56 protein-coding genes, 1 pseudogene and 1 other annotated feature (1 of these 58 running past the window's edge) are annotated in these 57,671 nt (G+C 39.9%); of the genes and pseudogenes, 20 read left to right on the top strand and 37 right to left on the bottom strand.

The features are described from left to right. A protein-coding gene (locus R2B72_RS03080) for an ABC transporter substrate-binding protein (protein ID WP_318614754.1) crosses the window boundary here: on the bottom strand, nt 1–560 show its beginning. It extends 1,015 nt beyond the left edge of the window; only the first 560 of its 1,575 coding nucleotides appear in the window; it begins with the start codon at nt 558–560; the stop codon falls past the left edge of the window. Between the two features lie 175 nt (nt 561–735). Here R2B72_RS03080 and R2B72_RS03075 point away from each other — a divergent pair, with 175 nt between their 5' ends. Beyond that, nucleotides 736–867, top strand: a complete 132-nt coding sequence (locus R2B72_RS03075; RefSeq protein ID WP_318614753.1) for a hypothetical protein — start codon at nt 736–738, stop codon at nt 865–867. Between the two features lie 45 nt (nt 868–912). Here the strand turns inward: R2B72_RS03075 and tatC are convergent, their stop codons facing one another. From tatC to R2B72_RS03020, 12 genes are all read right to left on the bottom strand, one after another. Continuing rightward, nucleotides 913–1,764, bottom strand: a complete 852-nt coding sequence (tatC, locus tag R2B72_RS03070; protein ID WP_318614752.1) for a twin-arginine translocase subunit TatC — start codon at nt 1,762–1,764, stop codon at nt 913–915. 8 nt (nt 1,765–1,772) lie between these two features. Beyond that, complete coding sequence (gene tatA / locus R2B72_RS03065; RefSeq protein ID WP_318614751.1) at nt 1,773–1,973, bottom strand: twin-arginine translocase TatA/TatE family subunit; 201 nt, start codon at nt 1,971–1,973, stop codon at nt 1,773–1,775. Between the two features lie 219 nt (nt 1,974–2,192). Next, complete coding sequence (locus R2B72_RS03060) at nt 2,193–2,600, bottom strand: hypothetical protein (protein WP_318614750.1); 408 nt, start codon at nt 2,598–2,600, stop codon at nt 2,193–2,195. A 254-nt stretch (nt 2,601–2,854) separates the two neighbouring features. Then, nucleotides 2,855–3,559, bottom strand: a complete 705-nt coding sequence (locus R2B72_RS03055) for a CBS domain-containing protein (protein WP_318614749.1) — start codon at nt 3,557–3,559, stop codon at nt 2,855–2,857. 54 nt (nt 3,560–3,613) lie between these two features. Then, nucleotides 3,614–4,396, bottom strand: a complete 783-nt coding sequence (locus R2B72_RS03050) for an ABC transporter permease (RefSeq protein WP_318614748.1) — start codon at nt 4,394–4,396, stop codon at nt 3,614–3,616. Continuing rightward, entirely contained in the window at nt 4,396–5,295 is a 900-nt protein-coding gene (locus R2B72_RS03045; RefSeq protein ID WP_318614747.1) for an ABC transporter ATP-binding protein, read from the bottom strand. Before R2B72_RS03045 ends, R2B72_RS03050 begins: the two co-directional genes overlap by 1 nt. Continuing rightward, complete coding sequence (locus R2B72_RS03040) at nt 5,292–5,492, bottom strand: PLDc N-terminal domain-containing protein (protein ID WP_318614745.1); 201 nt, start codon at nt 5,490–5,492, stop codon at nt 5,292–5,294. Before R2B72_RS03040 ends, R2B72_RS03045 begins: the two co-directional genes overlap by 4 nt. Nucleotides 5,493–5,727: 235 nt before the next feature. Beyond that, entirely contained in the window at nt 5,728–6,123 is a 396-nt protein-coding gene (locus tag R2B72_RS03035; protein ID WP_318614744.1) for a hypothetical protein, read from the bottom strand. Nucleotides 6,124–6,173: 50 nt separating this feature from the next. Continuing rightward, entirely contained in the window at nt 6,174–6,287 is a 114-nt protein-coding gene (locus R2B72_RS18610; RefSeq protein ID WP_412177789.1) for a polysaccharide deacetylase family protein, read from the bottom strand. A gap of 15 nt (nt 6,288–6,302) precedes the next feature. Next, nucleotides 6,303–6,491, bottom strand: a complete 189-nt coding sequence (locus tag R2B72_RS03030) for a hypothetical protein (protein WP_318614742.1) — start codon at nt 6,489–6,491, stop codon at nt 6,303–6,305. Continuing rightward, a complete protein-coding gene (locus tag R2B72_RS03025) occupies nt 6,463–7,008 on the bottom strand; it encodes a hypothetical protein (protein ID WP_318614741.1) in 546 nt (181 codons plus the stop codon). The genes R2B72_RS03030 and R2B72_RS03025 overlap by 29 nt, the downstream gene beginning before the upstream one ends. A 116-nt stretch (nt 7,009–7,124) precedes the next feature. Beyond that, nucleotides 7,125–8,063 carry a PfkB family carbohydrate kinase gene (locus R2B72_RS03020; RefSeq protein ID WP_318614740.1) on the bottom strand — a complete coding sequence of 313 codons (939 nt, stop codon included), beginning with the start codon at nt 8,061–8,063 and terminating at the stop codon, nt 7,125–7,127. Nucleotides 8,064–8,255: 192 nt separating this feature from the next. Between R2B72_RS03020 and R2B72_RS03015 the strand changes: the two genes are divergently transcribed. Then, nucleotides 8,256–9,143, top strand: a complete 888-nt coding sequence (locus tag R2B72_RS03015; protein WP_318614738.1) for a DMT family transporter — start codon at nt 8,256–8,258, stop codon at nt 9,141–9,143. A gap of 164 nt (nt 9,144–9,307) precedes the next feature. On the opposite strand, the gene R2B72_RS03010 is transcribed toward R2B72_RS03015, so the two are convergent. Then, complete coding sequence (locus R2B72_RS03010) at nt 9,308–9,850, bottom strand: NADPH-dependent FMN reductase (protein ID WP_318614737.1); 543 nt, start codon at nt 9,848–9,850, stop codon at nt 9,308–9,310. Between the two features lie 276 nt (nt 9,851–10,126). Here R2B72_RS03010 and R2B72_RS03005 point away from each other — a divergent pair, with 276 nt between their 5' ends. The 5 genes and pseudogenes from R2B72_RS03005 to R2B72_RS02985 all read left to right on the top strand — a co-directional run bounded on the left by R2B72_RS03005 (nt 10,127) and on the right by R2B72_RS02985 (nt 14,419). Beyond that, nucleotides 10,127–10,474, top strand: a complete 348-nt coding sequence (locus R2B72_RS03005; RefSeq protein ID WP_318614736.1) for a hypothetical protein — start codon at nt 10,127–10,129, stop codon at nt 10,472–10,474. A 114-nt stretch (nt 10,475–10,588) separates the two neighbouring features. Beyond that, on the top strand, nt 10,589–11,776 hold the full coding sequence (locus R2B72_RS03000; protein ID WP_318614735.1) for an alanyl-tRNA editing protein: 1,188 nt from the start codon (nt 10,589–10,591) through the stop codon (nt 11,774–11,776). Between the two features lie 246 nt (nt 11,777–12,022). Then, a pseudogene (locus tag R2B72_RS02995) lies at nt 12,023–13,182 on the top strand (RNA-guided endonuclease InsQ/TnpB family protein). 160 nt (nt 13,183–13,342) lie between these two features. Beyond that, nucleotides 13,343–14,161: a purine-nucleoside phosphorylase gene (locus R2B72_RS02990; RefSeq protein WP_318614959.1), complete on the top strand. Its 819-nt coding sequence runs from the start codon at nt 13,343–13,345 to the stop codon at nt 14,159–14,161. Nucleotides 14,162–14,182: 21 nt separating this feature from the next. Then, a complete protein-coding gene (locus tag R2B72_RS02985; protein WP_318614734.1) occupies nt 14,183–14,419 on the top strand; it encodes a hypothetical protein in 237 nt (78 codons plus the stop codon). Nucleotides 14,420–14,588: 169 nt separating this feature from the next. On the opposite strand, the gene R2B72_RS02980 is transcribed toward R2B72_RS02985, so the two are convergent. The 6 genes from R2B72_RS02980 to R2B72_RS02955 all read right to left on the bottom strand — a co-directional run bounded on the left by R2B72_RS02980 (nt 14,589) and on the right by R2B72_RS02955 (nt 20,192). Beyond that, entirely contained in the window at nt 14,589–15,815 is a 1,227-nt protein-coding gene (locus R2B72_RS02980) for a serine hydrolase (RefSeq protein ID WP_318614733.1), read from the bottom strand. 110 nt (nt 15,816–15,925) lie between these two features. Beyond that, nucleotides 15,926–16,228 carry a hypothetical protein gene (locus R2B72_RS02975; RefSeq protein WP_318614732.1) on the bottom strand — a complete coding sequence of 101 codons (303 nt, stop codon included), beginning with the start codon at nt 16,226–16,228 and terminating at the stop codon, nt 15,926–15,928. 3 nt (nt 16,229–16,231) lie between these two features. Beyond that, nucleotides 16,232–16,459 (bottom strand): helix-turn-helix transcriptional regulator, encoded by a 228-nt coding sequence (locus R2B72_RS02970; protein ID WP_412177786.1) that lies wholly within the window; start codon nt 16,457–16,459, stop codon nt 16,232–16,234. 185 nt (nt 16,460–16,644) lie between these two features. Continuing rightward, nucleotides 16,645–17,625 (bottom strand): c-type cytochrome, encoded by a 981-nt coding sequence (locus R2B72_RS02965; RefSeq protein ID WP_318614730.1) that lies wholly within the window; start codon nt 17,623–17,625, stop codon nt 16,645–16,647. 226 nt (nt 17,626–17,851) lie between these two features. Next, on the bottom strand, nt 17,852–18,016 hold the full coding sequence (locus tag R2B72_RS02960; protein ID WP_318614729.1) for a hypothetical protein: 165 nt from the start codon (nt 18,014–18,016) through the stop codon (nt 17,852–17,854). Nucleotides 18,017–18,020: 4 nt separating this feature from the next. After that, nucleotides 18,021–20,192 carry a choice-of-anchor I family protein gene (locus R2B72_RS02955; protein ID WP_318614728.1) on the bottom strand — a complete coding sequence of 724 codons (2,172 nt, stop codon included), beginning with the start codon at nt 20,190–20,192 and terminating at the stop codon, nt 18,021–18,023. A gap of 165 nt (nt 20,193–20,357) precedes the next feature. Beyond that, nucleotides 20,358–20,571 (top strand) — a binding site (T-box leader). Between the two features lie 70 nt (nt 20,572–20,641). On the opposite strand from R2B72_RS02955, the gene R2B72_RS02950 reads away from it, so the two are divergent. Beyond that, nucleotides 20,642–21,577, top strand: a complete 936-nt coding sequence (locus R2B72_RS02950) for an EamA family transporter (RefSeq protein WP_318614727.1) — start codon at nt 20,642–20,644, stop codon at nt 21,575–21,577. A 225-nt stretch (nt 21,578–21,802) separates the two neighbouring features. On the opposite strand, the gene proS is transcribed toward R2B72_RS02950, so the two are convergent. Continuing rightward, complete coding sequence (gene proS / locus R2B72_RS02945) at nt 21,803–23,242, bottom strand: proline--tRNA ligase (protein ID WP_318614725.1); 1,440 nt, start codon at nt 23,240–23,242, stop codon at nt 21,803–21,805. Nucleotides 23,243–23,762: 520 nt separating this feature from the next. On the opposite strand from proS, the gene R2B72_RS02940 reads away from it, so the two are divergent. Next, the gene (locus R2B72_RS02940; RefSeq protein WP_318614724.1) at nt 23,763–24,581 is read left to right on the top strand and encodes an aldo/keto reductase; all 819 of its coding nucleotides are present in this window, start codon (nt 23,763–23,765) and stop codon (nt 24,579–24,581) included. Between the two features lie 53 nt (nt 24,582–24,634). Here R2B72_RS02940 and R2B72_RS02935 read toward each other — a convergent pair whose 3' ends face one another. Beyond that, nucleotides 24,635–27,724, bottom strand: coding sequence for an efflux RND transporter permease subunit (locus tag R2B72_RS02935; protein WP_318614723.1), 3,090 nt, complete (start codon nt 27,722–27,724; stop codon nt 24,635–24,637). Between the two features lie 100 nt (nt 27,725–27,824). Between R2B72_RS02935 and R2B72_RS02930 the strand changes: the two genes are divergently transcribed. Next, complete coding sequence (locus R2B72_RS02930; protein ID WP_318614721.1) at nt 27,825–28,661, top strand: TetR/AcrR family transcriptional regulator; 837 nt, start codon at nt 27,825–27,827, stop codon at nt 28,659–28,661. A gap of 59 nt (nt 28,662–28,720) precedes the next feature. Here the strand turns inward: R2B72_RS02930 and R2B72_RS02925 are convergent, their stop codons facing one another. Further along, nucleotides 28,721–29,455, bottom strand: a complete 735-nt coding sequence (locus R2B72_RS02925) for a sulfite exporter TauE/SafE family protein (RefSeq protein ID WP_318614720.1) — start codon at nt 29,453–29,455, stop codon at nt 28,721–28,723. A 220-nt stretch (nt 29,456–29,675) separates the two neighbouring features. On the opposite strand from R2B72_RS02925, the gene R2B72_RS02920 reads away from it, so the two are divergent. Both R2B72_RS02920 and R2B72_RS02915 read left to right on the top strand, forming a co-directional pair. After that, a complete protein-coding gene (locus R2B72_RS02920; protein ID WP_318614719.1) occupies nt 29,676–30,977 on the top strand; it encodes an alpha/beta hydrolase family protein in 1,302 nt (433 codons plus the stop codon). 84 nt (nt 30,978–31,061) lie between these two features. Further along, complete coding sequence (locus tag R2B72_RS02915; protein WP_412177785.1) at nt 31,062–31,292, top strand: hypothetical protein; 231 nt, start codon at nt 31,062–31,064, stop codon at nt 31,290–31,292. Between the two features lie 180 nt (nt 31,293–31,472). Here R2B72_RS02915 and R2B72_RS02910 read toward each other — a convergent pair whose 3' ends face one another. Further along, nucleotides 31,473–31,898 (bottom strand): ferritin-like domain-containing protein, encoded by a 426-nt coding sequence (locus tag R2B72_RS02910; RefSeq protein WP_318614716.1) that lies wholly within the window; start codon nt 31,896–31,898, stop codon nt 31,473–31,475. A gap of 154 nt (nt 31,899–32,052) precedes the next feature. Between R2B72_RS02910 and R2B72_RS02905 the strand changes: the two genes are divergently transcribed. Further along, a complete protein-coding gene (locus R2B72_RS02905) occupies nt 32,053–32,952 on the top strand; it encodes a Gfo/Idh/MocA family oxidoreductase (RefSeq protein ID WP_318614714.1) in 900 nt (299 codons plus the stop codon). Nucleotides 32,953–33,220: 268 nt separating this feature from the next. On the opposite strand, the gene R2B72_RS02900 is transcribed toward R2B72_RS02905, so the two are convergent. Both R2B72_RS02900 and R2B72_RS02895 read right to left on the bottom strand, forming a co-directional pair. Next, nucleotides 33,221–33,355, bottom strand: coding sequence for a lipoprotein (locus R2B72_RS02900; RefSeq protein WP_318614712.1), 135 nt, complete (start codon nt 33,353–33,355; stop codon nt 33,221–33,223). After that, nucleotides 33,355–34,650, bottom strand: a complete 1,296-nt coding sequence (locus tag R2B72_RS02895) for a tetratricopeptide repeat protein (RefSeq protein WP_318614710.1) — start codon at nt 34,648–34,650, stop codon at nt 33,355–33,357. Before R2B72_RS02895 ends, R2B72_RS02900 begins: the two co-directional genes overlap by 1 nt. Nucleotides 34,651–35,012: 362 nt before the next feature. Here R2B72_RS02895 and R2B72_RS02890 point away from each other — a divergent pair, with 362 nt between their 5' ends. Next, complete coding sequence (locus R2B72_RS02890) at nt 35,013–35,165, top strand: hypothetical protein (RefSeq protein ID WP_318614708.1); 153 nt, start codon at nt 35,013–35,015, stop codon at nt 35,163–35,165. A 104-nt stretch (nt 35,166–35,269) separates the two neighbouring features. Here R2B72_RS02890 and R2B72_RS02885 read toward each other — a convergent pair whose 3' ends face one another. Genes R2B72_RS02885 through R2B72_RS02870 form a run of 4 tightly spaced genes read right to left on the bottom strand, consistent with a single transcriptional unit; the run spans nt 35,270 to nt 38,382 of the window. Further along, a complete protein-coding gene (locus tag R2B72_RS02885; RefSeq protein WP_318614707.1) occupies nt 35,270–35,836 on the bottom strand; it encodes an NADPH-dependent FMN reductase in 567 nt (188 codons plus the stop codon). A gap of 12 nt (nt 35,837–35,848) precedes the next feature. Next, on the bottom strand, nt 35,849–36,907 hold the full coding sequence (locus tag R2B72_RS02880; protein WP_318614706.1) for an LLM class flavin-dependent oxidoreductase: 1,059 nt from the start codon (nt 36,905–36,907) through the stop codon (nt 35,849–35,851). Between the two features lie 35 nt (nt 36,908–36,942). Next, nucleotides 36,943–37,884, bottom strand: coding sequence for a ring-cleaving dioxygenase (locus tag R2B72_RS02875; protein WP_318614704.1), 942 nt, complete (start codon nt 37,882–37,884; stop codon nt 36,943–36,945). 54 nt (nt 37,885–37,938) lie between these two features. Further along, nucleotides 37,939–38,382 carry a MarR family winged helix-turn-helix transcriptional regulator gene (locus R2B72_RS02870; RefSeq protein ID WP_318614702.1) on the bottom strand — a complete coding sequence of 148 codons (444 nt, stop codon included), beginning with the start codon at nt 38,380–38,382 and terminating at the stop codon, nt 37,939–37,941. A gap of 438 nt (nt 38,383–38,820) precedes the next feature. Here R2B72_RS02870 and R2B72_RS02865 point away from each other — a divergent pair, with 438 nt between their 5' ends. The 6 genes from R2B72_RS02865 to R2B72_RS02840 all read left to right on the top strand — a co-directional run bounded on the left by R2B72_RS02865 (nt 38,821) and on the right by R2B72_RS02840 (nt 46,922). Next, nucleotides 38,821–39,849 (top strand): LacI family DNA-binding transcriptional regulator, encoded by a 1,029-nt coding sequence (locus R2B72_RS02865; protein ID WP_318614700.1) that lies wholly within the window; start codon nt 38,821–38,823, stop codon nt 39,847–39,849. Nucleotides 39,850–39,881: 32 nt separating this feature from the next. Beyond that, the gene (locus R2B72_RS02860; protein ID WP_318614699.1) at nt 39,882–41,111 is read left to right on the top strand and encodes an ABC transporter substrate-binding protein; all 1,230 of its coding nucleotides are present in this window, start codon (nt 39,882–39,884) and stop codon (nt 41,109–41,111) included. Nucleotides 41,112–41,173: 62 nt separating this feature from the next. Continuing rightward, on the top strand, nt 41,174–42,097 hold the full coding sequence (locus R2B72_RS02855) for a carbohydrate ABC transporter permease (protein WP_412177784.1): 924 nt from the start codon (nt 41,174–41,176) through the stop codon (nt 42,095–42,097). After that, nucleotides 42,097–42,915, top strand: a complete 819-nt coding sequence (locus R2B72_RS02850; RefSeq protein WP_318614697.1) for a carbohydrate ABC transporter permease — start codon at nt 42,097–42,099, stop codon at nt 42,913–42,915. Before R2B72_RS02855 ends, R2B72_RS02850 begins: the two co-directional genes overlap by 1 nt. 33 nt (nt 42,916–42,948) lie before the next feature. Continuing rightward, the gene (locus R2B72_RS02845) at nt 42,949–45,138 is read left to right on the top strand and encodes an alpha-galactosidase (protein WP_318614696.1); all 2,190 of its coding nucleotides are present in this window, start codon (nt 42,949–42,951) and stop codon (nt 45,136–45,138) included. A gap of 284 nt (nt 45,139–45,422) precedes the next feature. Then, entirely contained in the window at nt 45,423–46,922 is a 1,500-nt protein-coding gene (locus R2B72_RS02840) for a glycoside hydrolase family 32 protein (RefSeq protein WP_318614694.1), read from the top strand. 113 nt (nt 46,923–47,035) lie between these two features. Here the strand turns inward: R2B72_RS02840 and R2B72_RS02835 are convergent, their stop codons facing one another. From R2B72_RS02835 to R2B72_RS02805, 7 genes are all read right to left on the bottom strand, one after another. After that, on the bottom strand, nt 47,036–50,056 hold the full coding sequence (locus R2B72_RS02835) for a glycoside hydrolase family 2 TIM barrel-domain containing protein (protein ID WP_412177783.1): 3,021 nt from the start codon (nt 50,054–50,056) through the stop codon (nt 47,036–47,038). A gap of 30 nt (nt 50,057–50,086) precedes the next feature. Next, on the bottom strand, nt 50,087–50,911 hold the full coding sequence (locus tag R2B72_RS02830) for a carbohydrate ABC transporter permease (RefSeq protein WP_318614693.1): 825 nt from the start codon (nt 50,909–50,911) through the stop codon (nt 50,087–50,089). Then, nucleotides 50,904–51,719 carry a sugar ABC transporter permease gene (locus tag R2B72_RS02825; protein ID WP_318614956.1) on the bottom strand — a complete coding sequence of 272 codons (816 nt, stop codon included), beginning with the start codon at nt 51,717–51,719 and terminating at the stop codon, nt 50,904–50,906. Before R2B72_RS02825 ends, R2B72_RS02830 begins: the two co-directional genes overlap by 8 nt. A gap of 176 nt (nt 51,720–51,895) precedes the next feature. After that, nucleotides 51,896–53,203, bottom strand: coding sequence for an ABC transporter substrate-binding protein (locus R2B72_RS02820; RefSeq protein ID WP_318614692.1), 1,308 nt, complete (start codon nt 53,201–53,203; stop codon nt 51,896–51,898). Nucleotides 53,204–53,355: 152 nt separating this feature from the next. Continuing rightward, complete coding sequence (locus tag R2B72_RS02815) at nt 53,356–55,131, bottom strand: sensor histidine kinase (RefSeq protein WP_318614691.1); 1,776 nt, start codon at nt 55,129–55,131, stop codon at nt 53,356–53,358. 11 nt (nt 55,132–55,142) lie between these two features. After that, on the bottom strand, nt 55,143–56,702 hold the full coding sequence (locus R2B72_RS02810; RefSeq protein WP_318614690.1) for a response regulator transcription factor: 1,560 nt from the start codon (nt 56,700–56,702) through the stop codon (nt 55,143–55,145). A 387-nt stretch (nt 56,703–57,089) separates the two neighbouring features. Further along, a complete protein-coding gene (locus tag R2B72_RS02805) occupies nt 57,090–57,578 on the bottom strand; it encodes a hypothetical protein (protein WP_318614689.1) in 489 nt (162 codons plus the stop codon). Nucleotides 57,579–57,671 lie beyond the last annotated feature (93 nt).

The raw sequence follows: 57,671 nt of genomic DNA, 5'->3' as shown, positions 1-57,671 counted from the left end.
CCAATAGGATGACTGTTGAATTCAGCTGTCCGCATATCAACTCCTTCAAATGCATGCTTTGGCAAAATTGGAGCTGTCAATTTATCGAGGAGTGGAGTGAATGGCTGACGGAGTTTCACTTCAAGTGTATAGTCATCCGTTTTCGCGACCGAATCTACTTCAGTGAAATCTGATTTCAAAAATGAAGCATTATTGTCATCTAAAATACTTTCGATTGTAAAGACAACATCGTCGGCAGTAAGTAGCTCACCATCGTGAAACTTGATATTTTCTTTTAGTTTGAATGTGTATGTCAGCTGATCATCCGAAATCACAACCGAATCTGCAATATCGTTGACGGGTTTATTGTTTTCATCAAACCGCATTAGCCCACGAAATAATAATGCATCCAGGTTTGTTTCCTCCAAAATCGGATTCAAGCCTTCAAATTCAGCCTCAGACGCATAAACGAGACGGTTTTCCTTCTTTTTTGCATCCTCTTTCCCTTTGCTACCACATCCCGAAATAACGAGTAAAATAGCTATAAAAATAACGAATAAATTTGCTTTTCTTTTAAACATAAGATCCTCCCATTTACTTGTAATTCCGTACTAATTAATTATAGATAGACATGTCTCGAATGTCTAACCAGACACTAGGTGGAACAATCTTCATGGATATTTTTCGAGTAACATCCAGTAAGTCGGGCATAGTAAGATGATTCAAAAATACAGCGACAAGGAGATGATCATTCTTATGAACAAAATGGCCATGGCAGCACTCGGACTAGGCGCAGCATATTTGATGAGGAATAAAGGTGCCAGGGACAAACTAATGAAACAATTCGAATCACTTGCTACAAAGAACGGCATGCAAAAAAATTCTTAATTCCACTAAAAAAATCGGCAGCCCGCAACTTGGGTGCCGATTTCTTTATACTGATTCATTCACAACGGAATTTCGCCTCTCTGCATACATCACAATATAAATACTCGCTTCATAGAGCAATGCCATTGGAATAAGCACAAGAAGCTGACTGACAAAATCAGGTGGTGTAATCAAAGCTGAAACAACAGCAATCGCAAGATACGACCATTTCCGTACTTTCCTCATGGATCCTGCCGTGAGCAAGCCAATGGTCGCCAAAAACAGCGCCACAATGGGTAGCTCAAATAATATTCCAATCGGCATCGTTGTCATAAGGAGAAAACCGATGTATTCCTGTGCCGATACCATCACATTGAAATTGACTGCTCCAAGTGCAACGAGAAATTGATAACTCAATGGATTGACAACAAAATAACCAAATGCCACGCCAACAAGAAATAGCACAAACATGACAGGTGAATACAAACTCAGAAAACGGCTTTCCCGTTCATTCAACCCTGGCTCCACGAATTGCCAAAGAAAATGACTAAGGAATGGCAGTGTTAAGCCAAAAGCCAATGCCGTCGAAATGGACATGTAAAATTTCACCACTTCCAACGGTCCAAGAATAATGAGCTCATGGCCTCGGGTAACATAAGGAAACCAAAAATTGATGGTCGAAAAAATCACGATAATAAAGAAAAGAAAAACAGCCGCACTTTTAACAAGCTGCTTCCTCAAGTCAGTCAAATGATCAACAAGAGTAGGGTCACTTTCCAAATCGAGTTCGGGTTCTTCATGAACGATTTCGACAACACTTTCCTCAACTTTAACGACCACTTCATCTTCCTGCTTCACTACACGAACTTTATCCAACGGACTTAAAACTTTTCGATTGTGATCTCCATAAGGATCCATGTCATCACCTACTTATCGATATGCTTTTTTTCTAGGTCCTTCAAGACTGGCTCTTCATCCTCCATAATATCTCGAGCCGATCTTTTAAATTCTGCCAGCGTTTTACCGACCGCCGCACCCACTTCAGGTAACTTTCTCGGTCCGAACAAAATAAGGACAATCACAAGGATAATGATTAAACCAGGTACACCAATACTCGCTAAGCTCATTGCATAAATCTCCCTTCATTTTCGTTAGAGTGGACCACCATTTTTGGTCCCTCCCTTTACGAATTCTGCCTATCTAACGATTCTTAACATAAAGCATGCCAATTCTATCCGACTTTCATACAATACTGGGCCATTTTATTGAAATAAATGTATTTCTGGTCGCACTAAAGGAGGCTACCTGATAAAGGTAGCCTCCCCATATTTACTTCCTAATCATTTTTATAAATTCAAACCCTCAAATCCAAGTATCGGAACCCGGTCTTCTTCAATAGTTATTTCCTCTAAAGGGACTTCAATTATGTATTCAGATTTTCCATAAGGACGCACATCCATCTTCTCTTTGACAAATGGATTGACTGTCACAAGCATAACCTTTCCCGTTTTCTCATCACACCCGACAAGTGCAAAACGATAACTTGAAATCATCGCATACGGAATGACCTCATAGGCATCATCCAGTTCCTCAACTGAAATCAGCTTGATGAAGGCACGCTCATTCCCCTTTATCTCTCTAAACCCAAACTGCATATCGGCTGGATTTTTAGACCTCAAATAATAGTCCTGCTGATAAGATATGAGTTCATACTCCTTATTCCCCCATAAAGCAAATCGACCTTTTCTTATCACTCCATCCCCTCCCCGAATATAGAAAACTTATCTACAATATTATACAAAATATTCGGGTTTTTCTATACACCATTTTTACCAGAAATACAATCATTCCCCCCCATAAACAAGGAGTAAGAGCCCATACAGGAAAAACCGTGTGAAACGAAAGACAAATTTAGCGCATTAAAGGACAAGTTTACCTACAAAAAGTGATTTTTAAGGTGCTGCCCCCAAAAAAGCAGTTCCCTATTCACAAAATAGGGAACTGCTTTTTAGTCGATTCTCATCAAATCCAGTGGTGTAATAATCCCGAGCAACTTCTCTTCAGGACTTCCATTCTCCGTAATAAGCAGTGCTTCCAGACGTTTTCCACCGACAACGGCCTTTTTGAAATATTCTTCAGCCTCATAGACAGACAAAGTTCTATCGATGAAGCGATACGTATTCTTCTGCTTTTCGTGATAATGAATGTCGAGGAGCGTCGGAATTTCCCGGGAAATGATTTCATCTGCCCCTTTATCCGCAAGCCAGTACGTAATACCTGTCGCTGTAATTAGTCCCACAAACTTACGGTTTTCATAAATAGGAATCTGGTTGAACCGTTTCTCTCGAATAAGTTTCAAGCCTGTTGCAAGCGTATCGGAAGCCCGTAGCGTATGCACTTTTCGCTGGAACAAATCGCCTACTGTTTTAGGTTTTGATAATTCTCGTTCGATATATTCGATGAGCTCAACGATATGATCATGCGGTTCAGCAATCGCATAATCGACATCTGTTCGACGATGGACAATCGCATTGCGTAAATCAGCACATTCTCGTAAATCCACTTCAAACTTTCGAATAACTGCGTTCATATTCTTCGTTTTATCAATCAATCGCGAGAAAGGCATATAGCTGCTTAACCCACTAATCTTCTCCAACGATTTCTCAATACGATTAAAGGCGATAATAAAACGATCAGAATTACGTTCAGCCATCAGAATTCCTCCCGTCGGTAGAGTCCTTTTACGGATTATACCACGGGAGCGTGATTACACAGTGGTTTTTGCTGCCTTGTGCTTTGACATAAAAATGCCGAATAGCATCAGTAAAATGATGACGACACCTGTTACACTAGCACTCATCCATAGATTCGACATACTAGTATCTACTTGAAACCAGTACGTTGCATAGGTCGCTAACTTCCATGGCGATACCATCCAATACGCACCAATAAGCGCATCGATAATTTGATAAACGAGCGTAATCATAATCGCTACACCTGCAGCCCCACCTGTTGGCAGCCATGCGCTAAGCGCCAAAACAACCGTGACAACGAAAATAAGCCACAAACTATACGTTGCGATAAAAGCAAAAACCGATCCCGCATCAACAGAATTGAAAAGAATTTCGATATAATACCAAGCCGCCATGAATCCCAAACACGCACTGCCAAGAACTAGTGCATTGACGACAAGCCATTTACTTAAAAAGTAAGCTGGAAAGGACATTGGACGAACGTAAAGTAGTGTTGCCGTGCCATTTTTCCGTTCACCCGAAATCGTCCCCATGAAAGCAAGCACGATAATCAGAACACCGATAAATTGATACTGCCCAAGTAAAGAAGCGAAAATATCTTCCCCCCGAAACTCTGGCCATGGAAAGTCCATTCCTTCAGGCATATTGCCAACACTCTTCATAATTTCCGGTAAAAAGTGATTAGTGATTGGTTCCAGGACACCCAAAATAATAAAGACGAGTGGAATCCATAGGATTTTGAAGTTTCGTATATGTTCACGCCATTCTTTCCGTAACAATACGCCGAATCCAGCCATCAGACCACCGCCACTTTCATAAATATTTCTTCAAGACTTGCCGTCTGCCGCTCCACTTTTCGCACAGTAAATGCACCTGCACTTAACATTGACAGAACCTCTAACATTTCGGTCCCCTCTGTCCGAACGTCAATAGAGACAGTTAACCCTTTTTCAATCATTTGCCACGCGGCGATTGCTGTAAAACGTTGCAAGTCCTCCAACCGTTCAAACTCAATCACAATCCTCGGTTCTGCATAACGTGAACGCACTTCATCAAGTGAACCATGTTCGACCAATTTTCCTTGGCGTAGAAACAATAGCTGATCGGTCATTTCTTCTGCGTCGTTCAAGATATGTGTGGAATACAAAATAGTCGTTTGCTGTTGCAGTTCTTTCAACAAGTCCATTACTTGTCGACGTCCCACCGGATCAAGTGCCGATACGGGTTCATCAAGCAATAACAATTTCGGCTTGTGAACAATCGCCTGTGCAAGCCCTAGCCGCTGTTTCATCCCCCCTGAAAAAGTGCCCGTTTTTTTATTCATCGCATCACCAAGGCCAACAAACTCCAATGTCTTTTTCGCTTCCACTGTCGCTCGCTTCGTTGCCACTCCACTCAAACGCGCAGCCATCTCTGTAAATTCTAACGCTGATAGCCACGGAAAAAACTTTGGATACTGCGGTAGAAATCCAATGATGGACCGGATATCTTGCTTGGCATCTCCTTGAAACTGAATCGTTCCACCAGTCGGTGATACAAGACCCGCAAGCATCGACAGTGTTGTTGTTTTCCCAGCTCCATTTGGTCCTATTAATGCGGTAGATGTATGTTCTTCAAGCTCAAAAGAAACGGTATCTGTCGCCGTATACTCTCCATATCTCTTCGTCAACTGATCTACCTGAAGCAAAGGCGTCATGCTTGTCGCCTCCCAAAGATAAAGTACAAAATCGGTCCAAGTAGATTAACAAAAACAATAATCAAAATCCACATCACTACTGGCCCATTCGCCCGTTTATGGCGAATAACGTCCACGAGCGCCACAACCATTAAGACAAATTGAAGAAAAATGATCGGTAAAATAAGATTCCACGGGATATTTGCTAGTTCAGACATACACTTCACAACCTTTCTTCTTTTTGATATACAACAAGTATAACAGAATTGATCTATATCGCATAGAACAAAATAAAAAATAACCGTTCAGGGGTCTGAATGGTAGTAAATGGAGGTTACACGGTAATAGTAGTTCGTCATCCGGTAGTTATCATCCTTAACATCCGTATTCAAAAAAAATCTCCCTGATCATCATAACCAGGAAGACTCTTCTTAGATTTCACTTTGATCTACACTACTGAACGGCATCGTTAGATATCCCTGTATTCAAAATCGATTCGAATGTTTCTTTCGTTATTTCAAGATCTATATTCCATCTTTTCAGCAATAATAGGTTATCGCCCACTTTGTTGTACCCTTTACTAATTGTAAAGGCTGTCGTGAAACCCGAATCCTTTAAAAGTGATTGAGATTGAAAATAATTCGAGCCAAAGGGATATGAAAAATGAGTCGTATAAAATCCGTTGTCGGCTAAAAACTGCTTGTTTGCTACCAAATCCTCGAGAGCTTCATTATAAGGCAGAAAGTTCATCGCACCTAGGCGCCCATCAAAGTAATGCATACTATGTGTATGCCCATGGTAGTTAAACACGTCTTTATACTGTTCCATTTCACGTTTACTTACTGTCACGATAGCATCTGCATTCCAAGGCTGGTCCTCTTCTGTCACGCGACTTGTAATTAAAAAACATTCGCTTTAAAACCATACTTACGCAAAATAGGGGCTGCGTATACAGCGTTTGACTTTAAACCATCATCCATCGTAATGACAACTGCTTTCCCCGGAAGATTGATACGGCCTAATAAGTACTACTCCATTGTATTCATATCAATTGTGACGTACCCTTCAGCCTTCAAATAGTTCATTTGCCATTCAAACTCCGATGGCTGAACCGCTGTACTTGCATCCAAAAAAAGATTGTTTTCCTCCTTTTTCAAGAAATGATGATACATAATCGCTACAACGCCCTTATCTGCTACTGCTTTTTTTCTTGTCAATATATGCGGATTTCCCCAAAAAGTCGATGACATACCACCTATTTGTTTCTTGCGCAATTGGATACCTCATATTTGCTTTAATCAAACCGATTTCTTCAGAGGTAGCTACTAAATCGTATACAACAACGTTATTTTTTGTAATAAAGCTTTCGTTTGTCAATTCATATTCATTTTCAGGGGTGAGACTTTCCGATTTTAATTTCACAGCATCTTCTTGTCTGATGAACCCAATACCTCTTCCGAATTTCACGTGAAAGTAACCATCACTTTCCCCTATAATATTAAAATGATGCCCAGCTCTGGCTGTCCCTACCTGTTCAAAAACACCCGTCATATTTTCTAGTATTTCGGCATTCCTAATAATCCTAATGGTATCTTTCTGAAAAGATGCATTCACAATTCCAATTGTATCTTTGGATACATACGAGCGAATATGACTTGCGATCTGCATAGGTGGCAATATAAGTAGTACAATGAAAATCGCGATGACAACCCCAAAAACACTCATTTTCTTCAAAAACCTACACAGTCCTTTCCGTTTTATGTAGTTTGAGCTATAAAAATGGATTTACTCGGCAAAATTATTCATTTAAAAAAACAAAAAATCCTTCCCAAAAAGGAAGGATTTCATCATTATTTTTCGATTTCTTCAAGCCGAGGCATTGCCGACAATGCGCCTTGCTTCGTTGCACAGATTGCCCCAAGTTTATTGCCAAATGCGATGTAGTCAATCCACTCATCACGGTTTTCAGGCTGGCCTTTTAAATGAATTTGTCGCAAAATACCCGCGATAAACGCATCACCTGCCCCAGTTGTATCGACAGGCACAACCGGCTCAACGCCAACATGTGTTAGGATACCATCAATGACAGCGTATGTCCCCATCTCCCCGGCAGTAACAAGGATAACAGGTATTTGATAGTGCGCTAATTTCTTAATGCCCATCTCGAGAGTTGTGGTTTCAGTTAAGAAAAACAGCTCATCGTCCGTTAGTTTCAATATATCGGTCTCACCAACAAATGACATGATTGTCTCTCGGCATAACGCTTCACTTTCCCATCGTAATGGGCGAATATTCGCATCAAATGACAGCCATATACCTGCTGCTTTCGCAAGTCGAACAGCTTCCTTTGTTGTCTGTAAGGCAGTCGGCTGAAACATCGTCCCCGAACAAATATGCAGGATAGATGCGTCTTGGAATGCTTCCATAGATAAGTCAGCTGGTTCGACCTGAATAGTAGGCGTTTCATCGACATACCTCTGGAAAACACGATCATTGTCTTCCGTCAAGTGCACGTAAACCCCACTCACTCGCTTATCATTCTCCAGCTTCGCAAACGACAAATCAACGCCTTCTTTGCACAATTCATCTCGCACAAATTCCGACGTCTCGTCATCCCCAGTCACCGTAATAAATGCAGAAACCGCACCCAGCCTCGAAACACCTGCGGCTACATTAACCGTCGCCCCACCTAGAAACGTTGTAAAGGTCGAGTTTGACTGGTCTTCCGCTATATAATCGACGAACGCATCGCCGTAAATCAACACATGCTTTTTCTTTGAATCAATCATTATTGTACTCCCTATAAAGTCATTTTTCCCATCGTATCATGGAATATGACTTACTGGAAGAGGTCAATTTAACCCGTAATCTCAAAGCTCACCTTGTAATTGCAACCACTCACCCCCAAAGAGGTCAGACCTCATACATGCTTACTTCTCCCTAACCGTGCTATACTAGTCGAATGGAACAGGAGGATTTTTATGAAACAATGGATGTATCCTTTATTAATCATTTTTGCCGCAAGCTGTTACGGCATTCTTTCAACAATTATTAAACTGGCAATCCTAGATGGCTTCACCGCTGCTGAAGCAGTAACAAGCCAATATTTCGTCGGTTTTTTCATAGCTCTTATTATTTTTATCATCGTGCGTCATAAAATCCCGAAATTCGGGGGTGGCTACACGCTAATACTTGCGGGTTTATTTACAGCGACGACCGGTACCGTGTACGGACAAGCGATTGAATATATGCCCGCTTCCCTTGCTGTTGTTATGCTATTTCAATTCACATGGATTGGCATGTTGTTCGATTGTATTGCGAGACGGCGCCTGCCGAAACGGATTGAAGTCATTTCACTGCTCTTCCTTTTCGCTGGAACGATTTTGGCGGCAGGTGTGATTGATGCGGATCTTAGCGGAATTCCTTGGCAGGGCTGGGCATGGGGAATGGCTTCAGCGGTCAGTTTTGCATCCTTCGTGATGATTAATCAACGACAAATTGAAGGCATGGACACGGAAACGCGACTGCTATTCACCTCATTCGTTGCCGCAATTGCCATCTTCTTTTTCCAAACACCGGAAATTGTTTGGAACGGAACATTGTTCAGTGGAGGCTTGTGGGTATACGGTTTGATTCTCGGGTTATTTGGGATTGTCATTCCAATTTACCTATTTTCGATCGCTGTACCGAAAGTTGGAACAGCAATGACGTCAATTTTAAGCGCCATGGAATTGCCGGTAGCTGTTACCGCATCGGTTATTTTGCTGAGTGAAACACTCACAGTTCTCCAAGTTGTCGGCATCTTCGTCATCTTAGTTGGTATGACATTGCCAACCTTGGCGCAACGACGATTGAATTATTACAAGTAGACTAAACAGCCCACTGCATCTTGCGGTGGGCTGTTTACTATTTTCAAAGCATCTTCCGTAAATAAAAACCTTTCATCATATGGCGAAATGGTTGAACTAAACTAAAAACCGCCTTATTGATTTCACCATGAAATCAATAAGGCGGTTATTTATCGTAGATCACGTTACTGCTCTTTGACGAATGCAACAAACTTATCCATAATCTTGTCTAAAAATGACAGTGTAGCTTCATCTGTCAGTTCACCGTCTGTAAACTTCTGCCCCGCTGATCCAATGAAAATTTCATTTCCCGCAGGTGGTAAAATTTTCGCATTGACGCCCATGCTCATCAGCACTTGGCGCAAATGCAATTGAGCTCTCACAGTGCCAAGTACCCCTTGTGATGCACCCATCGGTAAAACAGGCTTTCCAACAAGCGGACGCTCCACTCTGGAAGTCCAATCCAATGCATTTTGTAACACGCCCGGCACAGACCAGTTAAATTCAGGCGTACTAATAATAACGGCATCTGCCTCAGCAATCTGCTGTTTAAATTGCTTCACTGCCTCAGAAGGCGTCTTTTCATCATCTTCATTATAATGTGGCAGACTACCTATATCCGCAATTTCCAGCTCAAACAGATGACGATATCTCTTTTCAATCGTCTTCACCAACTGCCTATTTAACGAATCTTTTCGCAAACTGCCCACAAGCGCTACAATTTTCATATGTATCTCTCCCTTGTTATTTTTTTGTTCATTAGCCTGTATTCTACACAACTTCGCCTATCGACATACTATATAGTGCTTAGTCAATTTTAATTTCCCTCCTCGAAGCTACTACGCAAGATTTCATCATATGTTGAATAGTTAAAGAAACTAACTTAGTGATATAGCGTTCAAATATAAAGAAGTAATAGAATCTGGGTATAGTCACGCATAATAACGGGAATCCTCGGGTATAGATTGAGTAACTTATTTTTTCCAAGGAGGTTATGAAAAGAGATGGATAGATTCATAATCGTCATCGACTTACTCGTTATCCTATTTTATCTACTGCTGATTGCTTTACTTTCTCCTTATCTCATGCGATTTCTTATGAAAAGAAATCATGATGTATTTTTTCAACTGATTCCTGTCTTATCTCTTATTGTTATTAGCAGCATCACGATTTCCATGGGGTACGGCGGATTTTCAGAAACGCTGTTCTTCCGACTGACAAGCATCCTCTCTATTATTCTTTTACTATGCCTGCTATTTTTGACACTGATAATGAAAAAAGTCTGGCCGGAGAACTATGAGAAGTTAATCACAAAATTAGCCATCCCTAAACGAAAACAACTATCGTCATAAGCACACAATCCCTAGCAAACTCTATGCCAGGGATTGTGTATTTTCATGTTGATTTCGAATCAAATCTTTTCATCCGTGGTAAAATAAACAAAACAACTAGCGGGAGTCGATATCATGTTAAAAGATCGGTTGTATTATGTGGATGCCTATTGCAAATCGTTTGCAGCACAAATTACCAAAGCTTCGCAAGATGAGCAAGGACAACCTTATGTCGTGTTGGACAATACAGCTTTTTATCCTGAAGGTGGCGGACAGCCGGCTGATAGCGGGACGTTGAATGGGATTGCGGTCCTTCATGTGGAAGAGGTGGATGGTGAAGTCCGACATATGGTGGCAGAAAGTCTTGCTACTGCAAGCGAAGTGGAGGGCGTCATTGATTGGGAGCGGCGCTTTGATCATATGCAACAGCATGCAGGACAACATATTTTGTCAGCGGCTTTTGTGGAGTTGTTCGACTTTCCAACGGTTAGTTTTCATTTAGGCAAAGAGATTGTGTCGATTGATTTGGATGTGGAAGAGGTTTCGCCTGAGCAACTGGCCGCCGTGGAACGATTGGCAAACGATGTCATCCTTGAAAACAGACCGATTGAGACAAAATGGGTGACAGAGGACGAACTTGACCAGTATTCACTCCGTAAGCAACTAGCCGTAACGGACGAAATCCGGTTAGTTATCATTCCGAACTTTGATGATAACGGTTGCGGAGGGACACACCCAAGTTCAACAGGACAAGTAAGCGCCTTAAAGATTTTATCGACAGAAAAGCAAAAGCGTAAAGTACGCGTGCATTTTGTTTGTGGCGGACGTGTACTGCAGCAATTACAGCAAAAAAATCAGCAACTGACAGCAGCATCCCAGTTATTAAGTGCACCTGAAGATGGCGTTGCTGGAGCCATCGAAAAATTACTAGCTACTAATCATTCACTTGAAAAATCGCTAGAGGAAGCACAAGAACAGTTATTAACATGTGAAGCGAAGGAACTGTTGAATACGCAACAGCAAGGCGTTGTCAAAGCAGTCTTTACAGGACGTACTGTCCAACAATTACAGAAGCTCGCCAAACTGTTGGTAACGGACAATGAGGACATTATTGCACTTCTCGTCGCCGACAATGAAGGCCGCCTACAATTTGTCGCGGCACGTGGAGCTTCCATCGCAACGAGCATGAAGCAAGTTTCAGCCGCTGCACTTCCTCTCATTAACGGCAAAGGCGGCGGCAGTGATGCATTTGTGCAGGGTGGCGGAGAGCAACTAGTGACTGCCGAGAAATTAGTACATGCAATGTTTAACCAAGTAATTTAAAGGGTCTAACAACAAGGGAATCAATATTCGACGTGCTATAATAGTTGTGACTTGTATATAACTTGTAGGCAAAATAAAAGGAGCTAACTACTGTTATCAAAAACATTGAAAACTATATAAAAATATAGTAAATGATCTATTGACTTAGAAGTTTTTCGACGATTATCTGTGCGGTAGATAGGGTAAAGGTTGTTAAAGAGGCTGAAACTGCGATTGGAAGGGAAAAAAGTAAAGGGGATGCTTGTTTTGAAAAAAGCATATAAAACAGAAGTTCTCCTCACCGCTGCCCAACAACAAAAAGTCAACCAAACTATCGGCGTTTGTCGATACGTCTACAATTTGTATCTTCGCACCGCACAAGAACATTATCAAAAAACAAAGAAGCACCTATCTGGTTACGATTTTTCAAAATGGCTGAACAATGTCCATACAAAAGAAACCGATCAATGGATTAAAGATGTCTCGAGTAAAGCCGTGAAGCAGGCCATTATGAACGGCGATAAGGCTTTTCGGAACTTTTTAAAGGATTGGCTCAATTTCCACGTTTCAAAAAGAAGAGAAATCAAAATGTTAAAGCCTATTTTCCGAAAAATAATATGACTGATTTGACAGTTGAACGTCATCGCATTAAAGTGCCGACGATTGGTTGGGTTCGTTTGAAGGAATTGGGTTATATTCCGACGAATGCAGCCGTTATCAATTGTACGATGTCTCAAAAAGCTGGTCGATATTTTGTCTCTGTTTTATGTGAAGTCGAAGAAGTGCGCGAAGCCTGTATCCCAGAACATGATGGGATTGGAATTGACCTAGGAATCAGTACTTTTGCAGTTTGTAGTCATCATGGTCAATTCGAAAACATCAATAAGACTCAACCAGTTATTAAATTAGAAAAAAGCTTGAAGCGACAACAGCGGAAACTGAGTCGCAGTTATGAACAAAATAAAAACCGAAAGAGAGGTGAAGGCTGCGCTAAAAACAGGCAGAAACAACTTCTAGTTGTTCAAAAATTGCACGCTAGACTAGCGAACATCCGACAGGAATATATTCGGTATGTGGTAAGTGTGTTGGTGAAAACCAAACCAACGTATCTTACGATTGAAGATTTAAACGTCAAAGGCATGAAGAAAAATCGGTATTTATCTAAAGCTATTGCACAACAGTGTTTTTCGGCTTTTCGGGAAATGCTAACGGATAAATGTCTTGAAAAGGGTATTGAACTACGAATAGCGGATAGATGGTATCCATCCTCTAAGCTTTGTTCAACTTGTGGTGTCAAAAAGACAACACTCAGTCTTTCTGAACGGACATTTGTCTGTGACAATTGCGATACGCTTCTTGACCGGGATTTTAATGCCAGTTTAAATTTGAAATACGCAAAGGAATACACGGTTATCACACAACGATAACGTGTATATGTAGGGTGGGCTACATCCGAATTTACGCCTGTGGAGTGCTAAACCAACCGTAGTAGTGAGCGAGTGACGAGGCGGGGTACGAAGAAGCAGGAAATTGTCTAGCGTAGAAGAACTTACACGTTTTTCTATGTTTTTAGTAGCAGGCACTTCCGTGCATAAAACAGCAGAAATTATAGAAGCAAAAGATTATATTCTTAGTAAAACAACAGCTATTCCCGAAATAGGGATTATTCTAGGCTCTGGTCTAGGAAGTCTTGCTGATGATATCGAAAATAGTGTCGTCATTCCTTATGAAGACATTCCTTTTTTCTCAAAGTCAGCTGCAATCGGTCACGCCAATGAGTTAGTAATTGGTCAATTAGAAGGAAAAACAGTTGTCGCTATGAAAGGACGTTACCATTTTTACGAAGGCTATTCATTAGACGAAGTAACTTTCCCTGTACGCGTTATGAAAGCATTAGGGATCGACAAGCTGATTATTACGAATGCCTGTGGTGCAGTAAACACTGACTTTAATCCCGGCGAATTAATGTTAATCACCGATCATATTAACTTAGTGGGCATCAATCCGTTGATTGGTAAAAATAATGACGATTTAGGCACTCGCTTCCCTGACGTTTCAGAGGTTTACAATCGTGAGCTAAGAAGTACAGCGTTGCAAGTAGCACAAGAGCAAAACATTACACTTCGTGAAGGTGTCTACGGCTGGTGGAGTGGCCCTGTTTACGAAACACCTGCTGAAATTCGCATGATTCGTATTTTAGGTGGAGATGCCATTGGGATGTCAACAGTACCTGAAGCTGTGGTCGCGATTCACTCTGGGCTGAAGGTGTTAGGTATTTCTTGCTTAACAAATATGGCTTGTGGAATTTTAGATGAACCTTTAAGTCATGATGATGTTATTGCTGTTGCCGCTAAATCTCGTAGTGCATTTGTACATCTGATTAAAAATGTTTTGAAAGAGATCTAATAAAAACATGGGGGAAAAATCATGTTGAAAAAATACGTAATCTTTCTCGTCATCTTCATGGTGCTCTACGTAGCCCTTCAAGTTTTGGTAGGAGTTATTTTAACGGCGATATATCAACCAGATGTCACTTCTGGAATGAACAACTTTGTCTATAAACTAGGTGGTTTCACGCCAGTATTGTCAATTATTGCAGCAGCCGTTATTTCTAATTTCCTCACGCAGAAATTAAGTAAAAAATTAAAAATACGGACGAACTAAATCAATTATTTATTACCAAAAGGGCCACTTTTCGGCCCTTTTTTATTGTCTAGGAATGATGAAATCTCGTATTGTGGATAAGTTGAAATAACGTGATTTCTCGTCTAGTCTCCAGCGCCTAGAGGCTCGGGGATTTTCGGTCTTGCTAGTAAAAGGCAAAGAGCGCCTCTTACTCTTCCAGAAGCTGCTGTTGAACGCTATGACGAAATTCCTCATCGCCTATTAACTTGGATACAAATGAATTTAAATTTCTCTGCATCAACTTCACTTCCCTAGGGGATAGATTGTCAGTTAATAGAACGATTTCTGTCTTATCGCCTTCTAGCGTTTCTGCGTAAAGTGCTTGTGTAAGCACGAATGAAGTAGAGCCGCCCTTCATTCCTAAATGGGTAAAACGGTCTTGGTTACTTTCGTTCATTTCCATGGGCCATTCCAACAAGTCGCGTAATACTTCAGTAGCAACCAATGGCAATTCGTCATTTGAGATGGAAGCCATCAGCTTGCCATAGTCATTTGCAGTCGCACCAATCAATCGATCAGACCATATTTTTTGAACATCCATAGAAAGATCCGCTGCAGCGTCCCCAAAATCTAGCGCGCCTTCCTTCAATGCATTGCTCAACTCTTCTGCTAATGAATGATAGGTTTCCATTGGCAACTTTTTCAGTGCTTGAACAAGTTGCTTATCATTCATCCCACCGGTCTTGATGTGGCTTGGGATAAAGAGTGCACCAACAATCGGATAGACCTCCTCATGCTGAGTAAGCCCAAGAGCTTTTGCTCGCTCATTAATCGAAGCCGTACCTAATAAGTTAATAAGATAATCAGTGTTTGCGTTCGAGCTATAAACAATCATACCTTTTGCAACATCATGTAACTTCACTTTATTATTTTTGATTTTACCTTCGTTTGTCATACTCTCCAACCAAGCTTCATGTGCCCCGCCATCTGTTCGTTCAAAGTAGTGGTGCTTCAAGTCATCAAGAGACACCACGCTCTCTTTGTTCAATCGACCTCGCTCAATTTGCATCGCATATTCGGTAGCAATTAGGATTTTGACAGTACTAGCTAACGGTCGAACGACATCCGCTTGATAGCTAATAACTTCTTCACCATTTTGCGCGACATAAAGAGATGTTGTCTTAGGATTATTCTTCAAATGTTTCATGACATACTCCGGATTATCTCGAAGCACTGTGTATCCCCCTGTTCCAAGTAGAAGAATGATAGACCCATAGATAAGCAATCGATTTTTCGTATACGTTTTTTCATCACTCAAAATAAATACTAACAATCCCACTAACAAGGCAAGTAAATATGGGATACCAAATACCAGTACCGCCATGATGATTCCGAGCACAATAGCTACTGTCACGATTGCTTTGCGAATCTCCATTTTGTACGGAGCTCTTTCTTCCTAAAAGGTAGAAGCGTAAAAACAATGATTCCTATCATTCCAATCCAACTGTACATATTCATGCAAAAGCACCATTCCTTCCCATAACCTCAATACCGTCTCTTTAAAACCGTTATATTTAATGCATGAAGAATCATTAACCCCGTTACTAAAAACCAAATAGCCAATTTATATGTTTCATAGTCAAGTGCACTAATATTGCTACTGTACAATTCAATAAATAGCCATCCTAAAGGGATAAGTGGGAATACAATACTATATGATTTACTAGCAATATTCTTCCCCCTTTCATCCTTGCCCTCTTCCCCCCATTCAAATTTGAACTGGATAAACATCGCGTAGAAAAAAAGTAGAACATATGCAATCCTTGTGACAGCTAAAAAAATATCCATTCCCTATTCCTCCCCAATTCCGTATTGAAAAACTTCATGTAGATCCACATTAAAAAATAGTGCAATGTCAAAAGCTAATTTTAAAGAGGGATTATATCTGTTTTTTTCTAATGATATGATCGTCTGCCGACTCACGCCTAATTGATCAGCAACCTCTTTTTGAGATAAACCTCTTTCTGCCCTTAATACAACAATCCGATTGCTTATCTGTCTGTCATTCGTGAATGGCAATGCCAATCACCTCCTGGATACAATGTAATATATTTTTTACCTTAAGTAAAGAATATATTACATTGTATTTTCAAAAATCACAATAATGGGAGTCAAGATTAACAATTTCCTTACATTTATAACGACATTTAGTAAATATAAAAAAGCTAGGTTCTGTTTTGAGAACCTAGCTTTTTCATCTCTTATTATTGTTTATTCTTCCCGAGCACTTCATCCCAATCAATCGTGCCATCTTGCACTTGTTGACGAAGATCTTTCGTCATAATATCTGTTGGGCGACCACCGTTAGGCCAGTCTTTGTCGTGATTTTTCCACTCTGGACGCTCTTGTGATAAGACGAAGGCAGCAAGGTCACTTGCCTCTTTGTCACTTAATGTTTTTTCAGCACCAAGTGGCATATTGTTTTGAATATAACCAGCCATCTTTGTCATCCGAGCAAGTCCAGCTCCATCATTGAATGAACCTTCACCCCATAGAGCAGGTCCTGTGTTAGAACCCGTCCCTGATCCATCGGCAGCATGACAAGCAATACAAGATTGCTGATACAATTGCTCACCGTCTGCTACGCTTGGTGTTGGCAAATCATCAAGGCTATTTTGGTGACGCCAAGGTAAATCTACACCAACAGGAATTCCTTCAGATATGTACGTCAAATAGGCAACCATTGCATCCATATCTTCATCATCCGGAGCAAATTTTTGACCGTCCATACTTCTGACCATACATCCATTGATACGTTCTTCCAACGTCACAATTTGACCTGAACGTGGAATATACATCGGATATACCGCGGATACGCCGACAAATGACGAAGAATTTTCATCCAGTCCCGCCCCAGCGTGACAACTTGTACAAGATAGAGCATTGACCCGTTGCTCCCCATCTTCAGCAGTTGATGCTTCTGCCCTCAGTACATTTGACGTGTCATTCGTTAGCGCGTACCCTCTTAAAATTGCCTCTCCGAGAGGCCCTTCAGGCACATCATCAAGAGATGGTGGAGTGTGTGTAACTCCCGCTACTTTTCCTGCTACTTCTTCTTTCTGTTCCGCGGTTTCAGTATTCGTTGCGGTTTGTTCTTTCTTTTCCAATTGGTTGGCCATCAAGCCGATAACTGCAAGTGAAACGACAAATAAGAATCCTAGTACTAAAGTCGATGTCTTTCTCACATCTATGACCTCCTTCTATTGTCTCTTACATTGTAACAAAGGTCAGTAGAAAAAATACCCGTACAGGTAAAAAGTTCACAGTTTGTTAATAGACAATTCGACATTTTTGCAACATTTTTTCATCATTCCCTTGTCTATCATTTTCAATAGATTGACAATACTGCCATTCCCCTACTTTCACTATTTAAATCATCGAATTTTTGAAGCTAACTCCCTAGTATTCATCCTATTTCGTTAACCGACCGCAATTACTACCGAACGGCAGGGAAATACTACCTTTAAGTCGAATCATCCCGCCAAAAGAAGCAGGCAGAGAAAAACGAATCATTTCCCTGCCTGCTTCTTTATAGTAAATCGACTTATTAGGTAGCCCTTCTTCCCCTTGTATCATTCCATTACTTCTCAGCCAATAAAGAAAGAACTTTTGCGGCATGGGCACGTGTAGATGCCAACTTCGGGGAAAAATTATTATTACTTCCTTGCATCATCCCCAGCTGACTAGCTTTTTGAACATAACCTTTTGCTTCTTGAGAAATCGAACGATCGTCTTTATAAACCTTCCCTTTTGTTACTTGAACTGTCGTCTGTGTTTTATATTCATATGCACGAATGAGCATAACAGCCATTTGTTCCCTCGTCAGTACTTCATTCGAATGAAAGCTCCCACTTCCTTCAATAATACCTACTTCCACTAATGCCTGAACTTCTTTTGCCGCCCATTCTGGAACATCTTCGAATGAGGATTGATCTGAAGTTAAAGATAATCCTAATGTCCGTGCAAGCATAGCTGCAAATTCAACCTGCGTTACAGATTGTTGTGGTGCAAAGCTATTATTTGATAGGCTATTGATAATATCCCTTTGATAAAGATCGTTCATGTATGTAAATGCCCAATGGCTTTTATCTACATCCGTAAATGACGTTGGCTTCGCAACCTCTTTTCCACCAAACTCATAGACGGCAACTGTCCCTGAAACTTCATGTGTAGCAGCAAGTAAAGGATATCCCGTTGGACTTGCTTCCGCCGGTATGAATCGCAACCCCTCAGGAGACACATCCCCTTTTACATCTTCACTATAATCACGACTTGAAATAAGTGTAGTAAACTCTGGACTTTCCGGATTCGTTAGATCATAAACCATAATACCGCTTAGACGCTCTAGCGCTACAAACGCATAGGTTATATTATTAATAACACCTGCTACGACTGTTTCTGGTTCCGGTCCCTTCGCCGCACTTCGTTTATCATAGGAAATTTCATCATTACTCGTATTAAAATACGTTGGCAACGCCTCGGCAGTAATTCTTTCAAATTCACTTCCACTGTCGTAAACAAGCTTCATCGTGTCTGCATCGAAAATCGAGAAACTACGACCGCCATATGAATATAGCGCTTCATACTTCCCATCTATTAAGCCATTTTCCAATGTGATTTTCGTCTTCTTCATATCATCTAACAAACCACCCGCAACCAATTGATCTAATTCTTCCTGTGTGTAGCCTGCATAATGCTGTGCATTCAACTGAATTTTGTCGGCAATATCTTCAATGCTTGCTTCCTCAGAGTACGCTTCATAGTCACGCGCATCTCCTTCGTTCGGTGTGAGGATATATGTTTTTCCACCTACAGAAAATGTATCAATAGCGTCTGGCATATAAAATCCAAGTAAAGGCAAACTTTCAATCATTGTTTGATCATCTCGTTTTGCATCCAGTTCATTCCCTGGAATAGAATGATCTTTCACACCAAGACCTTTCACATGCATAATTGTATTGGTCTCCAAGTTGACCGTAGCCACTGCATTGTTTTCTTGAAGCGCAACGAAAGCACGTTTACTATCTGGCGAAATCGCAATGTATTCCGGCTCCAACTGTTGTAAGATTGTACCTTTTGAACCTACGCGCACGTTTTTATCCAACACAGCGCCTTCGAATGACAATGTCTGAGCATTTAGAATGTCAAGGCCTACTGTCAGATCAATAATTGAAATCGTTCCTTCAGGATCCACGGTATAATCATCGCTTGGTTCTCCTTCATTCGCAGATAAAAGCTTTGTTCCATCGGGCGTGAAAGCCACCATATCTGGTAATGCGCCAACCTTCACCTGGGTGATGAAATCGCCTGTCTTTGTTAATAGCACGATGTATCCAGGATCTGTTTTCGGCTTACTGACAACAGATAAGGCAATGATATCTTTTGTTGGGTGAACGGCTACACTTGTAATGTCAGTAACATTTTTAATGCCAAAATCCTTCAAATAAAGACGTTTCAAAGATTTCACATTTGTGAATTCCCCTGATTTCAGCGCTTCAAATGATAAAATATCGATGGCAGATTCCGCCCCATTTGTCACAAATGCTCGTTTCAGTTTTTCATCATAGGCTAAGATTTCCGTCCCACCTAATCCAGCCAAACTATCATATTGTGCAATTTGTGTGGCTCGTAATTTCTCTCCTTTGTATTGGAAAAAAGGCGGTTGTTCCGCTAACACATTATGTGGCTGTCCAGCCGTTAACAAAAACCCAGCTGCCGCAATACCCGCGACCATTGCTTTTTTCAAATTCAATGTAATTCCCCCGTAATATTCGTTTTGATTACGAGTTCATGTTACCTGTCATTTATTAATCTAGTATGAAGAATTTGATAAGATTTTGTAAGGAATATTATGGTCAATCATCATATAACTGATTGACATTCCAACATAAGTATTCTAAACTATTAGACAATATAAATAACAGCTATGAAAAGGACAAAGTGGCTTTCATTATCGGACAGAGACTAATACGCGCTGAGAGTATTGGGATAACTTGCTACAAATTCACCTTTGAGCTGATTTTCTGAACTTGTAGTAAGAAAATCCGTTTGATCCGCGTTATGGACCTCTGATGAAGGCTTATTTGATTAAGTAAATGTAGGGTGGTACCACGACTTCTGTCGTCCCTTGTATGCAAATACAAGTGGGATGGCATGGAGTTTTTTTGCGTATTAATTTTTTTTGGGAGGAGAGAGTGTGAGATGAAAACGGCGATTCTAACAAAGAATAATGTATCAAAATCAATGATGGTAGGTGCAAGCTTCTTATTACTCTCTGCCCTACTGATGTCTGTGAGCCAAGTCTATTATGCCAATCAAGTGCAGGGTGTCCATCCCTTTTTATTCACAGGAGTTAGTTTTTTCATTACGACGATTCTTTTCAATATGATTGCCTTTAAACAACGAAGAACGTCGACTGTTTCGGTGCGCGCATCGTTAGGGGATCTAGTGAAATTGAATGGCAGCTCCATTTTGGCGTTCATGGGCTTTTATTATGCATTGAAGTTTATCGAACCGGCGATTGTCAGTTCATTGGAGATGGGGGTTGGACCTTTTTTCGCCATTGTGGTAACAGCGATGCTTGCGAAGGAAAAAATACGAGCAACGCGAGCACAATGGATCATTACAGCCGGCACGTTTGCCGCTAGTGTATTGCTTATGTTGACCGCATTGTTTGGATTCTCAGGGGTACAGGTGGCCAATACAGCTGACTTTATGTATGGCATAGTTGCCTCGGTGTTATGCGGATTAGGCGCGGTACTTTGCACGATTTACTCGAAGAAGTTAAGTAATGCTGGCTGGACGAGCTCGGCGATTTTAGCGCATCGTTTTTACGGAATTATTACTCTATCCTTTTTAATGACATGTGCAATTTTACCGACGTATTTGATGGCAAATATCGATTGGATTGTACTCGTAACTATTTTCGGAGTAGCACTACCGACTTTTTTATTGCAAAAAGGGATTCAATACTGTGAGCCATTCTTTGTCATGATGACCATCTGTTTCATACCTGTTTTCACATTCGCTTTCCAGCTATTCGATCCACGTATCGAGTGGTCTACGCTTTCGTTGATTGGGATTGTTATGCTGTTTTTACTGGGGGTTGCTAGTATTTTTTCGGAGAGTAAAGCGTAAGAGCCTCGATAAGTTGAAGGTCCCAAAATGACGATAACTTTGTTGAATTGATCGATAACCTTGTCCAAATGATTGATAACTCCGCCGAGTTTATCGATAACCTCGTCCAAATGATTGATACCCCTGCCCAATTGATCAATAACTCTCCAAGATCACTCGGCGAAGAGTAGAAATCGATATATAAAAACGGGGATATCCAAAATGGACAACCCCGTTTCCCTATTCTTAATAAGAGCGAGCAAACCACACTGTATGCTTCGATTCTTTTCCACAATTGATGCAGCTAGATTTCTCTGCTGGTGGGTTAAATGGAATGTTGCGCGTTGTGAATTTCGTTTCTTCTTTCACTTGCTCTTCACAAGCATCACCTCCACACCAACCCGCAAGAATCCAACCAGGAATTTCTCCTTTTTCAGTTGAGTCTGCGATGTGTTTTGCTAATTGCTCAATTGAATCAACATGCGTATGCGAATGTTGTTTACGGAATGCACGTGCTTTTTCGAGTAGACGTGCTTGCATCGTCACTAATTCCTCTTCAATGCGCGCAACAATAGTAGAAAGCTCGACAGCTTCTTTTTCGCCTTCGTCACGTGCTTTGATCAATGCTTGGTTATTTTCCAAATCCCGTGGACCTAATTCAACGCGAACAGGAACACCTTTTAGCTCCCACTCATTGAATTTATAGCCCGGAGATTGATCGGAATCATCCAAACGAACTCGAATGCCTTGTGCTTTTAGTGCAGCGAAAATTTCATCCAGTTTTTCCATAATGGCAGGATTCTTCTTCCATGGACCTACTGGTATTAACACAACTTGGGTTGGCGCAATACGTGGTGGCAATACAAGACCTTGCTCATCGCCATGCGTCATAATGACAGAACCGATTAAACGCGTAGACGTTCCCCAAGAAGTTGTATGGACATGTACATGCTTGTTTTCTTTATTTAAATACTTAATATCGAAGGCTTCCGCAAATTTCGTCCCCAAGTAATGTGAAGTTCCAGCCTGAACAGCTTTACCATCCTTCATCATTGCTTCAATAGAATACGTGTCAACCGCACCCGCGAAACGTTCAGATGGTGTTTTTTGACCATCGTATACCGGAATTGCCAGCAATTCTTCAACAACCTCTTTATAAATGTTCAGCATTTGCATCGTTTCTGCGCGTGCTTCTTCTTCATCTACGTGAGCTGTGTGCCCTTCCTGCCATAAAAATTCAGATGTGCGAATGAACGGCAGTGTTTTCTTTTCCCAACGGAACACGTTCGCCCATTGGTTAATTAACACAGGTAGATCACGGTAGCTTTTAATCCAATCCGAATAGAGATGCCCAATCATCGTTTCAGAAGTCGGACGCAATGCTAAACGCTCTTCTAGTTTTTCACCTGCTGCTTCTGTTACCCAAGGAAGCTCCGGTGAAAATCCTTCGATATGATCCTTCTCTTTCTCAAAAAACGATTCTGGAATTAGCATCGGGAAATACGCATTACGATGTCCTGTTTCTTTAAAGCGACGATCCATTTCCGCTTGAATATGCTCCCAAATTTCGTAGCCATCTGGTTTAAAGGCAATACACCCTCGTACTGGCGTATAATCCATTAAATCCGCCTTTTGAATTGTATCAATATACCATTTTGAAAAATCACTTTTTTGTAGATTAGTCATTAATTTCTCCTCCTCTTAATCAATTACGCCTTGGCGTGATTGCGTCCAGATTTTGAATCGAGCGGGCTCGATTAACTCCTTTCAAAATCTGTGACATCCGCCGGAGGCTATTATCTTTATTCAGTGGGTTTCTGAATAAAGATAATAAAAAGCACAAAAATGCCCTTGTATAAGGACGTCTTTGTGCTGAAATGGACGTGGTACCACCTTAGTTTAGCTCGAATCGAATCAATTCAAGCCCTCTAAAACGTTTGATAACGAAAACGACTCGGTTATGTTGGCATAACATCTCCGTGGTAGGTTTCAATAAGAAGCGGTGGTCTAGCTCTCAGCAAATCGCTACACTCTCTGGTTCACAATTCTTATCTACTCGGTCACATCAAAGATTGTCTATTCCTTATAATATAACAAATACTTGGTGTTTATACAACGTCCCTCCATTAAGGCTGTTTATTTTCATTAAAAAGAGCCATATAGTATGCTGAATTTGATTCAGAATAATCAAAAAGGGGAGAACGGAATGGAGAATGTCACACTAAATAATGGAGTGCGTATGCCGCAGCTTGGATTCGGGGTATGGAAGGTTCCTGATGAGATTGCAACGACTACAGTTGAACACGCACTGGAAGCAGGTTATCGTTCAATTGATACAGCTATGATTTATCGCAATGAATTAGGTGTCGGAAAAGCGATTGCAGAAACTAAAATTCCAAGAGAAGAATTGTTTATTACGACAAAATTATGGAACGCCGATCATGGCTATGAAAGTACATTACAAGCATTTGATGCAAGCCTCGAAAAACTTGGTGTGGATTATATTGATTTGTATATAATTCACTGGCCAACACCTTTACACAATAAATATATTGAAACATACAAAGCACTTGAAGAACTTTATAAAGATGGACGCGTAAAAGCAATTGGTGTCAGCAACTTTGAAATTGAACATTTGCAACGAATTTTGGATGAATGTGAAATCGTCCCAGCGGTGAATCAAGTAGAACGTCATCCTTACTTACAACAAAAGGAACTTAAAGAATTTTGCGATGGACATTCCATTAAACTAGAAGCATACAGCCCTCTTATGAATGGAAAAGACGCCTTACAGGATGAGGTCATTCAAGAAGTCGCCGCCCAACATGGGAAAACGCCAGCACAAACCATCCTACGCTGGCATTTACAAACAGGCGTAATTGCTATTCCTAAATCCGTAACACCCTCAAGGATCAAAGAAAATCTCGATGTTTTCGATTTCAAGTTAACTGAAGAAAATATAGAGAAAATCGCCACGTTAGATCGAAACGTCCGAGTAAATCGTCACCCAAGTGAAGTGAACTAAATACGTAAAAAACAGCCCAACGAGGAAACGCATCTCCTTGTTGGGCTGTTCAATCAGTCTTCTTCTATTTCAATACGATTCTTCTTGAACAGCTTAGATAATATCTCGTAAACGATCGGTACGACAATCAACGTTAATAACGTTGAACTGATTAACCCACCGATTACAGTAATACCAAGACCTTTGGAGATTAAACCGCCGCCACCGCCTGATCCAATTGCCAGCGGAATAAGTGCACCGATTGTTGCGATTGCAGTCATAAGGATTGGACGCAGTCGCGTTGCTCCCGCTTCAAGAACTGCCTCACGCATTTTCAAACCTTCGCGTTCCATACGGATAATCCGGTCTACAAGTACAATCGCATTCGTAACAACGATACCGATTAACATCAGTAGACCCATCATGACCGATACAGAGATCGTTTCACCTGCGATTAATAAACCAACAAATGAACCAATGACTGCAAATGGTAACGATACTAGAATTGCGAATGGTGCAACACCCTCACGGAATGTGACCACTAGGATGAAGTACACAATTGCGATAGCAGCAAGCATTGCCACAATTAGTTGTGTAAATGTTTCCTTCATATCCGCAGCAACACCAGCAGTGTCAATTGTAACACCTTTCGGTAACTCCAATTTATCAATTGCCTTATCAATTTCAGATGTTGCCTTTGAAATATCAGCATCAATTATTGTTCCTGAAACTGTTGCATGATATTCACCTTTACTACGAGTGAGCGCATTGAGCGTTGTCCCCTTTTCAACGGCTACTAACTCAGACAGTTTCATTGTCGTACCAAGCGCAGTCGGTACTTCTGTTGCTAATAAATCATCAATCGATTTTGGTTGAACAGCTTCTTCTTGCTGTACAATTACTTTTAATGTATTGCCGTCTTTTTCAATTGTTGTCAAGACATCTTGCATGCGCATTGGATTTAACATCATAACGATTTGCCCTGTTGTTAACCCATACTGCAGTAATTCATCTTGCTCTACTTTAAGTTTGTACTCTACAAATGCATCTTTTGCACTTGAAGAAACATCTTCAAGACGATTGTTGTCATTCATAACGCCTTCTACCATTTTTACAGCTTCATTTAGCTTATCTAAATTTTCACTGTAGAACGTGTAGCTTACTTCATTTGTAGACGCACCGCCCATAGCGCCAAAGTTTTGGCTCTTCCATTCGCCTGTTTCGGCAATGTTGAATACATAGTCTTCAATTTCTGTGCGAGCTTCCGGGAAATTCTTCATATCTGGGTCAAAGATCAGGTACATTAACGCACCATTTGAACCTCCACCCATCATAGCTGCCATAGGATCAGCCGCATCCGTAACAGATAACTGGACAATATCAATATCATCGCGTTTTAATAGCTCTTGTTCCACAGCTCCAATGTTTGCTAACGTATCTTCCATTAGCTCGCCAGCCTCTGGCGTGTACGTTAAGTACATCACTTTTTCTTCTTCACTACCCATAAAGCTAAATCCAATTAATGGCGTCAATGCCACACTTCCAGCTAATAAAACAATGGAAATGATTGAAGTAATCCATTTATGGTTGAGCGTCCAAGCTAGAATGCCTTTGTACCAAGTTGCTAATTTACCAACCTCTTTATGGTTGCTTTCTGTTTTCTCACTATATAGCTTTTTCCTAAATAAGAAGTGAGATAATGCAGGAACGATTGTAATCGCAACAAGTAACGAAGCACCAAGTGCAAATGTCATTGTTAATGCAAACGGCATGAACAACTCACCGACCATACCGCCCACGAAAATAAGTGGCGCGAATACCGCAACCGTTACTAATGTTGAGGACATAATTGGTTTGAACATTTCAATCGTTGCTTCACGCACAAGCACCCGACCTGATAATTTTTCTGTTTTTAAATGCAGACGCCGATAAATATTTTCAACGACGACAATCGAGTCATCGATGACACGCCCAATGGCAACCGTAATCGCACCAAGCGTCATAATATTGAGCGTAATCCCCATCCAGTTGAGTAGCAGTAAAGCCATGAAAATCGAAACCGGGATGGAGACGATTGAAATAATGGTTGATTTAAAATCGCGTAAGAAGAGAAGAATGATTAATATCGCAATTCCCCCACCAAATAACGCCTTTTCAATCATTGTTGAAACCGATTTTTCAATTGGCGCACCTTGGTCAAGTGATACATCGACTACAAGACCGTCAATTTTTTTCTCTTCATCTGAAATTAATTTCTTCACATCATTTACAACATCTACTGTGTTTGCCTGCTGCCCTTTAATAATTTGAATGGCAATGGCATTTTCACCGTTTGTTCGTGAAACTGATTGTACTTTACCGACGACTTCAATTGTCGCGATATCGCCAAGCTTCACAAATGGTGATGGATTTGTTTCAGACGGTGTGACAGGAATAAGCATTCCTTTTAATTCATCAGCTGTCATGAACTTGCCGTCTACTGCAACAGCTTGCTCACCTTCTTCGAATTCGTAAAGACCCAATGATACAGCTAGATCACTTGCTTGGATCATTTGCTTGACTGAATCTGGCGTTATACCAAGCTCAGCCATCTTTTTGTCATCATACGTAAGTTGTACTTCTTCAATATGCTGACCTGTAATAGTAGCAGATGCTACCCCATCGATTTTCTCGATTTTTGGAAGCAAGATTTCCTCGACTGTGGATGTTAGTTCAACAATATCCTCCGTCGTACTACTGATACTCAATGCAACAACGGGCATCATGTTCATGCTAATTGCTGTAATGGTTGGCTTTTGAGCGCCTTCTGGTAGAGACACTGCATCGAGCGCTGATGCTAATGCACGTTTCGCCTCATCCATGTCTATACCATATTCGTATTCAACTTGAAGATTTGACATATTCGAATAGGAATTTGAATAAACAGATTTTACATGTTCAAGATTGTCTACCGCTTTCTCTAATGGTATGGAGACATCCTTCATGACTTGCTCAGGAGTGGCCCCCGGGTAGACATCCATCACCATTAAAAATGGAATCGAAATATCTGGAAGCGTCTCTGTTTTCATACGTGTACCTGAATAGATACCCGATACAACTATGATGATTGTTAGCAACCAAACTGCTAATTTATTCTTCAAGACAAAATTGACTAAACCTTTCACTCTTACACCTTCCCCTATTTGACTAATCTGATTCAATTCCTTATACTAATGACTAACGGGTCATCTGTCAACAAAAAACCCTAGGAGCGATACTATACCAATGATGAAAAAACAATTGATTATGGAAAAGGCATTAGAACTTTTCGCAGAAAAAGGCTTTGAATCAACATCCATCCAACAAATCACTGAGCACTGCGGCATTTCAAAAGGCGCTTTCTACCTATCATTCAAATCAAAGGACGAATTGATTTTAGCATTGATCGATTACTTCATGATGAAGTTCACTTCCGATATTGACTACGTGGTCAAAAGCACAAAAAACGATGAAGACCTTTTATACAAATTTTATTACACCATTTTCAATTCCTTTGATAAACATGCTGATTTCGCCAAGATTCTTATTAAAGAACAAATGCGATCATTTAACGAGGAATTCATCCTAAAAGGCCGTATTTATGATCAAGCAATGGATACAATTATCTTATCGATGGTCGAACGATTATACGGTGATGAGATTGAACAGACAAAACACGACGTCATGTACTGCGTGAAAGGCTTTATGAAAACATATTCAGAGTTGTTTTTATTCTATAACCTGCCATTAGATTTAGATCTACTAGCCAAGTCACTTGTGGAAAAAACAAATGTACTAGCAAGACATATTACAATCCCGTTTATTTCAACCGAGCTGATTCAACTTCGTCAACAACCAATGACTGAAGAAGCAACGAAGGATCAAATTCTCGAAATCCTCGAACAAAATATAGATGAAATTGAAGAGTCTATTGAAAAAGAATCACTAATCCTTCTGAAGCAACAGTTAGTTGAACCGACGTTAAGTCCAGCCATCGTAAAGGGATTACTTGAAAACATTCGAACGCACTCCCATTGTAAATGGGTTTCTTACTTGCTTCGCAATTATTTTAAAATCCAATAATAAAACAGGCCATTTCAAAAATCGACGACAATCGACTTTTGAAACGGCCTTTTTTAAACCTATCCAAAATATTCCACTACTATTTGCACGATCAATAGTACTGTCACAACACGAAGAATTGGTTTCACATGCTTCGCTTTTAATTTCCGTGCAAGGCGAACGCCAAGCTGCGCTCCACTGATTGACCCTAACATCAACGCAAACGTAAGTGGCCAAATGATTTTCCCTGTTGAAATATAACTAATTGATGCACCAAAACAGCTCGAAAAAATCATAATACGAGATAGACCGACAGCTCTCAGGTAAGAGATTTTCATTCGTGCATAGACATATAACGCTAATGTTCCACTACCAGGACCAAATACGCCATCGTAAATCCCGATACCGTACAACGAAGAGGCACTCTTCTTCGTAACACGGAACGGCTCATTGCCCTCAAAGTCTACTTTTCCTAAAAATGAGGTAATGAATGCAAAGGTCAGCAGCACAATCGCAATGACAACCATCCACTCTTCTTTTAAAAAGGAGGCAATCACCCCGCCGGTAATTCCCCCGGTCAGGCTGAGTGGGACAACCGTCAGCGCTTCTTTGACGGTGACTTCTTTATTTTTATAGATGACAAAAAAACTTGAAAAGGAGCTCACTGTATTCGATACTTTGTTGGCCCCAATTGCGGAGTGAACGGGCAACCCCATCAACAGCATGGCTGGCAAACTGATCAGTCCCCCACCTCCCGCTAACGTACCAAGCGTCGTTGCTGCAAAGCCGATGAAATAAAGCATAACGTATTCCATAGGGCATCCTTCTTTCAACTAAAGCTTCTATACACTTAGCATATTCATCTTTCAATCATAAGTAAATTCGATTGTATGAATGGGAGTCTATTAGAAATACTAATAGACTGAAGTGCGTCATTCAAATTAAAACGCAACAAGAAAGTTGAATATTCTTTACTCCACCAATCCACTTTGTTATACTATGTATAGAACAAATTAGGTAGCAGGAGGGCTCCGTATGAAAAAATTCGGGATTACTTTTTGTTTATTGATAAGCATCCTTCTATTAATTGCGGGCTGTAGCAAGAAGAAAGAAGCAATGCCAGAAACTAATGCAGAAGAGGTGAGTTCATTGGAAGAAATTGAAGGTGTATGGAATGGCTCCATTCAGGTTCCAAATCAACCGCTGCCCATTATACTGACATTCGAAAAAACGAGCGGCACAATTAGTATTCCCGCACAAGGATTAAATGACTACGCACTAACAAGCACGACACTAAATGACACAGACATATTTCTTGAGATGAATATTCAAGGTCAACGCATCACATTTGATGGCAAAGTAGCACAAGACAGCATCACGGGGACATTCACACAACAAGGTCAATCCTTCCCCTTTGAATTAACAAAAGGCAGTCCAGAAGAAGTCGTTGAAACAGGTGATGTTGTTCAAGTGGACGTAGAAAATGGAACGATGGATGGCCTATTAGAAATGCCTCAAGGTGAAGGTCCTTTCCCACTCATGGTCATTATCGCAGGATCTGGTCCCACAGATCATGACGGCAATTCACAATTGTTGCCCGGGAAAAATAATAGTTTGAAAATGATTGCGGAAGGGTTAGCAGCAGAAGGTGTGGCGAGTATCCGCTATGACAAGCGCGGAATCGGTAAGAACATGGGCTTAGCTGGCAAAGAACAAGATTTGCGGTTCAATCACTATATTGACGATGCTGCGGCATGGGTTCAATTTGCTAAAACGGATGCACGTTTTTCAAAGGTTGGCATTATCGGCCATAGCGAAGGGTCATTAATCGGGATGGTCGCTGCGGAACAAGCAATTGCGGATGCATTCATTTCCATTGCAGGAGCAGGTAGACCGATTGATCAAGTACTTATGGAACAATTAGATGAGCAACTGCCGGCTAACCTACTCGAAGAATCCAACACCATTTTGAATGCGTTAAAACAAGGCGAGCAAGTACAAACCATCAGCCCCGAATTGCAAAGTCTCTTCCGCCCATCCGTTCAACCTTATATGATTTCATGGTTGCACTATGACCCGGCCGAGCAACTGAAAAAGCTACAAGTCCCAGTTCTCCTAGTGAACGGCAATCGAGACATCCAAGTACCCGTTAAGGACGCGGAACTATTGCATGACGCGAAAAAAGATGCCGAGTTACTGATCGTGGACAAAATGAATCATATCTTGAAGGAATCACCTGAAGATCGCGAAGGTAATATCGCGACTTATGGTAATCCAGATTTACCTTTGGCACACGGGTTGATGGATGGGATTGTCGGATTTTTGAAAGATTTATAATACCGCACAATCTGCGTCCAGTCATAACCCTCCCCCATCCGCCATATAGTTAGGCAATATCAGTTGATGGGGGAGGATATTATGATGACAAAGGAAACTCGCTTGCGTCGAATCCAGCATCTCGCTCACGAAATTATGGATGAGATGAATCGGGGCAACGAGACTAGGCAGTTGGAGACGCTACATCTCGCGATTGACAATCTATCTCGAGCCATTGGAGATTTAGCAGATCCACACGGTCATTTTTCACTCGATTACATAGAAGGTAAAGTGGGAAATGCACATTACCTGTTGTTTGAGAATAAAAAAAGGTAAAGCTTCACTCGTAATATCACTCCTACCATTGCCAAGCAAAAATCCCGGTCCTATCGTCAAATTTCAAACGACAGGACCAGGATTTTCTTGTTGTTAAAAGTCTTGAAAAATACTCATTCAATCAGCTTTTCATCGACAATTGCAATAATAAAACCATTGTCATTGTCAGCTGCTAACCGATTAAAGACGATTCATAAAATATAAAAACCAAACTGCATGATTTTGTTCATCAGCTGAAGCACGTGTAAAAGCATCTCTAATGACCGGGTTATCAGCACTTCTTGCAATATTGTGATAGAAAGCAACAGCTTCCTGTTCATCTATGAATGAGGCAAGTACACCACTTTTATAATCTGCAGGACATTGATGTATAATTTGTGGAGTTGGCTGTTTTCCAGTTAAAGAAATATAAAGATACCAAAATGTTTCATAGTGCCTGATTTCATCATTTCTGATTTCAAGAATACGTTTTTTCGTCTCGTCATTTGGAGCTTGGCTTGCTAATAATTCATAGCAGGCGATCGCGGTGTACTCACCATTAATCGCTTTCAAAATATCATTTAAAACTTCTGTACTCGTAGAAGGTTGCACGGAAATTTGATTCAACTTTTCACCCCCATTCTCATCAATATATGAGTAAACCTAATTAAATGGACCTTGTCTTATGGAAGTGGAAGTTTTGCTGCAATGTACAGTTCTAAGGTATTTCAAAATCGAATGCTGTAAGATGATAATAAACAATGAAACAGGAGTTGACTGTATGAAGATCGGAATGATTGGCATTGGTGATATTGCAAAGAAGGCGTACTTGCCTGTTTTATCACAAACAAAGGGGATTGAGCTCCATATTTGTACTAGAAATGAAGATACATTGAAGGACATCGCTAACACGTATTCGATTCAACATCTCTACCGGGATTTTGACCAATGGCTGGCAAGCGGAATCTCAGCGGCATTCGTTCATTCATCAACAGAATCTCATGAAACGATCATTGATAAGCTACTCGACAACGGTATTCACGTCTATGTGGATAAACCTATCACCTATGACTTGGAATCATCGACACGTTTAATGAAAAAAGCCGAAAGTAAAGGACTGCTCTTAATGGTTGGTTTCAACCGGAGATATGCGCTTCCTTATATGAAGTTAAAGGAAATAGAAGAGCCAAATATGGTTGTCATGCAGAAAAACCGGGGGCATCATGCAGGTGAATCACGGCAGTTTGTTTTCGATGATTTCATTCATGTGATCGATACACTACTCTACTTGTTCCCTTATCCAATTGAACAGATTCGTATACGGGGTAAGCAGGAAAATGGTTTGCTCCATCACGTCGTTTTACAGTTGGAAGCCGCACAAGGGACGGCGATTGGCATTATGAATCGTGAGGCGGGTACAACCGAGGAAAAAGTGGAAGTCATGAACGCCCATGAAACGCGTAAGGTCATGAATGTCAATGAAGTGATTTCTCATATTGATAAAAACAGCCTCACTCTAGGTAGTGACGATTGGCAGCCAACGCTTGAAAAACGCGGATTCCACGGTGTCATTGCCGCTTTCTTGGAGGCTGTTAAAGATGGACAAGTATCTGCCGAATCCTATCAGCGGGATTTGGAAGCGCATGTTATAGCCGAGAAAGTTGTGGAAACACTTGGGTAAATAGTGTTTTCAGAAGTTAATCGACCCTGTAATTAAAAGTTCGCGCTGTCAATTAATTTGGAAGAAAGTTGAAAGTATTTACTTATGCAGTTTGTTTTAATAGGCATCTTTCATACGTTCGAAGCCACTATACATGACAAAAATTTAGTGGGTTGTCGTTTGAGCAGGGGTACTTCTTGTAGTAACCCCATTAAATTTCGATATGCAATACTTCCAGTGAAAACGACAAAGGGAACAACTCGGTTAAGAGCTGCTCCCTTTATTGTGCTTATTTTAGGAGTTCAATTGTAAAACTAGATGTTCTAGCCAACTTAGGTAACTCATCTTTAGTTGCAAAAGCTTGATTCCCTGCAACTCCACTCAAAATTATTACAAGTACAAGAATTGACAAAATTTTCTTCATTATAAATCCTCCCATCTTTTAATTTTTCTATATAAGTAACCATATCTATTTGCTTCTTGATAGTAAATAGACGATAGTTTATACTTCCTATTATTGTAGTACCATTCCGCTAGTGCAATAGAATATTTATGGACATATTGATAATCCTCAATTAATTTAAAGTATTCAATTGCTTCTTCAATAATTTTATCAGATAAACCTTGTTCACTATGAAGCGATTTAAAAAACATAAAATGATGATAATATGATGTGAAGTTATTATTCTTTAATTGCGAAATCAAAGTAAGTCCTTTATCACACCAATCATTAACAAATTGGTGGTTATTAATTTTTGAATACTCAGTAACCAAACAAAGTATTGAAATAAATGGGCTGTCTTTTTCTGTCCTATATTTAATACTTTTTTTATAGTAAAGAATTGCGTCTTCACTATTGCCCATTGTCCCATATAAAGACCCTATATTATGGTATACAATTCCTTTTTCATCGTGCAAGTTAAACTCATCACAAATTTGCATTGCTTTTAAATAAGATTCTAACGCTTCAGGAAATTGTTCTCTTTTCTTACGAGTAATTCCAATAAGAATGTAACAATCCAACACTCTCTTCATTGAAAAATTTTCTCTAAAATAATCAAGAGCACTTCTTATATAATCAATAGTTGTAAAAATCCGACTATCCGCCGTGTAAACTACCCCTACCATATAATTCAATTCTGCTTTTTCCCAAGTCTCTAATGGTAAATCTTCTACTAATAATAACACATCTTCGAAATATTCAATCGATTTATTACGACTTTCTGTGTAATAATGATAGATTGCTTTATTTATTGTATATAAATACATTTGACGCGGATTAAAATCCTTGCTCAATGCTTCAAGATCTTCAATTTCTTTTTTTCGTTCATGTAAATTCGTTCCTAAATTAATTCGAAACCTTAATAGAATTAGAAGATATGAATAGTAAAGCGATTGATTTTCAAATAATGGACTGTGCTGTTCTAAATACTCTAGTTTTTGTTTAGTGAAGTTCTCGTCTCGATTTGTGATCACTTCTTTATAAGTAGCTTCTAGCATTTTCTCAAAATCAATTTCAATTTGCTGGTCATTTTTCTGTAACTTCGATGGATCTATGCCTAATCGATTGAATAATAACACGACTATGTCTTCACTCGGGAAAATTAAATTCCGTTCGATTTTAGATAAGTAAGAAGGTGTGCAGATTCCTTTTGCTAAAACTAATTGCTTCATGTCTTGTTTAATTCGTTCTGCTCTTATTAAATGACCTACTTTCATAAGCGGATCCCTCACTTTTATAGCATAGTACATACGTAACACTAATCATACCATTTTATTGTGAGAAATTAATTACTGAAACCTTCAAAAAATGCATGTTTTAGAAAAAAATGTCCCAACCTAATTGAATATCACTCCCGCCTCAACAATGGTATGTTTAGTTTAGCAAGAAAAGAGGGGGCTTTCGCATGCGATTTGAAGACGCTTATTTCGAGGAAACCGTCAAGGTAAGTAAAAGAGATAAAGGTACTAGACCATATAGTAATAATAAAGTACGAGTTCCGAATTCAAAAGTGATATCTAAATTGTTACATCGAATGCATAACTGCATGCCATTCTTTCTAAGGAAGTGAGATTTGCCCATGGAAACAAGAAATGAACTATTTGAAGTTGAATTTAAAAAAAGGCAATTAGATCAAATGAAAATTGAACTGTTGGTGTTTCTTCGCAAGGCGCAATCTAATGGATTCCTTGAGACTGTGGAATTTCGGGATATTCCATCAGACAACACATAAATTTATAATCGGCAGCAATGATAGCATCTACAATTTGAAATATCAAACGAACCATTTATAAAAAAAGGTTCTAAAACAGCTCAGGGCTGTTTTAGAACCTACCATCAAAATCCATATTCCGCATCTTTCTTTTCCCGAATCCCTGTATAAGCCTCAACAAGCAACACGGTATCCTCCACTAAACGTTCCAAACGGAAATGCACATCATCATTAATGATTTCTTTGCGGTTGAAGTCTTTTTCTTCTATAAAAACATACGTCGGAACAATATGCGCCTTCATATACGCTAAAATCGGCTTTAATTGTTGCTCTACCATCAAATAATGCTTTGGGCTGCCTGCCGTAACAAGCATACTCACCACTTTATTTCGGAACGCATTGACTGGCAATAAATCAAAGACATTTTTCAGCGTAGCTGGAATAGAAGCTTGGAACGTCGGTGTGCCGATGATAATCGCGTCCGCCGCCATCAGTGTTTCGGTCACATATTTCGTGTCACCTTCATAGTCGAAATAATTGCGCCCGTCACTAAATACTACATCAAAGTCAGCTAGATCCAGCAAAGCAATCTCTACATCAGCGTATTTTTCTTGTGCTATTGTGAGCGTATAATCCATCGCCGTTCTTGTTTTAGACCCTACTTTAGAACCCGATAGTAATACGATTTTCATCTTGGTGCCCCCTTATTTCCCAGTTGTATATTTCTTAACAGCTGGCAATATTTCTGTTGCAATCAGCTCTATATTTTTCATAATTTTATCAAACGGTACGCCACCAAAATCAATTTGTGCCATGAAGCGTTGTTGACCGAATAACTCATACTGGTAGAGCATTTTTTCAATAATTTGCTGCGGGCTACCAACCATTAACGCATCACGCGTATCTATCGCTTGTGCGAATTGTTGCTTCGGATAACCGCCGCCTCGTAACGCCATCATACCTGTATCAATATGCGGGTAAAATTCACGCAGTGCATCCTGGGAATTTTCTGCAGTGTAGAATAAACTCGTTGTCGCGACCGGTAGAGCTGTCGGGTCAAAACCACTACGTTGCGCCGCCTCACGATAGGCATCCACTGACGCCTTAAAGTTAACTGCCGGACCGCCAAGTGTTGTCAACATCATCGGAACTCCTGCATATCCCGCCTTAATGGCACTAGCCGGTGGTCCACCGACTGCACGCCAAATCGGTAGATGACCATTTTGTGGCTGCGGTAAAATAGTCGCATTGTTCAATGGTGCACGGAACCGACCTTGCCACGTTACCGTTTCCTCGTCATTAATCTTCATCAACAACTCTAACTTTTCTTCAAATAATTCTTCATAATCACGCACGTCATAACCGAGTAAATCATAAGCCCCTATCCGTGAACCACGCCCCGCAACAATTTCTGCTCGCCCTTTTGAAATTAAATCCAGTGTCGCAAAGTCTTCATAGACACGCACGGGGTCATTTACACTTAACACAGTAGCAGAACTCGCAATTTTAATATTTTTTGTCGCCTGTGCAATCGCACCTAAAATAACTGTATGCGCTTGTGTAGTAAAATGCATTTGATGACTTTCACCAACCGCAAAAACATCCATTCCTGCTTCGTCTGCCAGCTTACTTGCCCCTATTAATTCCTGAATACGTTGCCCAGCGCTGATTTTACTTCCTGTGAAGGGGTTTAGTAAGTGATCCCCAATCGAGTACAAACCAAATTCCATTCCTTTAGTTGGTTCAATACGGTATTTTTCCATTATGAATCGCCCCCTTTTTTCTAATCAAATCTTATTTAGTCAATCGGTTGTAATTTCGCCTCAATCTCTCCACGTCTACCTTCCAAAAACGGCGGCAAATCTAATTTTGTCCCTAACGCTTCAACGGTCGAATCTTTTGTAAAGCCGGGCCCATCTGTTGCAATTTCAAATAGAATACCATTCGAATCTCGGAAGTATAGGCTTTGGAAATAAAAGCGATCAATCACCCCTGATGAATCAAAGCCTCGCTCTTTCACAACGCCATCCCAATAACGTAACTCTTCCTCATTTTTCACGCGAATCGCTAAATGATGAATGCTGCCTCGGCCTGGTTTTTCACTCGGTCCCTCTAACTTCTTCAAAACGATTTCACCAAATGCTTGCCCTTCAACAGACTGATAAATAGCTCCCTCTTCAGAACGTGCCACTTCTGCATAACCAAATAGATCTCGCAATGTACTGGCTGTCCGTTCTACATGGCGCACTGTGATTTCCACAGTTCCCATCCCTAAAATACGATGTTCTTGATCAACGCCCGAACCTTCCCAAGCCGACCAAAACTCCGGAATATCCTCACCGTTATTGTTTAATAAAATCAGGCGTAAGCCTTCTGAATCCTCAAATGGCAATGCTGCCCGACCTGCATATGTTGTAATGTCTCCATGCATGACATCTAACTGCTCAAAACGCTGTTTCCAATACGTCAAACTTTCAAGTGATGGCACAAGTAATCCAATTTGCGTAATGGCATTTGTACCACGAACCGTTCTTCCTGCATTCGTCATTTCAAAAAAGGACAGCTCTGTTCCCGCACTTCCTGTCAAATCTCCATAAAACAAATGATACATCGATGGACTATCCTGGTTAACCGTCTTTTTCACACGGCGTAACCCCAATACTTCTCGATAAAAATGATTATTCGTCGCGGCATCTTTGGTGATCATTGAAATGTGGTGGTGTCCAGGTATTTTGTACATAATTGTACCTCCTTGGTTTTTAGTTGATTAGTCAAGTGATGGCGTAAAAAAAAATCACTCTGGCGGTAATTCTTTTTTCTGACTATGTTTATGGATACGTGTCATCAGTGAATAGAGTGTTTTCTCTTCTTCTTTTGTTAATACCTCTTCAAAAAATGACGTTTGAAATCCCAGTTGAGCTGGCATAGCCTTTTCTAAAATAGTTTCGGCCTTATTCGTGAGGCTAATCATTTTTGTTTTCCAATCCTGCTTTCGGACAATATAGCCTTCTTTTTCAAGTCGTACAAGCATCCGGGAGATCCCGCCTTGCGTCACTGTCACTTTGTCAGCTAATTCACTTTGCGTAAGGGGCTGGTATGTTTGAATTTGTACAAGTACATCAAATTGTGCCGTTGTTAAATCGAAACGCTTTAAAAAGTCGTTTGACAGTTGATTGCTTTGATTGGTAAAACGCATTAAACGTAACCAAATGAGCGAGCCAATCGTATGATTCTGCATTTTGTTTCGCCTCCTCGTTATCACTTTACCACGCAAGTGATAAAGGGTCAAAGGAATTGTTTAGACAGCACTAAAAATTGAGCAATCACTTTCTTAATTCAGCCCCCCTAACAAAGTAATTTAGTTAACAATAACAGTTGTTAACTAAACAAAGCGTTATGCATCTATAACTATTGACTAGATAGATGGAAGTCATTCATTTCATATGCGAATCTTACATAACCGCCTTATAGAGGTAAACAACCGGTGAAAAGGCCCGTTAAATGCACCTTTACCGCCAGATTAATGTTCAATAGAATTAGTCCACCTACTATACTGTCATATCCAAAATTTTAATACGCCATTTCTTTTTCGTTGAAAACGCTTGCATAAATTTAGATTAGTTGATATATTCTTTATAACAAGTTTAGTTAACTTAACTAAAAGGATGGTAATACTATGACGACGATGAGAGATATAGCAACGAAAGCTGAGGTTTCTACAGCTACCGTATCTAGAGTGATCAATGGAGACCCTACATTATCGGTAACTGATGAAACAAGAAAAAGAATAATGGAGGTCGTTGATGAACTTGATTACAAGCTACCAAGAAGAAAAAGTGGCAAAACTTCTGAATCTATTCAAGTGAAAAATATTGGTCTCGTTATATCTAATGATGAAACTATTGACCCGTATTTTCTTTCTATTCGACTCGGAGTAGAAAGTGTCTGTGAAAAGTACTCCATGAATATTTCATCTATATTAACGGTCGGTAAAAGTGATTTTACAGCTGCAACGCTCAGCCGCTTGGATGGGTTAATCGTATTCGGCGATGTCATCATTGAAGATCTACAAGATGTCTATTTTCACAACAACAATATTGTGATTGTTGACTTTTTACCCGAAGAAAACACCTACGATGTCGTTCTATCTGACTTTGAGACAGCTACTAGTGAAGTAATGGATTATCTGTTCAACCTTGGTCATACCGATATTGCTTATATTGGCGGTCAAGGTGCAATTAGAGGCATTACAACTGAACAAATAATCGCAAAAGAAGATACCCGCAAGCAAATATATGAAAAGAAAATGAAGGAAAAGGGGCTATATAATTCGGAGTCTATTCTTTTAGGCGATTTTGGTTCCAATAGTGGTTACTTGTTAACAAAGGAGCTGATTGCATCTACCGTCAACCCAACGGCAATTGTCGTTGCGAGTGATCCGATGGCGATTGGCGTTATGCGCGCCCTGCACGAAGCCGGAATAAAGGTACCAGATGAAATATCGGTTTTCAGCTTTGATGATATTGACTCTGCCGCTTTTTTAAATCCATCATTATCGACTGTTAAAATTCATACCGAAGAAATGGGGCGGACTGCTGTTAAGCTGTTGTATGACCGCTTACAGAGCGATCGAATATTGCCGCTCAAAGTCATACTCCCTACCGAATTAGTCATTAGAGATAGTGTAGCCACTAAAAAAGCATAGAAATAAAAAAATTATATTGGAGGATGTTATATATGAAAAAAATGATTTCGTTACTCGTAGCAGGTGTCCTATCCGTTGCCCTACTTGTCGGTTGCTCTGGTGGAAGTGACTCTAAAAGTGATGAAGTAAAAATCGAATTCTTTCACTATAAAACCGAAGCCATTTCTACATTTTCCAAATTAATTGAGAAGTTCGAGGCAGAAAACCCAACGATTAAAGTGGAGCAAGTAAGTCCGCCAGAAGCAGAAGTTGTTTTAAAAACAAGAGTCATGAAAAATGAGATTCCCGATATCATTGGAATTGGTGCCAATAATAACTTTAAAGAACTATCAAAAGCAGGCGTTTACAAAGATATAACAAATGATGAAAATCTAGACAAAATTCAACCTGCTTACTTGCAAATGTTGAGAGATGTCACGGGATTAGACGAAATTTATGCAGTTCCTTACGTAGCTAATGCAGTAGGTGTTATTTATAACAAAGCAATCTTTAAAGAGTTAGGACTTGAGGTCCCGACAACATGGGATGAATTTATTGCAGTTGCAGAAAAAGTGAAAGAATCAGGACAAACTCCTTTCTACTTCACATTTAAAGATGCTTGGACAACACTGCCAGTCTTTAATGTACTTGCAGCAAACACACAAGGCGATGATTTTTATGATGAATTAAATAAAGGCAATGTGCTCGTTGGAACAAGATATAAGGAAGCGGCGGAAAAGTTTGTACAGTTACTCGATTATGGACATAAAAACCAACAAGGTGTCGCTTACAATGACGGAAACACCGCTTTCGCTAACGGAGAAAGCGCTATGTACTTACAAGGTATTTGGGCAATTCCTGAAATCAAAAAAGCAAATCCTGATATTGATCTAGGTGTTTTCCCATATCCACTAACAAATACACCTGGGGAAAGTAACGTAGTTTCCGGTGTCGATTTACTGCTAAGTATAGGCGCATCATCGAAGCACCCTGAAGAGGCACAGAAATTTATCGACTTCCTATTAAAAGAAGAAATTCTAACTGCTTATATTCAAGAACAAAATGCATTCCCAGCCCTAAAAGGAGTCCTACAAGAGGATCCATCACTTGAAGGCTTGCAAGAAAGCTTTAAACAGGGAGCACTCGTTGATTTCCCTGACCACTATATACCCGTAGGCGTCACAGCCGATAAGTCCCTACAAATACTAGCTCAAAATAAAGATGTAGCTGCATTTTTAGATACGATGCAAAAAGACTGGGAAAAGGTTGAGGATCGCAAGTAATACCATAAAAGAAACTGGGTAATCCCAGTTTCTTTTCCCTTGATAAGGAAGGAGGAAGAATAATGAAAAAAACTAGTCCTACTTTGACCTCACCAGTTCATTTAAGCAACAAGAAAAATTTCAACAATAAAGATTGGGCCTTTTATGCAATGGTAATACCCGCATTTTTACTCTTTGCTACTTTTCATACCTTTCCGGCGTTACAAGGAATCTATTATTCTTTTACGAACTGGAACGGAATTAGTGTAGCGTATGACTTTGTAGGCTTTAAAAATTATATACATTTGTTTAAAGATCAAGTTGTGCTGGATTCGTACAGGTTCACGTTTTCATTCGCCGTCATGGCCACAGTTCTTGTAAACGCCATTAGTTTGTTGGTTGCAATAGGCTTAAATTCGAAAATAAAAGGACGTAACTTTTTCAGAGCCATTTACTTCCTCCCAAACGTATTAGGCGTATTAATTGTCGGATTTATCTTTAACTTCTTTTTCACGAATATTCTCCCGAAAATGGGTGAGCAATTAAATATCGAATTTTTGATGATCAATATTCTTGGCTTAGAAAAGTATGCATGGGTAGGAATCTTGCTTGTTGTCGTTTGGCAGGCCTGCGCGTTTAACATCATTCTTTATCTTGCAGGGTTGCAGACCGTGTCAAATGAATTATATGAAGCATCTGGTTTAGACGGTGCAAACGCCTGGCAGCAGTTTTGGAAAATCACTTTCCCGATGATTGCCCCATTCTTTACAATTAATATGGTTTTGTCGATGAAGAACTTCTTAATGGTATTTGACCAGATTGTCGCTATGACAGGAGGAGGACCCGGTCACTCCACAACATCCATTGCCCTACTTATTTATAAAGGTGGATTCCAAGGTGGAGAATTCGCATTCCAATCAGCGAACGCGGTTATTTACTTTATCCTGATTATGTGCGTCTCTATTTTCCAACTTAAAATCTTGCAAAAAAGAGAGGTAGATATGTAATGAAACAGCGAACAAACTGGCTTGTCACAATTCTGATTACGCTCGGATCGCTAATCATCCTTTTCCCATTATATATGTCCTTCTCAATCGCCCTAAAAGATCCACAGGAACTTGCTAAATCAGCATTGGCACTCCCAACCGTATTTCGATGGGAAAACTTCACAAGAGCAATCGAGGCAACAAACTTTTTTAATGCGTTCAGAAATAGTGCGCTGATTACAGGCATTACACTTGTGCTCACAATTTTATCTAACTCGCTTGTGGCCTATGCAGTGGCAAGAAATATGCATAAAAAGTTCTTTAAAGGCTTATATTTCTACTTTGTCAGTGCATTGTTTATCCCATTTCCAATTATCATGTTACCTATTGTAAAGCAAACATCCGCACTCGGACTAAATAATCCAGGTGGACTCATCTTGCTATATGTCGTATACGGTATGGCTATGAACATTTTCATCTATGTCGGGTATATCCGATCCATTCCCAAGGAGTTGGAAGAGGCAGCTATTATCGACGGATGCAATACATGGCAAGTATTTTGGAAAGTCATCTTCCCACTATTAACGCCGATTAATGCGACGATTGGTATTTTGACATGTTTATGGGCGTGGAATGATTTCTTGTTGCCGTTAATTATTTTAAGTGATTCGGCTCATGCCACACTCCCACTTGTTCAATATGTGTTCCAATCTGAATTCGGGACAGATTACAACTTAGCTTTTGCTTCTTATTTAATGGCGTTGGCACCGATGGTTATTGTCTATCTGTTTGCGCAAAAGTGGATCATTGGCGGCGTTGTACAAGGATCGGTTAAGTAAATCTAAACTATAACTTTGGAGTTGAATTTTAGTATGGCTATATATTTTGATTCAAAGAATAATAGATTTCATCTACAAGCAAAAGATACGAGCTATGTCATGGAAATTGTACGTGACGGCTATTTACTCCATCTGTATTGGGGAAGAAAAATAAATGACTTTAACTATTCAAATGAAATTCAACTTGTAGACCGTGGTTTCTCCGGGAATCCCTACAAGGAAGATCGAACGTTTTCACTGGATACGTTACCACAGGAATACCCACAGTTCGGGAATACGGACTATCGCAAGCCGGCTTATCAAGTCCAACTAGAAAATGGCTCGACCATTAGTGATTTGCGCTATGAGTCGCATGTCATTCAAAAAGGAAAACCAGGATTACAGGGTCTTCCGGCTACTTATGCGGAAGACCCTAACGAAGCGGAAACGTTAGAAATTGTCATGCGGGATGCGCTAACAAATTTAAAAGTCGCGCTCTGTTATACCGTCTTTAAACAGTTTAATGTCATTACGCGATCTGTAAAATTCCTCAACGAAGGCACAGCGTCACTCAGCCTATTGCGTGCTTTAAGCGTCAGTGTTGATTTTAGGGATGCAGATTTCGATTTCATGCATCTTCATGGTGGTCATGTTAAAGAAGGTCATATTGAGCGTCAACCACTTAGACATGGTATTCAATCCATTGAAAGCGCAAGAGGCGGAAGCAGTCACCAGCATAATCCCTTCATGGCATTGCTAAGAAAAGGTGCCAACGAGCATATGGGTGATGTATATGCATTCAGTTTTGTTTATAGTGGAAACTTCCTTGCCCAAGCAGAAGTCGATCAATTTAACAATACAAGAGCAACGATGGGTATCAACCCATTCGACTTTAATTGGAAACTTGAACCGGGAGAAATGTTCCAAACGCCTGAAGCTGTAATGGTGTTTTCAGCGACTGGGCTTGGCGGTATGTCGAGAACGTTCCATGAGCTATACAGAACTCGTTTAACGAGAGGGATGTACAAGGAGCAAGAACGTCCAATTCTCGTCAATAACTGGGAAGCTACTTACTTTGATTTTAATGCTGACAAAATTCTTGATATTGCCAAAACAGGTCAAGAGCTCGGAATGGAGCTAGTCGTTTTGGATGACGGTTGGTTTGAAAAAAGAAATAGTGACCACTCCTCGCTCGGGGATTGGTTCGTAGATACCGAGAAACTACCGAACGGACTAGATGACTTGGCTAGTCAGGTAACGGACATGGGTATGAAGTTCGGTCTATGGTTTGAGCCAGAAATGATTTCAGTTGACAGTGATCTATACCGCGAGCACCCCGACTGGTGCCTGCATGTTCCAGGGCGTAACCGCTCGGAAAGCCGTAATCAGCTAGTTCTCGATTTTTCTAGGACGGATGTTTGTGAGGAAATTACGAAACGTGTTTGTTCGATTTTAGAAAGTGTACCGATTTCTTATGTGAAATGGGACATGAATCGTTCCATGACGGAAGTTGGATCCGCATTATTGCCAGCTGACCGACAAAGAGAAACAGCTCACCGTTACATGCTTGGCCTGTATAACGTTATGGAGACCATCACTTCTCGCTTCCCTGAAATTCTATTTGAAAGCTGCTCTGGGGGGGGCGGTCGTTTTGACCCTGGTATGCTTTACTATATGCCTCAAACATGGACAAGCGACAATACAGATGCCATTTCACGCTTGAAAATTCAATACGGTACGAGTATGGTCTATCCGATTATTTCAATGGGTGCACATGTATCAGCCGTTCCGAACCATCAAGTTGATCGGATAACATCACTCGCTATGCGTGGAGATGTTGCAATGTCAGGGAATCTTGGCTATGAGCTTGATTTAACGAAGCTAACGGAAGATGAAAAAATAGCAGTTACAGCACAAGTAGCAAGATATAAAGAAATTCGCAAGCTTATCCAATTTGGTGAATTTTATCGTTTGAAGAGTCCTTTTGAGGGCAATGAGACAGCTTGGCTGTTCGCCAATAAAGATAAAACAGAAGTCATCGTGTACTTGTTCCGTGAACTCGCAGAGGCGAATGCAGCAATTGGAAGTGTACGCTTGGCAGGCATTGATACAACGAAAAAGTATGAATTGCTTGGAACGGATAAAGTATATGGCGGCGACGAACTTACTTACGCAGGTTTAAGCATTCCAATCGAAATGAAGGGCGACTTCCAAAGTCACGTCTGGCATTTCAAAGCATTATAAGTAAGGAAGATGACGATGCGTATCCCCTGTTCAACGAAATAGGGACCATCGTTTTCTTTCTATGCTTCAACTTATTTATCTTCATTCAGCAGAAATTCCCGCTGAATGAAGATAAAGCCTCCGGCGGATGTCACAGATTTTTAAGGGAACTTAAGAAGGCAGTCTAAGTACGCGACGTCCTGTCGCAACGACTGCATGACCTACTTCCTATAGGCCTCAAGCTCGAAAAAATCTGGACACAATTACGCCGCGGCATAATTGATACATAGAAATGAGGGATTGTAGTGGTTGCACATCATCAAAAACGAATCACAAAAGCTGAACAAGCCCTACAAGTGGCAAGTGAAAAAGTGAAAGATACGCCATACCGACTTGGCTATCACATCACGGCTCCAGCATACTGGATTAATGATCCGAATGGGTTAATCCAATGGAACGGTGACTATCATGTATTCTTTCAGCATCATCCATTTGGCCCAAAGGGAGGGCCCATGCACTGGGGGCATGTGAAAAGTAAAGACCTTGTCCACTGGGAACATCTCCCTGTTGCACTCGCACCAGGAGACGAGTTCGATAAAAGTGGCTGCTTTTCAGGAAGTGCCATTGAACATGATGGTGAATTGCTTCTTTTCTATACAGGGCATAACAATCTGAATGAAGATGGCTCCGATTTTTTTGAAGTACAATGTGTTGCGAAAAGTAGTGACGGTATTCATTTTGAAAAGTTGGCGGGTAATCCAATTATTTCAACACCACCGGAAAATGGTTCTTCACATTTTAGAGACCCAAAAGTTTGGAAACACGAAGATACATGGTATATGGTGTTGGGGAATCAAGTCGACGAGCTAGGCAATGTACTTTTATATGAGTCTACTGATTTATCTAACTGGGTCTATCAAGGCGTTATAGCACAAAGTGAAGGTAAAATGGGTTATATGTTTGAATGCCCGGACTTTTTTGAACTTGAAGGAAAGCATATCTTGCTTTTCTCACCACAAGGAATTGAGCCTGAAGGAGATTTATATCAGAATCTTTATCAGAACGGAACGTATATTGGTGATTTTGATTATCAAACAAAACAATTTTTGCATGGCCAATTTACCGAGCTTGATAAGGGTTTTGATTTTTATGCAGGGCAAACCTTGCTCGATGATCAGGGAAGGCGAATTTTGTTAGGCTGGATGAGCATGTGGGAAACTACAATGCCAGAACAAGAACATGGTTGGGCTGGGGCGTTAACATTACCGAGAGAGTTGAAATTCAATAGTTATGGTGAACTTTCAATGACTCCAATCAAGGAATTGCAACAATTAAGAACGGTAAAAAGTGTAGTTGAGGCTGCTACAATTAACGATAACGTTCGATTATCAGCTATTAAAGGTGATCAGCTTGAAATTATTGCTGAGTTTTCATTAAAGGATAGCACAGCTGAAAAATTCGGTCTTAATATTCGATGCTCTGCAGATGGTAAGCAAAAAACAGAAATTTTTTATCAGACTGCTGAAGGTAAAGTTGGGATTGACCGGAATCTTTCAGGGCATGGCGAGGGTGGAATTAGACAAAGCATCATTCATGGCCGAGACCGCGAAATACTTAAACTCCATCTGTTTATAGATAAATCTTCTCTTGAATTATTTGTCAACGACGGCGAAACAGTAATGACCGCCCGAATCTATCCAGACCAAACGAGCATCTTGGTTGAATTATTTAGTGATAGCGGAGAAACAAAACTAATTCAGCTCGATGCGTGGGAATTGAAGAATAGTTGGATGGGGATTTCTTAACTAACGAGTGACTAAGTGTTTCAAACGTATTGCTTATACTTCTATCGGCATAATAAAAACCAAGTAACTAAACACCGTTACTTGGTTTTTATTTAGCTGTGGCCTATCTTTAGTTAGACTCGTTCAATCATAAATTCGAATGTATAATCTCCAGCTGCGTTAATCCGATATTCTTCGTGGACTGGCGCACCCCAGCTATCATCACCACCGACACCCATTTGCCTGCCCGCAATCGTAATAACTGTATAATGAACATTTGGTCGTTCATACAGATGTGCTGCATGTTCTAATTCAAATGCCGTGTAAGGTGAAATTGTGCATTCTAAAGGTTGCTCTGTAGCTAAAATGCGGATACCATGCCCCTTTTCATCGGTCACATTTACGCGGCGGACACCTGTCCGGTTTCCAGATTCTTGTGGCATTGCATAAGTAGCAATACTATCGCTCGCTGTATTTTTAAAGACACCTAATCTTGCCCCATTTGCACGGTCAATATAATTCTCTTCTGGTCCTCTCGCATACCATTCAAGCTGATCATAATCCGCTGACGTTTTAAACGATACTGCAAAAATCGGTAAATCCGGTAAACCAGCGACACCATAATAAGATGAACGAACCTTGACACGACCAATTGCATCAACTGCGTACGCAATGGTCACCTTCAAATCTGGGTGTAGTGCTAAGGCATAATCGAAAACAACCGTTGCATGTGCGGCTTCTGTATGAACTGTATAGCCAACACATTTTTGCCCCAGACTCGCCGCATACCAACCACTCTTGTCAAAACCTGCTTGAATACCAAGGTCATTATCCGTCTGCGCTCGCCAAAATAATGGTACGGGTGGCTGCTCAATCATTTCTTGTCCTCCATAGTTCAATGAAACCATTGTCCCCTTCGGGATTGAAAAAATCGCACTGAAATTTGGGCCATGAACTCCAATACTAGCGGTACCTGTCACTACACGTACTTCACCTTCTAAAGTTTGTTGATTGCGTTGTCCTTCTTCGAATACAAACTCTCCGAATGCAACTTCAAAACCTGCATCTGCCCAGATTGTTTTTTCTTTTAATACAAAGGTAGTGTGAATGACATATTCACCACTCACCTGAAAAATAGCTGGATACACTAATTCAATGTACTTTTCGCTTTCTGGCGCAACATTTACCTCTTGTTCCGCACGATACACTTCTTCCCCATCACGAGTCACACGGTATGCAAGCACAACATCACTGGTGCCTGTAAATAGACGATCATTGATAATTTTTACACCCTGACGATCCGGCACCAATTTTAAATCTTGATATAAAAATCGAACTTCTTGCATTTTCGGCGTCAACTCGCGATTCGCATACACAATGCCATTGACACAAAAATGATAATCCGTTGGCCGATCGTCAAAATCACCACCATACGCTAAAAACTCTTGCCCATAACGATCGGTTTTCACTAGTCCTTGATCAATATAATCCCAAATAAATCCACCTTGATACATCGGATATTTGCGCTCTAGGTCAGTATATTTTTTCATTCCACCGAGTGAATTACCCATGGCATGCATATATTCGCAACTAATATACGGCTTATCTGGATTGCTTGTTAAGTATTCCTCAATCTCATGTGGTTTTGCATACATTCTACTTTCCATATCACTCGTATCATTATATTCACGATTGTGGAACACGCCTTCATAATGGACTAAACGACTTGGATCAACATCTCTAAAATAATTCGATACGTTCAACAACACTTCGCCAGCATATGATTCATTACCACATGACCATATTAAGATGGATGGATGATTTTTATCACGTTCAAACATTGAAATAGCTCGATCCATCACAATATCTTGCCACTCAGGTCGATTTCCTGGAATTACCCATGATGGCTCAACCTTACCTAGTTTCTGCCACGAACCATGCGTTTCTAAATTCATTTCGTCAATCACATAAATACCATACTGATCACAAAGTTCGTACCAATAACTTTGGTTTGGATAATGAGCTGTTCTCACCGCATTTATATTATTTTGTTTAAGTGTTTGAATATCCCAAAGCATATCTTCCTTAGTGATAGCTCGACCACGACGACTATTAAATTCATGGCGATTAACACCTTTGAATAGAATTCGTTTACCATTCAAATGCATCAGCTTGTTTTTCATTTCAAATCGACGGAAGCCAATCTTTTGCGGAATAACTTCAACTAAAGTACCCGACTCGTTAAAAATCTGGATAAATGCTTGATATAAATATGGATTTTCTGCGCTCCATAATTCAGGACTTTCAACAGCTAACGATAAGGACGCTGATATTCCTGTCAATTGCTGTTCGACCGTGCCAATCACCTTATTCGCTGCGTCTTCTAACACCAGGACCACTTTTGCACCTTCAGCAGCAGTTAACTTCAAGTCCAACTCTAATATCGCATTGTTATAGGAATCATCCAAATTAGTCCGAACATGCAGGTCTTCAACATGAATTTCAGGTTTACTATATAAGTACACGTCCCTGAAAATACCAGAAAACCGCCAAAAGTCCTGATCTTCTAACCAGCTACCTGTACTGCGCTGATAAACTTCAACAGCCAGTTTATTTTCTCCCGCCTGTAAAAATGGTGTAAGTTCGAAATCTGACGGCGTAAAACTATCTTCACTGTATCCGACAAACTCCCCGTTCAGCCAGACATAGAATGCGGTTTCTACACCTTGGAAGGAAATGAACAATGGTTGATGCTCCATTTTTTCCGGAACGGTAAATGTTCTGACATAACTACCAACAGGGTTATTATTAACCGGAATTTCTGGGGGACGAATATCATCATGTGCCTCCCAAGGGTAGATTGTATTGACATACTGTGGTTTCCCAAAACCTTGGAGCTGGATATGTCCGGGTACCTCGATTGTCGCCCAACCTGCACAATCAAAAGTAGAAGTGTAGAAATCCACAACTCGACTTCGGGGGTTCGGAGCATAATTAAACTGCCAGGTACCATTTAAATCATAACGGAAATTCATATCACCGAGTTTTCTTGCTTCCTCGACGGTCTCATAATATCGATAATCAGCATGTGCAGGCACTCGATTTACTGCAAATATATTTACATCTGTCAGCCAATCTAAACTAGGTTTCATCATGATAGAAAGTCTCCTATTCTTGGAATATATTTATTTTACAGAACCCATCATTCCTGCTACAAAATGCTTTTGCATTAGGAAAAAGACTAAAGCCGTCGGGATTGTTCCAATCACAATCGCAGTCATAATCACACCGAAGTCTGGAGAATAACTTGAGCCTAAATTCGATATAAGCAATGGTATCGTTTGGTTCTCTGGGGATTGTAAAACAACCAATGGCCATAAAAAGTTATTCCAACTCGCCATAAACGTAATAATCGCCGCTGCCGCATACGTTGTTTTCATCGTCGGTATAAAAATTCGGATAAAGATTCCAATCTCACTTACCCCATCAATCCGTCCTGCTTCAATCAACTCTTTAGGGAACATTTTTGTACTTTGCCTAAAAAAGAAAATCAAAAAAGCTGTTGTCATCGTTGGTAAAACAACTGACATTAACGTATCAATCCCAATGGCCGGAAGCACTTGCGAAACCGATCCGAACATTCGGAATAAAGGGACCATCAACGCCGCAAAAGGAATCATCATTGAAAGTAACAAAATGTTAAAAACAGTATCCTTAGCTTTACTGCGATAGATCTCAAATCCATATCCAGCTAATGAAGCAATGATTAACGATAAAATTGTTGTCGTAATTGAGATCTTCGCCGAATTCATTAATGCTGAAGAAAGGTCAGTTGTATCTAGTAGAGTTCGCATATTTTCCATAAAGTGACTACCAGGAAGTAACCGCCCCTTCGTCACATCGACTGATTTATTCGTTGCACTGACAAGCATCCATAGGAAAGGGAAAAGCGAAATGACCGAGACGACAATCAAAAATCCGTAAATTCCTATTCTTTTCAACTTAGTCATTACGTTCACCTGCCAATTTGAACTGAAGTATTGCTAGTATTATAATAATGAAGACTACGAAGTAGGAAACTGTCGCTGCATAGCCAAAGTCTGGTGTGTACTTAAATGACAGATTATAAATATATTGAGAAATAGATATCGTTGCATTTCCCGGTCCACCTTTAGTTATGTTTACAATTTCATCAAATAACTGTAGTGTTCCAATTGTCGATATAATTGAGGTAAATAATATAATGGGTTTCAACAAGGGAATTGTAATTTTAAAAAACTGTTGAATAGGAGAAGCCCCATCTATTCTAGCTGCTTCATAAATCGACTGATCCACATTTTGCAATGCCGATAAATAAAATATCATATTATAACCCGTCCAACGCCATGTAATCGCCATGATAATCGTTACTTTCGCCCAAAATGGATCAGTAATCCAATTAAGACTTTCAGATACAAGTGATAATTTGAGCAATAATTGATTTACTAAGCCATCGCCTGAGAATAAGTATTTAAAAATAACCGAATAGGCAACGAGCGAGGTTACACAAGGTAGAAAGATCGCAGTCCGAAAGAATCCTTTCAGTTTTAACGCACGATCATTCAATAAAACTGAAAGTAATAAGCCAAGCAGAATCATAACTGGGACTTGCACTAATAAGTAGATAAATGTATTTTTAAAAGCAGCGATAAATGTAACATCAGTCAGAACACGTTTGTAATTACCTAATCCGACAAATTTTAAATTTGTACCTGTACCTGATTGAAAAGATAGAATTAATGCTTGAAACATTGGGTAAAAATAAAATGTGAAAATCATCACGACTGCTACTCCAATAAATAACCAACCAATTAGATTGGTTTTCAATCTACTGCTCACATCGACTCACTTCCTTCCCTAAATAATCAGTTATAAATAAAATCTTAAGCCCACACGATTGCGCCGATCAATCCGTTAGCGACTCGTGTGGGTCTCGAGATTTCTTAATAGATCACTTATTTAAATTGTGCTTCCGCTTGCTTTTGAGCATCCTTTAGGACTTCATTAATATCTTTCCCATTTATATAGTTCTGCATTTCAACAGCTACGATATCATCGATTGCATACGTGTGCATGCCATAGTTTACGCCGATGATATCTTCTGTCCAAGCAGCAAAGTCAGCTATAACCGTTTGCCCGCCGAAAAATTTATCTTCGAGTGCATAGGCAGTACCCTCTGAAGCAGGTTTATACGTACCAATTGCTCCGATTTCAGTAATGAGTTTTTGATACAATTCAACATTCGAACCAAATGTTTTTCCTAGGAAGTCCGCTGCTTGTTCAGCACCAGGTATATTTAATACGTACCAAGAACTTCCACCCAAGTTCGAAGCATTTACTGCGCCCGAAACATTTAGTTTTGGAATTGGCACAACAGCCCATAATCCCGATTGTGATGCTTCAGCTTTAATAGAAGGCGTAATCCAGTTTCCTGTAGGGACCGTTGCAACAGTTCCATTGTTAAAGTTCGCTAAAAACTCGCCCCAATCAGAGTTCGGCTTAACAATATTGGCGTCTAGCATCGCTTTATATACTTCAAGTGCTTCTTTTAGTGCAACATTATCAGCAATATTTGGCGTCACGCCATCCTCTTTCAGATACCAAGAACCGGCTGTTTGCATCATAATTCGGACAATCCCTAAATCACTTGGATCAATCGTAATGAAATCTTTTCCAGTTACTTCTTTTACCTTCTTCCCAATCTCCACGTACTCTCTCCAGTCGATATTTTGCAAATCTTCAACTGTATAACCTGCTTCTGCTAAATAATCTGTACGGACATACAATCCTGTTACTCCAGTATCAAATGGTATACCAAAGTTTTTTCCATCAAGGCTTGTTGGTGCCAGTTTATATTCAGCAAAGTCAGCTTCATTAAATACATCGGATAATTCATAAAATGCATCTGGATACGCTTGTAAAAAGCTCTGTGCACGGTAATCTTCAATTAACACGATATTAGGTAAACCTTTTTGTGTTCCTGAACTTAAACCAGTATTTAATTTTTGAACGATATCATCTTGAGCATTTTCAATAATCTTGATGTTTGCATCCGGTTGATCTGCTTTGTAGCCTTCAATCGCAATATTTAAAGCTGCAACATTGAAGTTCGGATCCCACGCCCAAATCGTAAGCTCTTCCGTCTCTTTGCCATCGCTTCCTTTGTCTTTACCATCATTACTAGGTTTGGACTCTGGTGTTTCAGTAGAACACGCAGCCAATAACAATATACTTGTAAGAAATAAAACCATTAACTTTTTCATTCTTCTGACCTCCATACTCAAATTTGAAAGCGCTTACCTTACTACCGTTAGCATATCACGGCACAAAAAAAGACCGTTAAGACGATCTTTTGTTTGAATTGTAAAAATATTCGATGTTATAAATATCCCCCTACGTATTCTTTGTACTATTTTTAGATTATTGTATTATCTTTTGTTTGAATGATCGGCAAACGTATTTTCACCTTCGTTCCCTCTCCCAAGGCACTAGATATTTCCACACCATAGTCAGATCCATACAATAGTTTAATCCGGTCATGCACATTTTTCACACCAATCCCACTAAATAATTGACGTTTGCTTTTATAATTTGGTAATCGTTGCCCAGCGTTTACCTCCATCCCATCGCCATTATCAACAACTTCACAAATCAGCATATCTGCCTCTTGACCGACCATAATATGAATGAACCCACCCGACTTTTTATTAAATCCATGAAAAAATGCATTTTCTATAAATGGTTGAATAATTAATTTAGGTAGTTGGTAGTTCAAACAATCTGGTGAAATATAATAATTCACATGAATTTTTCCACCATAACGAACTTGATGAATGAACGCATAGTTTTTCATGTTTGCTAATTCTTGCTCAACGGTAATTGTTTCACTCACATCACCAATAGTATTTTGAAATAAGGAAATCAGTGCCTGAATCGTCCCCGTTGCCTTTTCCTTATCTCCTTGCTGGACAATTATTTTTATCGACGCCAATGTATTATATAAAAAATGCGGATTGATTTGCTGTTGAAGCGCTGTTAACTCCGCATTGCGTTGTTTCTTCTGCGTAGCAATTAACGCCTCAACATATTCATGCAATTCATCAAGCATAAAGTTAAACGCCATCGCCAACTGCTTCGTTTCATAACTGCCGGATTCTGTCACATAATGATCAAAATCGTTTTTCGACATATCCGAAATCTGCTTAACAAGCCTAGTTAACGATTTTGTCATTCTTCGCGATATGATAAAGACCGCCAACAATGCGCTTGCAACAATCGAAATACTAATCAAAACAATGGCTTTCGTGTCAATGATATTGCGTTTAACAATCTCCTGGTCAATTAAATTGATTAAATACATATCAAATGATGGTAAATACTCCACTAACACTACTTGTTTCATTCCATTAAATTCAATACTTTTATAATGAAGACCTTGCTCATCTATTTCTTGCGCATGCACCAGTAACTCTTGTGCCTGTTGACCAATCATCTCATTTCGGTTACTCGAAACAATTCTTCCAGCCTTATCCACAATCACAATATCATTGCCATCACTCGTATAGTTCACATAAAACTGTTTGAAATCTGCTTCCGAAATCGCTACATACATGATTCCATAAATATTGCCCGTTGTTTTTTCCGTCAACGCCTTTGTCGCAACAATCATCGGTTTATCGACATAATGATCATCGTAATGATAGATCAATTGATTCGGCTGTTCATACGTCTTCAGCGTAATTTGATGCTTTGCAAGTTCAGCCTCTTCGATTGACCAATATTCTCGACTCGTCCAATAACTGCGATTATTTACACCTTGGACTGTAATTCCAACCTCATAAGCATCCAAATAAGAGTGCACCCTCACCATTTGCTCTTTCATATTAAAATAAGATTTTGTCATCGATAGTGAATTGACATCTCCCTCGGTTAAAAATGTTTTAACCGACCCGCTTTGTCTAAGACTATTTGCCACAATTACAATCGAATAACTAAACGTTTCAAAACTAGTCTTCATTTGATTGATCACTTTTGAATTTGTAATACTGAACGTATCCATAAATAGTTTTTCCGACATTCGTAGCGTGCTAAAAGTAATCATTACCGAAACCGTCACAATACTAATAACCATCACAACAAATATTTTAATAAATAAGCCGTGGTTATTTAAGCGCTCGAATAAATCCTTCATTTATGACCCTTCTACGCCCTAAAATATTGTCTACGATAACTACTGGGCGATAGTCCTTTCAACTTTTTAAACACTTTGCAAAAATAACTATGATCCGAATAGCCAACAAGCGAACTAATATCCGCTATTGACTCCGTCCCTTTCTGTAACAATTCGATGGACTTCTCAATTCTAACTTGATTTAAATACTCACTAAAACCTTGATTGTTTTTCGTACTAAAATAATTAGACAAATATGAAGGATTAAAATGAAAGTGAGTAGCCATCTCAGTTAAACTGAGGTGGTCCATATAGTGGTCATCAATATAATCCAGTAACCGCTGGATATGCGGATGGGCTTGATCTGATGCTTTTTGGGCAATGACATCCTTCGTTTCTAGTAAAAATTCCGAGAACTGGGCCAATGCATCCTTGGCAATCAAAGCTTCATCAATTCTAGCTATATAAACATATTTCTTCTTATTCAATTCCTTATGTTCATAATCCATATTACCTAACAAGATAGTCACATTAAAAATAACATTACCTAAAAAAGACTTAAACACAAATTCGTCTGTCATATATTGTTTTGTCAATTGTTCGATATGTTGCTCCAAATAAACAAATGCATCCTCAAATTGCTCTCGTTTAAATGCTTCAGTAAAACGGGTTAACCGAAATTGCTCTTCGACTTCCGATAGACTGGGCAATTGATCATAGATAAGTACAGTTGTTTCCGGATAATAAAATCGATAATACGTGAGTGCAGACAGCTTTTCATCGTAGACGATTTTCAAATCCATTAGATTAGTAAATGGTTCCGTTACTATCCAACCAATTTCAAAATTAGCAATTTCCAAGGAATGTCTTATTGTCTGAACGAACCTTTTAATAGCTGGCAATTGATCTTGGTCAAAATTGAATAGATACGTTATTAGTTCTTGTTCGGCCGACATTGGTTTATAGATCACTGCAGGTAAATGCTTGATAATTTCCTGTTCTATTTCTTTCTTTAAGTGTAGTAAATCGGTCGTTCTATTAGATGCCCGCTTTTTAACATCGGCACCAAATAGGCAATAGAATCTATATGGGAATTCTTGTTTCACGATTGAATCATCATGCTCAAATTCGTACCCCGACATAATCCTTTCAATAATCCTCTCAATTGGCATACTTTTGCTATCCTCTTTTACCCGCAATGAAAATGCCGGTAGTCTCGCTGCTACTTGTTGAAGCGTTTTTAGTAATCCCGGCCCTTCTAATTGTGATTTGAGTATATAATCAGCAATTCCGTGTTGAAACGTCGAGCGCACATAGTCAAAATCACCAAAACTACTCAGAATGATGACCTCGATTTGCGGGTAATCGCGTTTGATAATTTTCGTTAGCTCTTCACCGTCCATAACCGGCATCACCATGTCGGTTATGACAATCTGCGGTTGGTGCTCCTTAATAACTGCAAGTGCTTCTTCCCCATTCGATGCTTCCCCAATAATTTGAAAACCTTCTTGTTCCCAATTAATATAATGCTTGATTCCTTGCCTTATTAGGATTTCATCATCAACGATTAGCACTTTACACCACGTTTGCATAATTCCAATCCCCTTTCCCCGAAAAACTATCTAATTCTTCTTATCTTTCAGAATAACAGATTTGGTTTTCCAATCATAGTTACATCTGTATTAGAACAAATTCGGCAATCCAACATTTTCAATTAATTTGATACAGGATGAAATAAAGTTTTTAATTTCAAAAAAGGTACCAGTCTTTAAAACAACAATGCCAATTTGTTTTAAAAGCTGGTACCTAATATTCACCGTTGCTATAAATTTATCAAGCACTCTTTCCTCTAAGGTAAACTTTTATCACAGGAAGCCCACAATTTCAGTTATATTATTAACGTTTCTTTTATATTTGCCAAAAAGAAAAAGAAGGATTCTCATTGAATCCTTCTTTAGTAAAGGAGCTATGCTTAACTTCTAGCACATCACAATAATTGAAGTTGGTGTCGTTTGAGCAGGAATACTTCTAGTGGAAGCACCATAAACAACAATTAGATTACGATTGGCTGGACTCCCTGTAAAGGCCTGCCCGTTTTCCAATAGAATCCTTGTAGTTGGTGAAATGTTCAGTTTTAATGTGCCATCGCTACTTTCTAATCGACGATTAAAATGATCTACTTTGACATTTTGATAAGCCGTATCTCTCACCATTACAAGCGCTCGAAATTGCGGAGGATAGATCAGCGGAACCGGCGCGTTGGCATCATAATAACCAGTAACTCTATCCCCCACTGCCACCATTGCATGGTCTACAAAGTAAGTCGTGGGGGCTACAACAAAATTGACTGTCGCACCATATCCATCATCTACGGATATGATTTTATAACAACCAGCTTCATTGTTTAGCCCAATCGAAAAATTATCAATCATTGTGACAACGCCACTAAAAGGTTGAAAGTTTATCATTCTTTTACCGTTGCCAAAAACCTATAAAAATCTATAAGCCTTGTTTGCTTCCCGCTTCATCGTGCCTGCTTTTGCCGAAGCTACTCGCATTTA

Origin of the sequence: Sporosarcina sp. YIM B06819 (assembly GCF_033485175.1) — a bacterium.
GTDB lineage: Bacteria > Bacillota > Bacilli > Bacillales_A > Planococcaceae > Sporosarcina.
The sequence above is the reverse complement of the archived record's forward strand: the minus strand, read 5'-3'. Positions and strand labels throughout refer to the sequence as shown.

What these genes read in the sequence shown, in the direction of transcription:
- R2B72_RS03015 (WP_318614738.1), top strand. Translation starts at nt 8,256, where the DNA reads ATGAAACAATGGATGTATCCTTTATTAATCATTTTTGCCGCAAGCTGT.
- R2B72_RS02830 (WP_318614693.1), bottom strand. Translation starts at nt 50,911, where the DNA reads ATGACTAAGTTGAAAAGAATAGGAATTTACGGATTTTTGATTGTCGTC.
- R2B72_RS02980 (WP_318614733.1), bottom strand. Translation starts at nt 15,815, where the DNA reads ATGGAGATTCGCAAAGCAATCGTGACAGTAGCTATTGTGCTCGGAATC.
- R2B72_RS02845 (WP_318614696.1), top strand. Translation starts at nt 42,949, where the DNA reads ATGGCTATATATTTTGATTCAAAGAATAATAGATTTCATCTACAAGCA.
- R2B72_RS02950 (WP_318614727.1), top strand. Translation starts at nt 20,642, where the DNA reads ATGAAAACGGCGATTCTAACAAAGAATAATGTATCAAAATCAATGATG.
- R2B72_RS02805 (WP_318614689.1), bottom strand. Translation starts at nt 57,578, where the DNA reads ATGATAAACTTTCAACCTTTTAGTGGCGTTGTCACAATGATTGATAAT.
- R2B72_RS02925 (WP_318614720.1), bottom strand. Translation starts at nt 29,455, where the DNA reads ATGGAATACGTTATGCTTTATTTCATCGGCTTTGCAGCAACGACGCTT.
- R2B72_RS02920 (WP_318614719.1), top strand. Translation starts at nt 29,676, where the DNA reads ATGAAAAAATTCGGGATTACTTTTTGTTTATTGATAAGCATCCTTCTA.
- R2B72_RS02810 (WP_318614690.1), bottom strand. Translation starts at nt 56,702, where the DNA reads ATGCAAACGTGGTGTAAAGTGCTAATCGTTGATGATGAAATCCTAATA.
- R2B72_RS02835 (WP_412177783.1), bottom strand. Translation starts at nt 50,056, where the DNA reads ATGATGAAACCTAGTTTAGATTGGCTGACAGATGTAAATATATTTGCA.
- R2B72_RS02850 (WP_318614697.1), top strand. Translation starts at nt 42,097, where the DNA reads ATGAAACAGCGAACAAACTGGCTTGTCACAATTCTGATTACGCTCGGA.
- R2B72_RS03055 (WP_318614749.1), bottom strand. Translation starts at nt 3,559, where the DNA reads ATGGCTGAACGTAATTCTGATCGTTTTATTATCGCCTTTAATCGTATT.
- R2B72_RS02930 (WP_318614721.1), top strand. Translation starts at nt 27,825, where the DNA reads ATGATGAAAAAACAATTGATTATGGAAAAGGCATTAGAACTTTTCGCA.
- R2B72_RS03045 (WP_318614747.1), bottom strand. Translation starts at nt 5,295, where the DNA reads ATGACGCCTTTGCTTCAGGTAGATCAGTTGACGAAGAGATATGGAGAG.
- R2B72_RS02890 (WP_318614708.1), top strand. Translation starts at nt 35,013, where the DNA reads ATGGAAACAAGAAATGAACTATTTGAAGTTGAATTTAAAAAAAGGCAA.
- R2B72_RS02915 (WP_412177785.1), top strand. Translation starts at nt 31,062, where the DNA reads ATGACAAAGGAAACTCGCTTGCGTCGAATCCAGCATCTCGCTCACGAA.
- R2B72_RS03050 (WP_318614748.1), bottom strand. Translation starts at nt 4,396, where the DNA reads ATGGCTGGATTCGGCGTATTGTTACGGAAAGAATGGCGTGAACATATA.
- R2B72_RS02880 (WP_318614706.1), bottom strand. Translation starts at nt 36,907, where the DNA reads ATGGAAAAATACCGTATTGAACCAACTAAAGGAATGGAATTTGGTTTG.
- tatA (WP_318614751.1), bottom strand. Translation starts at nt 1,973, where the DNA reads ATGAGCTTAGCGAGTATTGGTGTACCTGGTTTAATCATTATCCTTGTG.
- R2B72_RS02820 (WP_318614692.1), bottom strand. Translation starts at nt 53,203, where the DNA reads ATGAAAAAGTTAATGGTTTTATTTCTTACAAGTATATTGTTATTGGCT.
- proS (WP_318614725.1), bottom strand. Translation starts at nt 23,242, where the DNA reads ATGACTAATCTACAAAAAAGTGATTTTTCAAAATGGTATATTGATACA.
- R2B72_RS02960 (WP_318614729.1), bottom strand. Translation starts at nt 18,016, where the DNA reads ATGATACAAGGGGAAGAAGGGCTACCTAATAAGTCGATTTACTATAAA.
- R2B72_RS03010 (WP_318614737.1), bottom strand. Translation starts at nt 9,850, where the DNA reads ATGAAAATTGTAGCGCTTGTGGGCAGTTTGCGAAAAGATTCGTTAAAT.
- R2B72_RS02870 (WP_318614702.1), bottom strand. Translation starts at nt 38,382, where the DNA reads ATGCAGAATCATACGATTGGCTCGCTCATTTGGTTACGTTTAATGCGT.
- R2B72_RS02900 (WP_318614712.1), bottom strand. Translation starts at nt 33,355, where the DNA reads ATGAAGAAAATTTTGTCAATTCTTGTACTTGTAATAATTTTGAGTGGA.
- R2B72_RS02885 (WP_318614707.1), bottom strand. Translation starts at nt 35,836, where the DNA reads ATGAAAATCGTATTACTATCGGGTTCTAAAGTAGGGTCTAAAACAAGA.
- R2B72_RS02855 (WP_412177784.1), top strand. Translation starts at nt 41,174, where the DNA reads ATGAAAAAAACTAGTCCTACTTTGACCTCACCAGTTCATTTAAGCAAC.
- R2B72_RS02825 (WP_318614956.1), bottom strand. Translation starts at nt 51,719, where the DNA reads ATGATTTTCACATTTTATTTTTACCCAATGTTTCAAGCATTAATTCTA.
- R2B72_RS02985 (WP_318614734.1), top strand. Translation starts at nt 14,183, where the DNA reads ATGTTGAAAAAATACGTAATCTTTCTCGTCATCTTCATGGTGCTCTAC.
- R2B72_RS02895 (WP_318614710.1), bottom strand. Translation starts at nt 34,650, where the DNA reads ATGAAAGTAGGTCATTTAATAAGAGCAGAACGAATTAAACAAGACATG.
- R2B72_RS02905 (WP_318614714.1), top strand. Translation starts at nt 32,053, where the DNA reads ATGAAGATCGGAATGATTGGCATTGGTGATATTGCAAAGAAGGCGTAC.
- R2B72_RS03040 (WP_318614745.1), bottom strand. Translation starts at nt 5,492, where the DNA reads ATGTCTGAACTAGCAAATATCCCGTGGAATCTTATTTTACCGATCATT.
- R2B72_RS02875 (WP_318614704.1), bottom strand. Translation starts at nt 37,884, where the DNA reads ATGTACAAAATACCTGGACACCACCACATTTCAATGATCACCAAAGAT.
- R2B72_RS02860 (WP_318614699.1), top strand. Translation starts at nt 39,882, where the DNA reads ATGAAAAAAATGATTTCGTTACTCGTAGCAGGTGTCCTATCCGTTGCC.
- R2B72_RS03020 (WP_318614740.1), bottom strand. Translation starts at nt 8,063, where the DNA reads ATGATTGATTCAAAGAAAAAGCATGTGTTGATTTACGGCGATGCGTTC.
- R2B72_RS02975 (WP_318614732.1), bottom strand. Translation starts at nt 16,228, where the DNA reads ATGGATATTTTTTTAGCTGTCACAAGGATTGCATATGTTCTACTTTTT.
- R2B72_RS03000 (WP_318614735.1), top strand. Translation starts at nt 10,589, where the DNA reads ATGTTAAAAGATCGGTTGTATTATGTGGATGCCTATTGCAAATCGTTT.
- R2B72_RS02940 (WP_318614724.1), top strand. Translation starts at nt 23,763, where the DNA reads ATGGAGAATGTCACACTAAATAATGGAGTGCGTATGCCGCAGCTTGGA.
- R2B72_RS02815 (WP_318614691.1), bottom strand. Translation starts at nt 55,131, where the DNA reads ATGAAGGATTTATTCGAGCGCTTAAATAACCACGGCTTATTTATTAAA.
- tatC (WP_318614752.1), bottom strand. Translation starts at nt 1,764, where the DNA reads ATGGATCCTTATGGAGATCACAATCGAAAAGTTTTAAGTCCGTTGGAT.
- R2B72_RS03005 (WP_318614736.1), top strand. Translation starts at nt 10,127, where the DNA reads ATGGATAGATTCATAATCGTCATCGACTTACTCGTTATCCTATTTTAT.
- R2B72_RS03075 (WP_318614753.1), top strand. Translation starts at nt 736, where the DNA reads ATGAACAAAATGGCCATGGCAGCACTCGGACTAGGCGCAGCATATTTG.
- R2B72_RS02865 (WP_318614700.1), top strand. Translation starts at nt 38,821, where the DNA reads ATGACGACGATGAGAGATATAGCAACGAAAGCTGAGGTTTCTACAGCT.